Source organism: Mycobacterium sp. NGS68, assembly GCF_059812195.1.
On record NZ_JCALCE010000006.1, the window covers coordinates 1 to 57,006 of the forward strand.

At 69.1% G+C, this 57,006-nt stretch carries 52 protein-coding genes, 1 tRNA gene and 2 pseudogenes (1 of these 55 only partly in view); 38 read left to right on the forward strand and 17 right to left on the reverse strand.

The genetic code is table 11. The features are described from left to right. Positions 1–1,399 (forward strand): annotated as a pseudogene (locus AC5Y5V_RS08835) (PE family protein); the annotation flags it as partial. Between the two features lie 268 nt (positions 1,400–1,667). Here AC5Y5V_RS08835 and AC5Y5V_RS08840 read toward each other — a convergent pair. After that, positions 1,668–1,751 (reverse strand) — tRNA-Tyr (locus AC5Y5V_RS08840). A gap of 67 nt (positions 1,752–1,818) precedes the next feature. Here AC5Y5V_RS08840 and AC5Y5V_RS08845 point away from each other — a divergent pair. From AC5Y5V_RS08845 to AC5Y5V_RS08855, 3 genes are all read left to right on the forward strand, one after another. Then, positions 1,819–2,310: a YajQ family cyclic di-GMP-binding protein gene (locus AC5Y5V_RS08845; RefSeq protein ID WP_499932984.1), complete on the forward strand. Its 492-nt coding sequence runs from the start codon at positions 1,819–1,821 to the stop codon at positions 2,308–2,310. Positions 2,311–2,444: 134 nt separating this feature from the next. Next, the gene (locus AC5Y5V_RS08850; RefSeq protein ID WP_499932986.1) at positions 2,445–3,932 is read left to right on the forward strand and encodes a flavin-containing monooxygenase; all 1,488 of its coding nucleotides are present in this window, start codon (positions 2,445–2,447) and stop codon (positions 3,930–3,932) included. Next, complete coding sequence (locus tag AC5Y5V_RS08855) at positions 3,922–4,947, forward strand: NAD(P)H-dependent glycerol-3-phosphate dehydrogenase (RefSeq protein WP_499932988.1); 1,026 nt, start codon at positions 3,922–3,924, stop codon at positions 4,945–4,947. Before AC5Y5V_RS08850 ends, AC5Y5V_RS08855 begins: the two co-directional genes overlap by 11 nt. Before the next feature lie 116 nt (positions 4,948–5,063). On the opposite strand, the gene htpX is transcribed toward AC5Y5V_RS08855, so the two are convergent. Continuing rightward, positions 5,064–5,918: a zinc metalloprotease HtpX gene (gene htpX, locus AC5Y5V_RS08860; protein WP_499932990.1), complete on the reverse strand. Its 855-nt coding sequence runs from the start codon at positions 5,916–5,918 to the stop codon at positions 5,064–5,066. An 87-nt stretch (positions 5,919–6,005) separates the two neighbouring features. After that, the gene (gene grcC1 / locus AC5Y5V_RS08865) at positions 6,006–7,013 is read right to left on the reverse strand and encodes a nonaprenyl/(2E,6E)-farnesyl/geranylgeranyl diphosphat synthase (RefSeq protein ID WP_499932993.1); all 1,008 of its coding nucleotides are present in this window, start codon (positions 7,011–7,013) and stop codon (positions 6,006–6,008) included. 15 nt (positions 7,014–7,028) lie between these two features. On the opposite strand from grcC1, the gene menJ reads away from it, so the two are divergent. From menJ to AC5Y5V_RS08930, 13 genes are all read left to right on the forward strand, one after another. Then, on the forward strand, positions 7,029–8,255 hold the full coding sequence (gene menJ / locus AC5Y5V_RS08870) for a menaquinone reductase MenJ (RefSeq protein ID WP_499932997.1): 1,227 nt from the start codon (positions 7,029–7,031) through the stop codon (positions 8,253–8,255). A 126-nt stretch (positions 8,256–8,381) separates the two neighbouring features. Continuing rightward, positions 8,382–9,056 (forward strand): class I SAM-dependent methyltransferase, encoded by a 675-nt coding sequence (locus AC5Y5V_RS08875; RefSeq protein ID WP_499932999.1) that lies wholly within the window; start codon positions 8,382–8,384, stop codon positions 9,054–9,056. 24 nt (positions 9,057–9,080) lie between these two features. Further along, positions 9,081–9,416 (forward strand): DUF732 domain-containing protein, encoded by a 336-nt coding sequence (locus AC5Y5V_RS08880; RefSeq protein ID WP_499933001.1) that lies wholly within the window; start codon positions 9,081–9,083, stop codon positions 9,414–9,416. Between the two features lie 837 nt (positions 9,417–10,253). Beyond that, positions 10,254–11,123: an MlaE family ABC transporter permease gene (locus AC5Y5V_RS08885; RefSeq protein WP_499933004.1), complete on the forward strand. Its 870-nt coding sequence runs from the start codon at positions 10,254–10,256 to the stop codon at positions 11,121–11,123. A gap of 1 nt (position 11,124) precedes the next feature. Further along, a complete protein-coding gene (locus tag AC5Y5V_RS08890) occupies positions 11,125–11,979 on the forward strand; it encodes an ABC transporter permease (protein WP_499933006.1) in 855 nt (284 codons plus the stop codon). After that, a complete protein-coding gene (locus tag AC5Y5V_RS08895) occupies positions 11,980–13,536 on the forward strand; it encodes an MlaD family protein (protein ID WP_499933008.1) in 1,557 nt (518 codons plus the stop codon). Beyond that, positions 13,533–14,588 (forward strand): MlaD family protein, encoded by a 1,056-nt coding sequence (locus AC5Y5V_RS08900; RefSeq protein ID WP_499933011.1) that lies wholly within the window; start codon positions 13,533–13,535, stop codon positions 14,586–14,588. Before AC5Y5V_RS08895 ends, AC5Y5V_RS08900 begins: the two co-directional genes overlap by 4 nt. Continuing rightward, complete coding sequence (locus tag AC5Y5V_RS08905) at positions 14,581–15,627, forward strand: MCE family protein (RefSeq protein ID WP_499933013.1); 1,047 nt, start codon at positions 14,581–14,583, stop codon at positions 15,625–15,627. Before AC5Y5V_RS08900 ends, AC5Y5V_RS08905 begins: the two co-directional genes overlap by 8 nt. After that, on the forward strand, positions 15,624–16,742 hold the full coding sequence (locus tag AC5Y5V_RS08910) for an MCE family protein (RefSeq protein WP_499933015.1): 1,119 nt from the start codon (positions 15,624–15,626) through the stop codon (positions 16,740–16,742). The genes AC5Y5V_RS08905 and AC5Y5V_RS08910 overlap by 4 nt, the downstream gene beginning before the upstream one ends. Beyond that, on the forward strand, positions 16,739–17,980 hold the full coding sequence (locus tag AC5Y5V_RS08915) for an MlaD family protein (RefSeq protein WP_499933017.1): 1,242 nt from the start codon (positions 16,739–16,741) through the stop codon (positions 17,978–17,980). Before AC5Y5V_RS08910 ends, AC5Y5V_RS08915 begins: the two co-directional genes overlap by 4 nt. Further along, positions 17,977–19,227, forward strand: coding sequence for an MlaD family protein (locus AC5Y5V_RS08920; protein ID WP_499933019.1), 1,251 nt, complete (start codon positions 17,977–17,979; stop codon positions 19,225–19,227). Before AC5Y5V_RS08915 ends, AC5Y5V_RS08920 begins: the two co-directional genes overlap by 4 nt. Before the next feature lie 32 nt (positions 19,228–19,259). Next, positions 19,260–20,063, forward strand: coding sequence for an Rv1363c family protein (locus AC5Y5V_RS08925; RefSeq protein ID WP_499933022.1), 804 nt, complete (start codon positions 19,260–19,262; stop codon positions 20,061–20,063). Positions 20,064–20,068: 5 nt separating this feature from the next. Next, complete coding sequence (locus AC5Y5V_RS08930) at positions 20,069–20,860, forward strand: mannan-binding protein (RefSeq protein ID WP_499933025.1); 792 nt, start codon at positions 20,069–20,071, stop codon at positions 20,858–20,860. 16 nt (positions 20,861–20,876) lie between these two features. Here the strand turns inward: AC5Y5V_RS08930 and AC5Y5V_RS08935 are convergent, their stop codons facing one another. Both AC5Y5V_RS08935 and AC5Y5V_RS08940 read right to left on the reverse strand, forming a co-directional pair. Continuing rightward, on the reverse strand, positions 20,877–21,065 hold the full coding sequence (locus tag AC5Y5V_RS08935; RefSeq protein ID WP_499933500.1) for a hypothetical protein: 189 nt from the start codon (positions 21,063–21,065) through the stop codon (positions 20,877–20,879). A gap of 32 nt (positions 21,066–21,097) precedes the next feature. Next, a complete protein-coding gene (locus tag AC5Y5V_RS08940; RefSeq protein WP_499933504.1) occupies positions 21,098–22,303 on the reverse strand; it encodes a TetR/AcrR family transcriptional regulator in 1,206 nt (401 codons plus the stop codon). Between the two features lie 361 nt (positions 22,304–22,664). On the opposite strand from AC5Y5V_RS08940, the gene AC5Y5V_RS08945 reads away from it, so the two are divergent. Both AC5Y5V_RS08945 and AC5Y5V_RS08950 read left to right on the forward strand, forming a co-directional pair. After that, positions 22,665–23,567 (forward strand): oxygenase MpaB family protein, encoded by a 903-nt coding sequence (locus AC5Y5V_RS08945; RefSeq protein WP_499933027.1) that lies wholly within the window; start codon positions 22,665–22,667, stop codon positions 23,565–23,567. Positions 23,568–23,574: 7 nt separating this feature from the next. Then, positions 23,575–24,186 (forward strand): hypothetical protein, encoded by a 612-nt coding sequence (locus AC5Y5V_RS08950; RefSeq protein ID WP_499933029.1) that lies wholly within the window; start codon positions 23,575–23,577, stop codon positions 24,184–24,186. A gap of 34 nt (positions 24,187–24,220) precedes the next feature. On the opposite strand, the gene AC5Y5V_RS08955 is transcribed toward AC5Y5V_RS08950, so the two are convergent. After that, positions 24,221–24,913, reverse strand: coding sequence for a demethylmenaquinone methyltransferase (locus AC5Y5V_RS08955; RefSeq protein WP_499933032.1), 693 nt, complete (start codon positions 24,911–24,913; stop codon positions 24,221–24,223). 64 nt (positions 24,914–24,977) lie between these two features. On the opposite strand from AC5Y5V_RS08955, the gene AC5Y5V_RS08960 reads away from it, so the two are divergent. Next, a complete protein-coding gene (locus AC5Y5V_RS08960; protein ID WP_499933035.1) occupies positions 24,978–25,802 on the forward strand; it encodes an SDR family oxidoreductase in 825 nt (274 codons plus the stop codon). Between the two features lie 10 nt (positions 25,803–25,812). Here the strand turns inward: AC5Y5V_RS08960 and AC5Y5V_RS08965 are convergent, their stop codons facing one another. The 3 genes from AC5Y5V_RS08965 to menD form a co-directional block, all read right to left on the reverse strand. Further along, positions 25,813–26,958: a glycosyltransferase family 4 protein gene (locus AC5Y5V_RS08965; protein ID WP_499933038.1), complete on the reverse strand. Its 1,146-nt coding sequence runs from the start codon at positions 26,956–26,958 to the stop codon at positions 25,813–25,815. 69 nt (positions 26,959–27,027) lie between these two features. Beyond that, positions 27,028–27,552 carry a DUF3592 domain-containing protein gene (locus AC5Y5V_RS08970; protein ID WP_499933040.1) on the reverse strand — a complete coding sequence of 175 codons (525 nt, stop codon included), beginning with the start codon at positions 27,550–27,552 and terminating at the stop codon, positions 27,028–27,030. Positions 27,553–27,568: 16 nt separating this feature from the next. Then, the gene (gene menD / locus AC5Y5V_RS08975; protein ID WP_499933042.1) at positions 27,569–29,203 is read right to left on the reverse strand and encodes a 2-succinyl-5-enolpyruvyl-6-hydroxy-3-cyclohexene-1-carboxylic-acid synthase; all 1,635 of its coding nucleotides are present in this window, start codon (positions 29,201–29,203) and stop codon (positions 27,569–27,571) included. 81 nt (positions 29,204–29,284) lie between these two features. Here menD and AC5Y5V_RS08980 point away from each other — a divergent pair, with 81 nt between their 5' ends. Further along, complete coding sequence (locus AC5Y5V_RS08980; RefSeq protein WP_499933044.1) at positions 29,285–30,694, forward strand: serine/threonine-protein kinase; 1,410 nt, start codon at positions 29,285–29,287, stop codon at positions 30,692–30,694. Further along, the gene (locus AC5Y5V_RS08985; protein ID WP_499933047.1) at positions 30,691–31,197 is read left to right on the forward strand and encodes a hypothetical protein; all 507 of its coding nucleotides are present in this window, start codon (positions 30,691–30,693) and stop codon (positions 31,195–31,197) included. Before AC5Y5V_RS08980 ends, AC5Y5V_RS08985 begins: the two co-directional genes overlap by 4 nt. Before the next feature lie 12 nt (positions 31,198–31,209). On the opposite strand, the gene AC5Y5V_RS08990 is transcribed toward AC5Y5V_RS08985, so the two are convergent. From AC5Y5V_RS08990 to AC5Y5V_RS09000, 3 genes are all read right to left on the reverse strand, one after another. Beyond that, positions 31,210–31,998 carry an alpha/beta fold hydrolase gene (locus AC5Y5V_RS08990; protein WP_499933050.1) on the reverse strand — a complete coding sequence of 263 codons (789 nt, stop codon included), beginning with the start codon at positions 31,996–31,998 and terminating at the stop codon, positions 31,210–31,212. Positions 31,999–32,064: 66 nt separating this feature from the next. Further along, positions 32,065–33,063, reverse strand: a complete 999-nt coding sequence (locus AC5Y5V_RS08995) for an o-succinylbenzoate synthase (RefSeq protein ID WP_499933052.1) — start codon at positions 33,061–33,063, stop codon at positions 32,065–32,067. Beyond that, positions 33,060–34,670, reverse strand: coding sequence for an amidohydrolase (locus AC5Y5V_RS09000; protein WP_499933054.1), 1,611 nt, complete (start codon positions 34,668–34,670; stop codon positions 33,060–33,062). Before AC5Y5V_RS09000 ends, AC5Y5V_RS08995 begins: the two co-directional genes overlap by 4 nt. 65 nt (positions 34,671–34,735) lie before the next feature. Between AC5Y5V_RS09000 and fadD8 the strand changes: the two genes are divergently transcribed. The 12 genes and pseudogenes from fadD8 (at position 34,736) to AC5Y5V_RS09060 (ending at position 45,596) form a co-directional block, all read left to right on the forward strand. Then, positions 34,736–36,337, forward strand: coding sequence for a fatty-acid--CoA ligase FadD8 (fadD8, locus tag AC5Y5V_RS09005; protein WP_499933056.1), 1,602 nt, complete (start codon positions 34,736–34,738; stop codon positions 36,335–36,337). Between the two features lie 85 nt (positions 36,338–36,422). Continuing rightward, the gene (locus AC5Y5V_RS09010) at positions 36,423–36,878 is read left to right on the forward strand and encodes a nitroreductase family deazaflavin-dependent oxidoreductase (RefSeq protein ID WP_499933059.1); all 456 of its coding nucleotides are present in this window, start codon (positions 36,423–36,425) and stop codon (positions 36,876–36,878) included. Between the two features lie 4 nt (positions 36,879–36,882). Further along, positions 36,883–37,569 (forward strand): hypothetical protein, encoded by a 687-nt coding sequence (locus AC5Y5V_RS09015; RefSeq protein ID WP_499933061.1) that lies wholly within the window; start codon positions 36,883–36,885, stop codon positions 37,567–37,569. Beyond that, positions 37,566–38,468, forward strand: coding sequence for a 1,4-dihydroxy-2-naphthoyl-CoA synthase (locus AC5Y5V_RS09020; RefSeq protein WP_499933063.1), 903 nt, complete (start codon positions 37,566–37,568; stop codon positions 38,466–38,468). Before AC5Y5V_RS09015 ends, AC5Y5V_RS09020 begins: the two co-directional genes overlap by 4 nt. A gap of 35 nt (positions 38,469–38,503) precedes the next feature. Continuing rightward, positions 38,504–39,382 (forward strand): SDR family oxidoreductase, encoded by an 879-nt coding sequence (locus AC5Y5V_RS09025; RefSeq protein WP_499933065.1) that lies wholly within the window; start codon positions 38,504–38,506, stop codon positions 39,380–39,382. A 13-nt stretch (positions 39,383–39,395) separates the two neighbouring features. Next, a complete protein-coding gene (locus AC5Y5V_RS09030; protein ID WP_499933067.1) occupies positions 39,396–39,803 on the forward strand; it encodes a VOC family protein in 408 nt (135 codons plus the stop codon). A 97-nt stretch (positions 39,804–39,900) separates the two neighbouring features. After that, a pseudogene (locus tag AC5Y5V_RS09035) lies at positions 39,901–41,167 on the forward strand (inorganic phosphate transporter); the annotation flags it as partial. Then, positions 41,160–41,459 carry a hypothetical protein gene (locus AC5Y5V_RS09040; RefSeq protein ID WP_499933069.1) on the forward strand — a complete coding sequence of 100 codons (300 nt, stop codon included), beginning with the start codon at positions 41,160–41,162 and terminating at the stop codon, positions 41,457–41,459. The pseudogene AC5Y5V_RS09035 and the gene AC5Y5V_RS09040, both read left to right, overlap by 8 nt. A 59-nt stretch (positions 41,460–41,518) precedes the next feature. Then, the gene (locus tag AC5Y5V_RS09045) at positions 41,519–41,821 is read left to right on the forward strand and encodes a DUF3349 domain-containing protein (protein WP_499933071.1); all 303 of its coding nucleotides are present in this window, start codon (positions 41,519–41,521) and stop codon (positions 41,819–41,821) included. Between the two features lie 68 nt (positions 41,822–41,889). Then, positions 41,890–42,963, forward strand: coding sequence for an o-succinylbenzoate--CoA ligase (gene menE, locus AC5Y5V_RS09050; RefSeq protein WP_499933508.1), 1,074 nt, complete (start codon positions 41,890–41,892; stop codon positions 42,961–42,963). Positions 42,964–42,974: 11 nt separating this feature from the next. Continuing rightward, positions 42,975–44,321, forward strand: coding sequence for a hypothetical protein (locus tag AC5Y5V_RS09055; protein WP_499933073.1), 1,347 nt, complete (start codon positions 42,975–42,977; stop codon positions 44,319–44,321). 6 nt (positions 44,322–44,327) lie between these two features. Then, complete coding sequence (locus AC5Y5V_RS09060; protein WP_499933075.1) at positions 44,328–45,596, forward strand: APC family permease; 1,269 nt, start codon at positions 44,328–44,330, stop codon at positions 45,594–45,596. A 43-nt stretch (positions 45,597–45,639) separates the two neighbouring features. On the opposite strand, the gene AC5Y5V_RS09065 is transcribed toward AC5Y5V_RS09060, so the two are convergent. Together AC5Y5V_RS09065 and AC5Y5V_RS09070 are read right to left on the reverse strand one after the other, a co-directional pair. After that, positions 45,640–46,311, reverse strand: a complete 672-nt coding sequence (locus tag AC5Y5V_RS09065; RefSeq protein WP_499933077.1) for a TIGR04282 family arsenosugar biosynthesis glycosyltransferase — start codon at positions 46,309–46,311, stop codon at positions 45,640–45,642. Then, a complete protein-coding gene (locus tag AC5Y5V_RS09070; RefSeq protein ID WP_499933079.1) occupies positions 46,308–46,964 on the reverse strand; it encodes a glycosyltransferase family 2 protein in 657 nt (218 codons plus the stop codon). Before AC5Y5V_RS09070 ends, AC5Y5V_RS09065 begins: the two co-directional genes overlap by 4 nt. Positions 46,965–47,109: 145 nt before the next feature. Here AC5Y5V_RS09070 and AC5Y5V_RS09075 point away from each other — a divergent pair, with 145 nt between their 5' ends. After that, positions 47,110–47,778, forward strand: coding sequence for a DUF4190 domain-containing protein (locus AC5Y5V_RS09075; RefSeq protein WP_499933081.1), 669 nt, complete (start codon positions 47,110–47,112; stop codon positions 47,776–47,778). Positions 47,779–47,784: 6 nt separating this feature from the next. On the opposite strand, the gene AC5Y5V_RS09080 is transcribed toward AC5Y5V_RS09075, so the two are convergent. Continuing rightward, complete coding sequence (locus tag AC5Y5V_RS09080; RefSeq protein ID WP_499933083.1) at positions 47,785–49,701, reverse strand: DUF7159 family protein; 1,917 nt, start codon at positions 49,699–49,701, stop codon at positions 47,785–47,787. A gap of 430 nt (positions 49,702–50,131) precedes the next feature. Here AC5Y5V_RS09080 and AC5Y5V_RS09085 point away from each other — a divergent pair, with 430 nt between their 5' ends. Then, entirely contained in the window at positions 50,132–51,709 is a 1,578-nt protein-coding gene (locus AC5Y5V_RS09085; RefSeq protein WP_499933085.1) for a DUF7937 domain-containing protein, read from the forward strand. A gap of 425 nt (positions 51,710–52,134) precedes the next feature. Here AC5Y5V_RS09085 and AC5Y5V_RS09090 read toward each other — a convergent pair whose 3' ends face one another. Further along, entirely contained in the window at positions 52,135–53,163 is a 1,029-nt protein-coding gene (locus tag AC5Y5V_RS09090; RefSeq protein ID WP_499933087.1) for an NAD-dependent epimerase/dehydratase family protein, read from the reverse strand. Further along, positions 53,160–53,945: an S-methyl-5'-thioadenosine phosphorylase gene (locus AC5Y5V_RS09095; RefSeq protein ID WP_499933089.1), complete on the reverse strand. Its 786-nt coding sequence runs from the start codon at positions 53,943–53,945 to the stop codon at positions 53,160–53,162. The genes AC5Y5V_RS09090 and AC5Y5V_RS09095 overlap by 4 nt, the downstream gene beginning before the upstream one ends. A gap of 44 nt (positions 53,946–53,989) precedes the next feature. Here AC5Y5V_RS09095 and AC5Y5V_RS09100 point away from each other — a divergent pair, with 44 nt between their 5' ends. Further along, entirely contained in the window at positions 53,990–54,862 is an 873-nt protein-coding gene (locus AC5Y5V_RS09100) for a 1,4-dihydroxy-2-naphthoate polyprenyltransferase (protein WP_499933091.1), read from the forward strand. Positions 54,863–55,121: 259 nt separating this feature from the next. Then, positions 55,122–57,006, forward strand: the start of a protein-coding gene (locus tag AC5Y5V_RS09105) for a PE family protein (protein ID WP_499933093.1). 4,634 nt of this gene lie beyond the right edge of the window; 1,885 of the gene's 6,519 nt are visible here — the first part of the coding sequence; it begins with the start codon at positions 55,122–55,124; its stop codon lies off the right edge, out of view.

Genomic DNA, 57,006 nt, shown 5'->3' on the forward strand with positions numbered 1-57,006 from the left:
CGGCACCGGCTTCGGCGGCATCGCCGCCTCCGGCACCGCCGGCAACGGCGGCACCGGCGGCAACGGCGGCAACGGCGGCACCGGAAGCACCGGCAGCGTCAGTGCGAGCGCTGGCGTGAACGGCGCGAACGGCGGAGACGGGGGCAACGGCGGTACGGGTGGCTCGCCGGGCGCGGGCACCGGCGGTCACGGCGGCGTTGGCGGTGCCGGAGGCACCGGCGGGGTCGGCGGGGCTGGGGGCAACGGTGTGACGAATGTGAGCTTCCCCGGCGGTACCCCCGGCGCCGCCACCGATGGGGGCGACGGCGGTCACGGCGGGGTCGGCGGGGTAGGTGGCCAGGGTTCGGCGGTGCTCGGCCAAAACGGCAATGGTGGAGTCGGCGGCAACGGGGGTCAGGGCGGCCAAGGCGGCCAGGGCGCTGTCGGTGGAACAGCCCCATCCTTAGGCAACGGAGGGAACGGCGGCAACGGCGGGACTGGAGGGATCGCCGGCGTGGGCGGCAACCCTGGCGGCGGCGGCGCCAGCGCGGGTGGGGCGGGCACCGGCGGCACCGGCGGCAAGGGCGGCGGCGGAGGCGCCGGGGGCGCGGAGTCGAATTTAGTCAACATACACGAAGGAGGTGGCCAGGGAGGCAACGGAGGCGCCGGCGGCGCAGCTAACGGCGGTGGCCCGGCCGGCAACGGCGGCAACGGCGGCAACGGCGGCAACGGCGCTAACCAGCTCGGAGTGAATGCCGGCGGGGCTATCGTCGCTGTGGCGGGTGGTGGCGGCGGCGGCGGCTTCGGCGGGGCCAGCGGCGGCGTCGGCGGGACCGGCGGCACTGGCGGCAGCGGCGGCAGCGGGGGGAGCACGACCGTCACGGACCCGGCCACAGGAGCTACCTATAGCGCGGAAGGCGGCTCAGGCGGAGCCGGCGGAACCGGGGGCGGTGCCGGTGGCGGCGGCGGCGGCGGTAGCTCGATTATTGCCAACCCCACCATTACCGCCCTCATCGTTACCCCGCTGTCGGGATCCGGCGGCAGCGCGACCGGAATCTACGGAGGTGGTTCCGTCGGGATCGGCGGCACCGTTCTCGACCCGTTGTACCCGCAGAACCCTAACGTTGTCATTGCGAGCGGCGGTGGCGGCGGTGGAGGCGGCGGAGTTACCGGCGGTTCCGGGGGCGATGGCGGCACAGCCAGCGCTACCGGCGAAGCTGTGGCAACGGGCGGCAGTGGCGGCGGACCGGGGACGACCGGGAATCCGGGCCTCGCCATCACCAACGGCGTCGGAACCGCCACAGCAGGCGAGCCTGGCATCCCCAGCAGTGGCGGTGGCGGTGGCGGTGGTTCGGCAATCGTCATATCAAGCGACCCCTCAGCGACTGCCACCGGCGGAAACGGCGGGAACGGCGGTTGAGCCCGCCTCTTGGCGCAGCGGCGGAAAGCCTTGCCGCCACCAGTCGCATTGGCCCCGATGCGACGCAGGTATACACGGAAGACCTTCGCTAGCGACGGACGCGGTCATCCCGACCTTCTATCAGTTCGGGATGCCGTACCGGCTCGGCTGGACAATCCATGACAACCGTCCGACGTGGCTGCCCAGACCGCTGCGGACTGGCTGCGGACTGGCGAAAACTACAGCCCGGCGAGCCGCTCACGGTCATCAGAAAATCGCTCTGACCTGTTGGTGGCAGGTACAGGATTCGAACCTGTGAAGCTTTCGCGACGGATTTACAGTCCGCTCCCATTGGCCGCTCGGGCAACCTGCCGCCTAGCAGGTTACAACGAGCGAGTAGACAGAGCACAAACGGCTATCACCCAAGGAGGACGGACGCAATGGCGGACTCATCGTTCGACATCGTCAGCAAGATCGACCGCCAGGAGGTCGACAACGCGCTCAACCAGGCCGCCAAGGAGCTCTCGACGCGGTTTGACTTCCGCGGAACGGACACCAAGATCGCGTGGAAGGGCGACGAGGCGATCGAGCTGACGTCGTCCACCGAAGAGCGCGTCAAGGCCGCCGTTGACGTGTTCAAGGAGAAACTGATCCGCCGCGACATCTCGCTGAAGGCCTTCGACGCTGGCGAGCCGCAGGCTTCCGGCAAGACCTATAAAGTCACCGGAACCCTGCAGCAGGGCATCAGCAGCGAGCACGCCAAGAAGATCACCAAGCTGATCCGCGACGACGGACCCAAGGCCGTCAAGACGCAGATCCAGGGCGACGAGATCCGCGTCAGCGGCAAGAAGCGCGACGACCTGCAGGCCGTTCAAGCGCTGCTGAAGCAGGCCGACCTGGACGTGGCGCTGCAGTTCGTGAACTACCGCTGATCGGGCCGCCAGCGTAACCACACTGCGAAATCTGGGCCGCGATATCGCGGCCCCGTTACAGTCGCGGGCGTAAGCCGCACTAAGGCCTTAAGGCCCCTGGCCCAACCAACCGGTGGGTGCCTAGGCTGGGTGACGTGACTCACCAAGGAACCGACGGCTACGTCGACGTCGTCATCGTCGGCGCCGGCATCTCCGGCCTTGGCGCCGCCTACCGAATCAGCGAGCGCAACCCGGGCCTCAGCTACACCATCCTGGAGCGCCGCGAGCGGATCGGCGGCACCTGGGACCTGTTCCGGTACCCCGGCGTGCGCTCGGACAGCAGCATCTTCACGCTGAGCTTCCCGTACGAGCCGTGGACCCGGAGGGAGAGCGTCGCCGACGGCGCCCACATCCGCGAATACTTGAGCGCGATGGCGCACAAGCACGGCATCGACCGCCACATCCAGTTCGACAGCTACGTGCGCGGCGCGGACTGGGATTCGTCCACCGACACCTGGACGGTCACCCTGGAACAGCACGGCGTCACAAAGCAGATCCGCAGCCGGTTCCTGTTCTTCGGCAGCGGCTACTACAACTACGACGAGGGCTACACCCCGGACTTCCCCGGCATCGAGCAGTTCGGCGGCACCGTCGTCCATCCGCAGCACTGGCCGAAGGATCTGGACTACGACGGCAAGAAGGTCGTGGTGATCGGCAGCGGAGCCACGGCGGCCACGCTGATCCCGTCGCTGACGGACCGGGCCGAAAAGGTGACCATGCTGCAGCGCTCGCCGACCTACCTGATCTCCGCATCCAAATACAGCACGCTCATCGCCGTCATTCGTAAACTGCTGCCCCGCAGGGCTTCTCACCTGGTCGTCCGGATGTACTACGCGCTGAGCGAGGCACTGATCTGGTTCCTGTCCCGCAGGATACCGAGCTTCGTGAAGTGGCTGCTGCGGCGCACGGCAATCAACAACTTGCCCGACGGGTATGACGTCGATACGCACTTCAAGCCGCGGTACAACCCGTGGGACCAGCGGATGTGCCTGATCCCCGACGCCGACCTGTACGCCGCGATCGCCGAGGGCCGCGCCGAGGTGGTCACCGACCAGATCGATCACTTCGACGCCGCCGGCATCGCACTCAAGTCCGGCAAGCACCTCGACGCCGACATCGTCGTCACCGCGACCGGCCTGCAGTTGCAGGCGCTCGGCGGCGTCGCGATCAGTCTGGACGGCGTGGGGATCAACCCCACCGACCGCTTCGTCTACAAGGCGCACATGCTCGAAGACGTGCCCAACCTGTTCTGGTGCGTGGGCTACACCAACGCGTCATGGACGCTGCGCGCCGACATGACCGCGCGCGCCACGGCAAAGCTGCTGGCGCACATGGCCTCTCACGGCTATACCCACGCCTACCCGCACCTCGGCGACGAGCCCATGAGCGAAAAGCCGGCCTGGGACATTCAGGCCAACTACGTCAAACGCGCGCTGCACGCGCTGCCCAAGTCGGGCACCAGACGGCCGTGGAACGTGCGGCAGAACTACTTCGCCGACGCCATCGACTACCGGTTCGACCGCATCGAGGAGGCGATGGTATTCGGCCACGTTCGGCAATACGCTGAGCTCCATGGCAGCTGAGAAACGCGAACCCAAAGTCGTTGTCCTTGGTGGCGGTTCCTGGGGAACCACAGTGGCATCCATCTGCGCCCGTCGCGGACCGACGCTGCAGTGGGTGCGTTCCGAGTCGACGGCCAAGGACATCAACGAAAACCACCGCAACTCGCGTTACCTCGGCAACGACGTCGACCTGAGCGACACGCTGCGCGCCACCACCGACTTCGCCGAGGCCGCCAACTGCGCCGACGTGCTCGTCATGGGTGTGCCGTCGCACGGGTTCCGGGGAGTGCTCACCGAGCTGGCCAAGGAACTGCGGCCGTGGGTGCCGGTGGTGTCACTGGTCAAGGGGCTCGAGCAGGGCACCAACATGCGGATGTCGCAGATCATCGAGGAGGTGCTGCCGGGGCACCCCGCCGGCATCCTGGCCGGGCCGAACATCGCCCGCGAGGTCGCCGAAGGCTACGCCGCCGCGGCCGTGCTGGCCATGCCCGACCAGCACCTGGCGACCCGGCTCGCGGCGTTCTTCCGCACCCGGCGCTTCCGCGTCTACACCACCGACGACGTCGTCGGCGTGGAGATGGCGGGGGCACTCAAGAACGTCTATGCCATCTCCGTCGGGATGGGCTACTCGCTGGGGATCGGCGAAAACACCCGGGCACTGATCATCGCGCGGGCGCTGCGCGAGATGACAAAGCTGGGCGTGGCGCTGGGCGGCAACGCCGAGACGTTCCCCGGCCTGGCCGGGCTGGGCGACCTGATCGTCACCTGCACCAGCCAGCGCAGCCGCAACCGCCACGTCGGCGAGCAACTCGGCGCGGGCAAGCCGATCGACGAGATCATCTCATCGATGAACCAGGTCGCCGAGGGCGTCAAGGCCGCCAGCGTGATCATGGAGTTCGCCAGCGAATTCGGGCTGAACATGCCGATCGCACGCGAAGTCGATGCGGTGATCAACCACGGCTCGACCGTCGAGCAGGCCTACGCCGGCCTGATCGCCGAGACGCCGGGGCACGAGGTGCACGGGTCCGGGTTCTAGTCCTCGCGGCGTTGACCGCGGCGTTGACTCTGCGCGTAGCGCGGCAAAGTACGAGTAGACGCCGCACTCACCGCAGAATCAACGCACAGCATTTAGTACCACGGCCGGCCCAGCGCCTATCCGCGCGCCATCGCTTCCAGGCGGCGGATGCGGTCCTCGATCGGCGGATGCGTCGAGAACAGCGATCCCATCCGCTCCCCCGCACGGAACGGGTTGGCGATCATCAGGTGGGCCTGGCTGGCCAGCTGCGGCTCGGGCGGCAGCGGGGCCAATTGCACGCCGCCGGAGATCTTGCGCAGCGCCGAGGCCAAAGCCAGCGGATCGCCGGTCAGCACGGCACCGGACTCGTCGGCCTGGTACTCGCGCGATCGCGAGACGGCCAGCTTCACCACCGTCGCGGCGATCGGGCCTAGCAACGAAACCAGAAGCAGCGCAAAGGGATTCTCGCCGTCGCGGTCGTTGCCGCCGAAGAACATCGCCGCGTAGGACAGCGCGGTGATCACCGACGCCATGGCACCGGCGATGCAGGAGATCAGGATGTCGCGGTTGTAGACGTGCGACAGCTCGTGGCCCAGCACGGCGCGCAGCTCGCGCTCGTCGAGAATCCGCAGGATGCCGGTGGTGCAGCACACGGCGGCGTTGCGCGGGTTGCGTCCGGTGGCGAAGGCGTTCGGTGCGTTGGTATCGCTGATGTACAGCCGGGGCATCGGCTGGCGGGCGCTGGTGGCCAGCTCGCGCACGATGCGATGCATCTCCGGTGCCTGCAGCTCGGAAACCGGCTGCGCGTGCATCGCCCGCAGCGCCAGCTTGTCGCTGTTGAAGTAGACGTAGACGTTCATGCCGACGGCGAAGAGCACGGCAAGCCACATCATCGTCGGACCGAACAGCCGACCGGCGAGCACGATCATCGCCGACATTCCGAACAGCAGGGCGAACGTCTTCAGCTTGTTGGCATGGGGATGCCAGGTCATCGGTGTGTCCTCCTACGAACACCTGGGAATTGGACTAGAGCTTGTCTAGCTAGTCCAACGCCCGGGATGACCGGTGAGGTTCCGCGGTCAGCCGTGCCGGCTGATCGTGTACTCGACCAGGGCTTCCAGCGCGTCGCGCCCCGGACCGTCGGGCAGCAGAGCCAGCTCGTGGCGCGCCTTGGCCGCATACTCGGCCAACACCTCCTTGGCCTTGGCCATGCCGGACGATGCCCGCAGCAGCCCCAGCGCCTCGGCCACCTCGGCGTCGTCGGTGACGGGCCCGGCCAGCAGCGAGCGCAGCCGCTCGCCGTCGGACCCGGTTTCGGTCAGGGCAAAGAGCATCGGCAGCGTGTGCACACCCTCGCGCACGTCGGTGCCGGGTATCTTGCCCGACGCGTCGGAGTCGCTGTCGATGTCGATGATGTCGTCGGAGATTTGAAACGCCGTGCCCACGAAGCCGCCGAGCCGGCTGAGCCGCTCGACCTGCTCGTCATCGGCGCCGGAGAACATGCCGCCGAACCTGCCCGCCGCGGCGATCAGGCAGGCGGTCTTCTCGTAGATCACCGTCAGGTACTGCTCGACGGACTCCAGCCCCTCCGCCACGCCCCGGGTCTCGCGCATCTGGCCGGTCACCAGCTGGGCGAAGGTGTCCGCGACGATCCGCACCGCGGCCGGACCCAGCTGGGACACCAGCCGCGACGACGTCGCCAGCAGGTAGTCGCCGGCCAGGATGGCGACGTTGTTGCCCCACCGCACGTTGGCCGTCGGCGCCCCCCGGCGCACTTCGGCCTCGTCCATCACGTCGTCGTGGTACAGCGTCGCCAGGTGGATGATCTCGACGACGGCACCGGCGACCGTCACCTCCGGCGCCTCGGGATTGGGGCCCGTCTGCGCAGACAGGACGGTGAACAGCGGCCGGAACCGTTTGCCGCCGGCCTTGAACAGATGCAGCAGTGAATCGATCATCACCTCGTCGGCGCTGCGCAGCTCGGTATCCATGAGCTGCTCGATCCGCGCCACACCGTCGCGCACGGTAGCGGCGAAGGCGGCGTCGCCGAAGTCAACGCCCGCCACCACCGTCGCCGGAGTCTTCATCCGACCAACATACTGGTGAGCGTGAACAGCACAGCGGACGTGGTTGTCGTGGGCGCCGGCCCGGCCGGGTCGGCGGCGGCCGCCTGGGCCGCCCGTGCCGGCGCCGACGTGCTCGTCATCGATTCGGCCAGCTTCCCCCGCGACAAACCCTGTGGCGACGGCCTGACCCCGCGCGCGGTGGCCGAGCTGGAGCGCCTGGGACTGGGCGACTGGCTGAACGGCCGCATCCGGCATCGCGGGCTGCGGATGAGCGGGTTCGGCGGGGAGGTGGAAATCGAGTGGCCCGGCCCGGCGTTCCCGTCGTACAGCAGTGCGGTGGCCCGACTCGAGCTGGACGACCGGATCCGCAAGGTCGCCGAGGAGTCCGGGGCACGCATGATGCTCGGGTCTAAAGCTGTTGCCGTGCATCATGACTCGTCGCGCCGGGTGACATCGCTGACGCTGGCCGACGGCACCGAGGTGGGCTGCCGGCAGCTGATCGTCGCCGACGGGGCGCGGTCCTCGCTGGGCCGCAAGCTGGGCCGGCGCTGGCATCAGGAGACCGTCTACGGCGTCGCCGCCCGCGGCTACCTGACCACCCCGCTCGGCGACGACCCGTGGCTGACGTCACACCTGGAGCTGCGCTCCCCCGACGGCGCCGTGCTCCCCGGTTACGGCTGGATCTTCCCGCTGGGCAACGGCGAGGTGAACATCGGCGTCGGCGCCCTGTCGACCACCAAACGGCAGGCCGACCTGGCGCTTCGGCCGCTGATCTCGTACTACACTGACCTGCGCCGCCAGGAGTGGGGCTTCACGGGGCCGCCGCGGGCGATCTCGTCGGCGTTGCTGCCGATGGGCGGCGCGGTGTCCGGGGTGGCCGGGCCGAACTGGATGCTGATCGGCGACGCCGCGGCCTGCGTCAACCCGCTCAACGGCGAGGGCATCGACTACGGGCTGGAGACGGGTCGGCTGGCCGCCGAGCTGCTGCACACGCGCGACCTGTCGCAGGAATGGCCCGCGGTGTTGCAGCACCACTACGCCCGGGGGTTCTCGGTGGCGCGCCGGCTGGCGCTGTTGCTGACGTTCCAACGATTCTTGCCCGCGACGGGTCCGATCGCGATGCGCTCGAACAGGCTGATGACCATTGCCGTGCGCGTGATGGCCAACCTGGTTACCGACGACGACACCGACTGGCTGGCCCGGGTGTGGCGCGGCGGCGGCCGGGCTTCGCGGCTGATCGACCGCCGGCCGCCGTTCACCTGAGTGTGGCGAGCAGACACAAAAGCCCCTGGAGACCACCGTTTTTGGGGGCTTTTGCGTCTGCTCGCCCGAGAACCGCACATATCAGGCGCGTTGACATGTATCAACATGGTTGATATACATGATGGCATGTCTTCAGCAACGGAATTCGAGTTTGAATCGGTCTATCGCGGCGAATCCACCCGACTCGGCGAAGGCGCCAAAGCTCCGTGGAGCCTCGGCGAACCGCAGCCGGAGCTGGCCGCCCTGATCGAGCAGGGCAAGTTCAGCGGCGACGTCCTCGACGCGGGCTGCGGCGAGGGCGCCATCTCGCTGGCGCTGGCCGAACGCGGGCACACCACGGTGGGCCTGGACGCGGCGCCGACGGCCATCGAGCTGGCCCGGGCGGAGGCACAGCGACGCGGCCTGACCAACGCGAGCTTCGACGTCGCGGACATCAGCAACTTCACTGGCTATGACGGCCGCTTCAACACCATCGTGGACAGCACGCTGTTCCACTCGATGCCGGTCGAGTTGCGCGAGGGTTACCAGCGCTCGATCGTGCGCGCCGCGGCGCCCGGTGCCCGCTACTTCGTGCTGGTCTTCGACAAGGCCGACATTCCCGAGGGCCCGCCGTTCGCGGTGACCGAGGAGGAGCTGCGTGAGGCGGTCTCCAAGCACTGGGTGGTCGACGACATCCGTCCGGCCCGCATCTACGCCCAACTTCCGCTGAATGCGCCCGGGTCGCCGTTCGAGAACGTCCGCGACGAGCCGGGCGGCCGCAAGTCCGTGGGCGCCTGGCTGCTCTCGGCCCACCTGGGCTGATCCGCTAGGTGTATAGTCCAGCTAATGAAGTGCATGAAGCTGGCTACCCTCGGCGCCGCGGCGGCCGCTGCGATCGCACTGGCCGCTCCGGCGCAGGCTGACGACTACGACGCTCCGTTCAACGCGCAACTCCACACCTACGGCATCTACGGTCCCCAGGACTTCAACGCCTGGCTGGCCAAGATCAGCTGCCAGCGGATGGACAAGGGCGTGGACACCGACGCGTACAAGTCGGCGCGATTCATCCAGCGCAACCTGCCGCTGGGCACCACGCAGGGCCAGGCGTTCCAGTTCTTGGGCGCCGCGATCGACCACTACTGCCCCGAGCACGTGGGCGCCCTGCAGCGCGTGGGCACTTAAAGGCACTTAGAGGCACTTAGAGGCACGGCTCCCCGCCGTCTCGCCACCGCGGTTCTGGCCCGTTCGACCGGAGCCGATTCACCCTGGAGCGACGTCCTCCACGTCCCGACGCCGCGCTGACACGCCGTTAACGGATATGCGGCGCGCGGCGAATCCATGTCGAGAGAGGGTGCCGAAGCGGCGTACCCGTCGTCGGCCGATGGCACGGTGACGGGCCCCCTCCTCGCAGTGATGCGATTTAAGTGAATACCAGTTCTTGGTACTCAGCCGCAGCGTCGCGACGATGCTCGCGCCGCGACGCGGTGGTCGCCACCGAGGGGCCGGCCTAGGCGCCCCCCGTCCCAGGGCGCGCAGTCGATGACGCCTGGGCGTACGAAGTTACCGACTGTTACTAAACAAATGTGCAATGTGACTGTCCGCTCCAGTCGGGTGGACAACGCTGAATGCAAAGTGATATCGGATTCGACTTGGCGCACAATTCCTTGAAATACACTGTCCTGCAATCTATTGCAGCCTACCGGACGTGCAGTTCCGGCGCGCGTCGCCTAGCTGACGCCCTGCCCTGCCCGACGTTGGCGCGTCGACAGCGGCGCAAATGTGAACCGAAATTCTCCGGAACCGTTGACTGCTATAGGCCGTCCACCATAGTGTGTCGGCGATAACATCCTTGTTGTTGCCGGCGCGGCTGAGCTGGGAACTCAACCGGGGAGGAAACGATGGCGTCGCACCCGCAAGCGAACAGCCGTTCTTCCCTGTGGCCGATTCGATGCGCGACTAGCGGAACGACTTTCGCGCGGCGCGCACGGCAATGACCAATTCGACCGCGGGCCGCCCGCGATGAGCACGGTAACCACACCACCGCCCCGCGGCGGCGGTACACACGAGAATCTCGACGCAATCCAACAATGGTCCACCGGTTACGTCCGCCGCCATCCGATGGCGTCCGTGGCGACCGTGGGCGATCAATTCGTGCTGGGCGTGCGTGTCATCCAATATCTGTTCATCGATTTGTTCACCGGCCGATTTCAGTTGCGCGAGTTCATCCGCCAGGGCGCCTTCATGGCCGGTACCGCCGTGCTGCCCACCGTGCTGGTGGCACTCCCGATCGGCGTCACCCTGTCGATCCAATTCGCCCTTCTGGCCGGGCAAGTCGGCGCCACCTCGCTGGCCGGCGCCGCCAGCGGACTTGCCGTCATCAGGCAGGGCGCGTCCCTGGTCGCTGCGGTCCTGATGGCCGCGGCCGTCGGGTCAGCAATCACCGCCGACCTCGGTTCGCGAACGATGCGGGAAGAGACCGACGCCATGGAAGTCATGGGTGTCTCGGTGATCCGGCGGCTGGTGGTACCCCGCTTCGTTGCGGCGATCATGATCGGAGTCGGGCTGACCGGTGTGGTCTGCTTCGTGGGCTTCTTGGCCAGCTACCTGTTCAACGTGTACTTCCAGAACGGCGCGCCCGGCAGCTTCGTCGCCACCTTCGCGTCCTTCGCGACTACCGGCGACATGCTCTTGGCGCTGCTCAAGGCCGTCGTCTACGGCGCGATCGTCGCGGTGGTCTCCTGCCAGAAAGGCCTGTCCACCAAGGGCGGTCCCACGGGTGTGGCCAACTCCGTGAATGCCGCTGTCGTGGAATCGATCCTGGTGCTGATGATCGTGAATGTCGGCATCAGCCAGCTATACAACATGCTGGTGCCCAGGACGGGATTGTGAGATGACCGTCGCAGCCTATTCGGTGATACCGGAACCGATTTCGCGTCTCTACCGGAGGATGGCGGCCCCGGTCGTCCGGCTCGGGCACATGCTCGTGTTCTTCGTGCGCGCCCTGGTTGCGGTACCGGTTGCGCTGCGCCAGTACCGCAAGGAGTTCGCCTCGTTGCTTTCCGACATCGCTTGGGGCAACGGCTCGATCGTCGTCGGCGGCGGAACCGCGGGGGTGGCGCTCGTTCTCGGGCTTACCGTGGGTGCGCTGGTCGGGATCGAGGGTTACAACTTCCTCGATCTGCTGGGATTGGGGCCGGCGACGGGCATCATCTCCTCGTTGGTCAACACCCGCGAACTGGCGCCCATCATGGCGTCGTTGGCGTTCGCGACCCAAGGTGGCTGCCGATTCACCGCGCAGCTGGGTGCGATGCGTATCGCCGAAGAGATCGACGCCCTCGAATCCATTGCGATAAGGCCAATCCCGTTTCTGGTGACCACCCGATTGCTCGCCTCGACCGTGGCGGCCATCCCGCTGTATGTGTTGTGCCTGGCGGTCAGCTACGTGTCGACGCAGGTGGTGGTTCAGGTCGTCGGTGGCGCGTCGACCGGAGGCTACCTGCACTACTTTTCGCTGATGCTGGCCGGAAAGGACATCGCCTTCTCGCTATTGAAGGCCGTCATCTTCGTGTGGATCGCCTCGACCGTCCAGTGCTACTACGGTTTCTACGCGACCGGCGGCCCTGAAGGCGTCGGCGTCGCGGCGGGCCACGGCATGCGGGCCAGCATCACCGTCGTGATCATGGTCAACATGCTGCTCACGATGGCGTTGTGGAGCGTCGACGCCGGTGCGCGGTTTGGTGGATGAATGCCCAATTCCATTGAACTAGACGGGCGCGGACCCTCCGAACGCCAGCTGCTGGGATACGGCATCACAGTGCTGCTGCTGGCGGCGGTGATCACCAGCGCCCTGCTGGTCAAGTCCACGGGACGCCTGGACGACTACGTGCCCGTCGTTGCCGAACTGTCCAACGTCGGTGACGGGCTGCCACAGAAGTCGGACGTCAAGTACCACGGCGTGTTGGTGGGCGCGGTGGACAGCGTGGTGCCCGCCGCCGACGGCCACCCCAACTATGTCCACATCAACCTCAAGGCCGACTACGCATCCTCCGTCCCAGCCGGAATCACGGCGCGTGTGGTGCCCAGCAACGTGTTCGCGGTGTCATCGGTCCAACTGGTCGACCGCGGCGCGGGCGGCGCCATCCGCGCCGGCGCCCACATCCGCGAAGACGACCAGCTGCCGACCGTGCTGTTTCAGACCACGATCAGCAAGCTGCGCGACGTCCTGGCCGCCACCGGGCGGGGCCGTGAGGACACGACGCTGGGGATCTTGGCCGCGGTCAACGCCGCCACCGAGAATCGGCGCGCAAGACTTCTCACCAGCGGCGCACAGCTCAATCGCCTACTGGACCAACTCAACTCGTTGGTTGTCAACGACGCCGGTCCGTCCACGGTCGCGGCGTTGATCGATGCCACCCACGGATTGGCCGCTACCGCGCCGGACCTTCTTGACTCACTGCATCAGGCCGTGCAGCCCATGCGGGTGTTCGCCGAGCAACGCGCTCAGCTCACCACCCTGGTCACCGGTGGCGCCCACACCATGGGCACCGCCCATGACGCGATCGCCAACCACATCGACCAATTGATCGGCATCACCACCCATCTGACGCCGGCGCTCGGGGTGCTCGCGATCAACTCCGGCAAGTGGGTGCCGGCCTTCACCAAACTCAACAACCTTTCCGACAAGTTCCTCCAGGAAGTGTGGATGCCCGAACTCGACACTCCCAACATGCGGGTCAATCTGTCCCTGACACCCAGCTACATGTACACCCGCGCCGACTGCCCCCGTTACTCCCAGCTGAAGGGGCCGAGCTGCTACACGGCGCCTCTGGTGCAGGTCCGGCCGGATCTTCCGGAAGTCCTACTGCCGCAGAACTATCAACCCCCCAAGGATCTGGCGCCGCCGCCGGGTACTGTCGTCGGCCCCGACGGCAATCTCGTCGCGGTCGGCCCTCCCCTGATCAACCCCAACCCTGACCTGCGTGACCCCAACCCACCGCTGCCGCCCCTGCTGACCCCCGCTCCCCCGGTTCCGGGCACCGCCAACCCGGATGCGGCGCCACCGTCGCCCAACCCCCCTGTGCCGCAACCGCCTCCGCCTCCGGGGCCACGCCTGCCCGCCGAGGTGGCGCCATCGTCGTTCGGCGGCAACGTGGGGCCCGTCGGCTCACCGCAGGAACGCGCCGCTCTGAGCCTCATCACGGGTCAGCGCGCCACACCCGCTGTCCAACTGCTGCTCGGCCCGATAGCCCGCGGGACGAACGTCACGCTGGCGGCTCGCCCCGCCGGAGGGGGGCGGCCATGAGGTCTCGGGGCTCACTGATCGGGCTTTCGCTGTTCACGGTCGTCGCAGTGACGGTGACCTGGCTCGTCTATTCCACCCTGCGTCGCGACGTGGCCGGGCCGACCAGCCCGTACGGCGCGGTGTTCACCGACGTGTACGGCCTGCGTGTCGGCGACGACGTTCGCATGGCCGGCGTACGTGTGGGGCGGGTGGAATCCGTTGATCTCAACGGTGATCAGGCCAAGGTGTCGTTTGTGGTGCAGGGCAACCAGCACCTTTTCGGCAACACGGTCGCCGCGGTGACCTACCAGAACATCGTCGGGCAGCGCTATCTGCAGCTCTCGCTGGGCAAGCTCGGCGACAAGCGAAAGCTGCCTCCCGGCAGCGTTATCCCCGTGCAACGTACCGACCCCTCCTTCGATGTGGGAATGCTGCTCAACGGCTACGAGCCGCTCTTCAGCGTGCTCAACCCACGCGACGCCGACAACCTCACCCAAGGCGTCATCCAATCGCTACAGGGCGACGAATCGGCGATCACCACCTTGATCACCCAGACTTCCACTCTCACCGAATCATTCGCCGGCAGAGACGAGGCCCTCGGCGCGATGATCAACAGCCTGAACACGGTCATGGGAAATATCGCCACGCAGAACACCAATCTCGACAATCTGATCGGCCAGACCAAGCGCGTCGTGTCGGACTTTGACCGGCGCCGCCCCGCCCTGGTGGCGTCGACGGGCTCGGTCGCCAGAGTGGTCCGCAGTCTCTCCGCGATTTCTAACACGGTGTCCCCGTCGCTGCGCGAAATAGTCACCCGCCAACCGGGATTCAGCAGCCATCTGGTTCAGATCGAGCCGCAGCTGGCGTTCGTCGGAGACAACCTGCCGCTGATGCTGAAGGGCTTGGCGCGCATCACCAACGAGGGCGCGTTCGCCAATGCCTACGCGTGCGACCTCAATGCCACCGGATTCTTCCCAGGCCTCAACGACGTGGTGCCTATCGTCGTGAACGCGGCCACACCGGGAAACAGGGCCTGGCACACCCCCCGCTGCAGGAACATGGCCGATGGCTGATCTCGGGCAGCGACCACGGCGAAAGTTGCGACGTCTGGAAGACGTCAACAATGTCTGGCTGGGCTTCGCCGCCCTGGGCGTCGCGACCGTGGTGACCGCGACGATGCTCATCGTCAACCTGCTCCATATCGGGTACCGCCACTACACCGCCGAATTCCTGCAAGCCGGTGCGCTCAAGGCCGGCAACCCGATCACGGTGGCCGGCATCCCCGTCGGGAAGGTGACCAGCCTCAGGCTCGCCGGCGACCACGTCGAGGCCGGCCTGCAGGTGCGCGCCGACGTGGCCCTGGGCAAGGACTCCAAGGCGATCATCAAGATCACCACGATCCTCGGCTCCCGTTACCTGGCACTGCAACCGCACGGCACCGGGGCGCTGCCCAACGGCACGTTCAACCTGGCCCACACCGAGGTGCCCTACGACCTGCAAGATGCCCTGGCCGACGTCACCACCACTTATGAACAAGTCGACACCGACAAGTTCGCGCGGTCGCTTGCCATTCTGGGTAAGCAACTCGAGGGTCTGCCCCCGGTGGTGCCCCAAGCGGTGCAAAACGTCCATACCCTGTCGTCGATCCTCGCCACTCGCCGCGACCAGTTGGGGGAACTGCTCAAGAACACCCAGCAGATCAGCACCACCCTGCGCCGGCAACAGGGCAACATCGGCGCGATGATCAGGCAGGGAAATGAACTGATCGGCCAATTCGTCGCGCGCAGTGCCACTTTCCACGCGATGATGCGGGCACTGACCGACCTGGTTCAGACACTGAGCCCCATCCTCGTCGACAATCGCCCCGACCTCGAACAGACGCTGAAAAACCTGCGCCAATTGTCGGACATGCTCGGCCAGCACGATGACCTGGTGCGCAGCACCCTGCAAAGCGCTCCGCTGGCCCTGCGCGGCCTGGCCAACGCAACGGGCAGCGGCAACGCGGCAGACTTGAACGCGCCCACCGGCGTGGCCGTCGATTCCTGGATGTGCGCCATCAGCGGCCGCGCCAAGCAATTCGGCATGATCCAGTACTACAAGGACTGCAAATGACCCGGTTCCGCGTCAAACTGCTCATCTCCGGCCTCGCCGGGGCAGTTCTGCTCGCAGCCGTTGCCGTCGTGGCGTGGCCGTATGTCAAGGCCAAGGTCGACACGATCACATTGACCGCGCAATTCGATAGCGCCGCCGGCCTTTACACGGGGAACACGGTCGCGGTGCTGGGCATGCCCGTCGGGCAGGTCACCAAGATCACGCCGAGGAACGGTTACGTGGAAGTCCGTTTCACCGTCGACCGCGACGTGAAGATTCCCGCCACTGCCCAGGCGGTCACAGTGTCGACGTCCATCCTCACCGAGCGTCAGATCGAACTCACGCCGCCCTACCGCGGTGGACCCGCACTGTCGAACAACGACACCATCGGGTTGACCCACACCAAGACGCCCGTCGAATTCGCCCGCGTCCTGGACGTTCTCGACAAGATCTCCGCTTCCCTCAAGGGTGACGGCAGGGGCAACGGCCCGGTCGCCGGCGTCGTCGACGCCAGCGCCGCCATCGCCGACGGCAACGGCACCAGGATCAAGGACGCGCTGACCGAACTTTCGAAGGCGCTGCGCCTGAGCGCCGACGGAGGCGCACAGACCCGCGACCAGCTGACCACCATCATCAGAAACGTCAGCAGCCTGCTCGACGCCGCGGCCAGAAACGATGCCGAACTTCGGCAATTCGGTTCCGTCGTAAGGCAACTGAGCCAGATCCTGGCCGACGAGGACTTGGGTACAGGCACCACCGGTAAGCAACTCAACCAGGTGATCGACCAGGTCGGCAACATACTCGACGCCAACCGCGACAACATCAAGCGCGCCATCCTCAACGGCAATGTCACCCTGAAGACCGCGGTCGACCGGCAACGCGACGTCGCCGAGCTGCTCGACCTGGCGCCCATGACGCTGGACAACCTCTACAACACGATCGACCAGACCAACGGCGCAGTCCGCGTACGGGTTCTCACCGACCGGGTCCTGTTCGACAACCAGGTCATCAAAGAAGTGTGCAATCTGATGGGGCTGCGGCAACTCGGTTGCAGCACAGGAACATTGCAGGACTTCGGACCCGACTTCGGGCTCACCTACGTCTTGGACGGGCTAGCGGCGATGGGGCAGAAATGACGATCACGATCAGGCGGTCCGCGCTGTGCGTCGCGCTCACCGCGACACTGGCCGTCTCGGGTTGCTCCTCGGAAGGATTGGCCAGCCTGCCACTGCCCGCGCCGTCGGTGGAATCGGGCGGGTACCACCTGACCGCGGTGTTCTCCAACGCGCTGAATCTGCCCGCCAACGCCAAGGTGAAGCTCGCCGGCGCCGACGTCGGTGAGCTGGAATCCATGGTCGCGCGCGACTACACGGCGGTGACCACCCTGCGCATCATGAGAGGCGTGCGGCTACCCAAGGGCAGCACCGCCGAATTGCGCTCGGCCACACCACTTGGCGATGTTTTCGTCGCCCTCAAGCCACCGACGCCTGCCGATCCCGCCGCCCCGCTGTTGACCGACGGCGACACCATCGGCCTGGACGCCACCGCCGCTGCCGCCACGGTGGAGTCGGTGCTGAGCTCGGCGGCGGTGATGGTCAACGGTGGGGCCGTTCGCAACTTCACCAACATCGTCAACGGGCTCGGCAAGGCGACGGGCGATCAGGGCCAGGCCTTCGGCGAGCTGATCCGCAAGTCCAACGTCCTGCTGGCAAAGCTGGGTGCACGGTCCGGACAGATATCGGCCGCCCTGGACGAAACTTCGCGGCTCAGCAGCGAACTCGAAGCCAAGAACGGTCAACTCACCGACTTGATGGTCGCCGCCGCCCCGGCCACTGACACGCTCGCCGAAAACGCCTCCTTGGTGGCCGACGTGCTCGAGCAGCTCGGCGCCACCAGCAATCAGTTGGCGAGGTTCCCGTCGATCGCCGGCACGGATGCCAGCGGGCGCAGCGTCATCATGGACGCCAATGCCATCGCGCGGGCGTGGAACGACGTGGCGCTGACCCCCGATGCCACGCTGGCCGCGCTGAACAGACTCATTCCGGTCCTCATCAAAGCCACGCCGGGCAACGCGATCTCGACGCGGGTGAGCATCGATCGACTCATCCTCGGCTCGATACCCGACATTGGCTTTCAAGGCGACCCCGGGCTGCACGGCCCCCGGCGCTACAACTGGGGCCAGATGATCGGCACGCTCAAGTACACCCTGTTCCGGGTGCAGGAGCGCATCGTCGGGCAGGGGCCGCGGGTACCGCAACTCCCCGTGCGCCCCGATCCGAACGTGCCCGGCCAGGTCGAAGTCGTTCCCCCGGGCCCGGGTCCGGGCCCGCAGCCGCCGGTGCCCCCGCCGCCCGGGGAGCGGGGCCCACGATGATCGAGGCGCTCGCCGGCCGCATCGTCGGCGCGGTCCGCGCCGGGCACCGCCACCGGCTATGGCTGTCCGCGATTGGGCTGCTGCTCACCCTGTTCGTGGGCGGCGCGTACCTGGTCTTCGGGGCGCTGCGGCTCGACCCCCTCGCCTCCACCTACCGCGTCACCATCGCGCTGCCCGAATCGGGCGGACTGCTGCCCAACCAGGACGTCACACTGCACGGGGTTCCGATCGGTCGGGTGAAGCGGCTCAACATCACGCGTGAGGGCGTGGCCGCGGTCGTGGATATTGACTCCGCCGCCCGTATTCCCTCCGCCAGCGCGGTTCGCGTATCCGGACTCTCGCCGGCCGGCGAACAGTACATCGACTTCACCCCCGCCGCCGACGCGGGCCCCTACCTGCACAACGGCAGCGTCGTCGCCGCCGGAAAGGCGACCGTACCAATAACTTTGGCCCAGCTACTCGCCGATGCGGACGGAATGCTCGCTCAGGTCGACCCCAAGAAGCTCGAGCTGATCAAACGCGAACTGAGCCTCAGCAATCAGGGCCCCCGCAAGTTGACCGACATCATCGACGGCGGCAGTTTCCTGCTGTCGACACTGGATTCGGTGCTGCCCGAGACGACGAGCATGTTGCGCTCCAGCCGAATCGTGCTGACGTTGACCGCCGACAAGAACGCGGGCATCGCCACGGCGTCGGGCAACCTCGCGCATGCCTTCACCGGCGTCAACAAAATGCTCAACGGTTACCGGCGGTTCACCAACCAGACCCCGCACACCCTGACCGCCGCCGACAACGAGTTCAGCGATAACTCGGACGCCATGGTCGCGTTGCTGGCCAGCATGTCCACCACCTCGCAACTGCTGTATCTCCGCGTTCCGGCCCTGAACTCGCTGTTCCCGGACTACCGAACCTCGGTTCTCGACGCTCTCGCCAGCGTCATGCACGACCACGGACTCTGGGCCACCGGAGACATCTATCCCCGCTATTCGTGCGACTACGGAACCCCGCGTCGCCCACCGTCATCCGCGGATTATCCCGAACCGTTCCTGTACACCTACTGCCGCGACGACGATCCCGCGGTATTGATTCGCGGGGCCAAGAACGCGCCGCGCCCGGCCGGCGACGACACCGCCGGCCCACCGCCCGGCGCGAACCTCGGCGCCACGACCGATCCCACGCCCAGAGGCCGGTTCACCATTCCGACGCCCTACGGCGGCCCCACCTTGCCGATCGAGCCACCCCACTGAGTCGCATCCTTTCACGCCTAAGGAGAGAAGAAATGCCAGCGATCACGCACAACGACATCCGGACCGTCATTCGGCGCCGCGCCGCTCACGAACCCACAGACGAACACGAACCCCCAGAAGACCACGAAGCCACGGCGGAACTGGAACCGACACCGGAACCGGAGCCGATAGAGGAGCCCATAGCCATCGAGGCCGACGAGACGGACGAGACCGACGAGACGGACGACATCGACGACAAGACCGACGACGACGCCGACGAGGCCCCGACGGCGTTGCGGCGTAACCGGTTACGCGTGCGCAGAAAAGGCGAAGCAGACAAAACTGCGGGCGCGACGATGCGTTCACGCCTCGGCCGGCGATGCCGACGGCATGCGCGCGCCATCGTCGTCGGCGTGATCATCGCCGGGGTCGCCGGCGGGCTGGGCGACCTCGGCTGGCAGATGTGGCAACAGCGCGAGGTCACCCGCGCCGGTCAGGCCGCACAGCAAGCGGCGGTGGCCTACGCGCAGGTACTGACCAGTATCGACTCCGGGAAGGTCGACGAGAATTTCAACCAGGTACTCAACGGGGCGACCGGCGAGTTCAAGGACATGTACTCACAGGCCAGCAGGCAACTCAAGCAATTGCTCATCGACAACAAGGCCTCCGCCCGCGGAGTCGTGGTCGACTCGGCGATCCAGACGGCCACCAAGAACAAGGTCGTGGTCCTGCTCTTCGTCGACCAGAGCATCAGCAACACCAATGTTCCCGATCCGCGCATCGACCGCAGCCGAGTCAAGATGACGATGGAGAACATCGACGGACACTGGCGCGCAAGCAAAGTCGAATTGCCCTAGCCCCGATGACCGGCAAAGCCCTGGCGCTCACGGCTGCCGCAATGACGGCCGTCGCGCTGACCGCCCCGGCGAGGGCATCGGCCTCGGCGGCTACGTTCTGCGGTGAATTGTCCGGCGAGTGGGACGGGCAATATTGCCATACGAGAGTGCTTTCCGAACGCAAGGCGGTCCGCGACATCACGGTCGCCCTGCCCGGCGAGTGGCTGGACGACCCGACGACGGGTCCGACGATCCGGCCTTACCTGCGCGACCTGGTCCTCAACTGGAAGGCCGTCGGCGCGCACATGGTCCAGGACAGCTTCGGTGAAGAGAATTTCACGACGTTCCGGCGCGGCAGCGCGCTCAGCATCGTTTTCCACGAGGACTACCACGCCGACGGACCCAAGCCCAATAACGCCTACCGCACCTTCACTTTCGACACCGCACGCGGCGCGCGGCTCGCGCTGGCCGATGTGGTGCAACCGGGAGTGGACCCGCTACCCGCGATCTCGTCGCTCGCACAGCCGTTCATCGAGCAGGCGCTCGACGGGGCCGCTCCGCCGCACAGTCCGGGCAGCTACCCGTTCACCGCCGACCGATGGACCCCCGACAAGGTGTACTCCGGCGCCTACAAGGCATGGGCCCTGACCCCCGACGAATTAATCCTCTACATGCCGGACTATCCCGTCGGCCACGACTCCCCGCTCAACTACACCCCGGAAGTCATGCAATGGTCGATGGACGGCGGCGCCGTCGAAGCGCACATACCCCTCGCGGCACTCGCTTCGATCCTGCGACCCGCCTACGGGGGCGGATAGGCCGGTGCGACCGACCTCAGGTCATACAGACGTTGGCGAACAGCAGCACCGGCCACGACACGATCGCCCCGAGGAACGAGACGACGACATCCGCGCCGTGCATCCGGTGCAGATGCTCGGTGTGCGTCGACGACCAGATCAGTCCGACGATGAAGTACGGGATGCCCAATAGCACTGCCAGCCCGATCCATTCCGCGATGGTCATCCGGTAATTCAACAGCCAACGAACTTTGGTGATCACCGAACGCCCGTCCTTCGCGATGTCGGGAGACCAAGCATGACGGTCTCCAGCAGCCGGCGTGCCGTCGCCCGCGCGTGGGTGGTGTCGCTGCGCTTCACGAGCCGGCCCAAGTCCACGATGACCGCATAAGCGGCGTGCACCGCGTAACGCGCTCGCCCCAGGCTCAATTCGGGGCGGACCGCGGTCGCCAGGCCCGCCCACGCGTCGACGGTGGACTGCTGAATGGTGTCCAGCATCTGCAGCTCACCCGCGAGCAGGTTGTGCCGCTCGCTGTGGTAAACGTAGGCAATCTCGGGACGCGTGAAGGACCGCGCGACGTAGGCCTCGATCACAGCGGCCAACGCCTGCTCGGGTTCTGTTGTGCGAGAGATGATTTCACCCGCATCCTCCGAAAGCCGATCTGCAGCACGGCGGTACGCCGCGGCGAGTATGTCGGCTTTGCCCGGAAAATACCGGTATATACCCGACGGCTGCATCCCCACCGCCGCCGCGATGTCGTCCATGCTGGTGTCTCGGAACCCCCGCTGGTAGAACAGCTGCATCGATTCGTACATGACGAATTCGTAGGCGCCCGCCGATGCGGTGACGACGGGCTGTACGGCCGCCGCGACGGCATTGCTTCGGCTCGCCGGCAACCGGGTGGCAAGCACGTCGGCGGCGATCGCCGATATGCCGCTGCGGATCTCGCCGGCCGCCAGCGGTGCGGAATGATCGGTGATGCTTCCGATCACACTCAGGGTCGCGGCTGACAATGTGGACAGCTCGGCCGGTTTCAGCTTCGGACGCAACAACGACAGCGGGCGCTGCAATCGTTTGTTGGTGAGCGCCAGTTGGTCCCGCAGCGCCCTCCGGTCGGCGCCCCGCAAATGGCGGCCTTCCCAGCGGTACAGACCCCCGGTGGTGCGGTTGGCGATGGTCGTGTCGACGAGGGCGGCGACCAGGGCGTCCAGGAGCGCGGCCGGATCGGCGTCGTCCGCGTCGTCGGCAAATGCGGTGGCGTCGACGAGTTGACGCCCCAAGGCGAGAACCGCCTCACGGAACAGGTCATATTTGCTTGCCGAATGGCGGTACAACGCCGACGGGGATATCCCGACCCGCGCGGCGATGTTCTCCATGCTGACCGCGTGATAACCCTGCGCGCTGAACGCATCGACCGAAGCGCGTGCGATCTGTGCCTTACGATCCTTGGGCCGCCGCCGCACCGCGGGTGCGGGTACCGGACGATCGACATTCACAGCGTCCACGCTAGCGACCGGTGGGCCGGGACGGAGAATTTCCTCGACCATGGGTGTTGTCGCACAGCGGAGAAACCCCCAACCCGTGTCACACACCTAGAATTAGCAATCACTTCGAGAGCCCGACTTTGCTTCACCCTACTACATATTCCGTTGCTCGACCGCGGCACATATACTGCCTAATTGCAGATTTCAGCCCGCCGAACTGCAGTGCCGCCTCGGGTTTGCGGGTCCGCATCCTCGGCGGTCTCGACATCGAATGTTGATTCACTTATTCTGGTGTTGCATTTCCCTGCGACAGGCTGACCAATGACCCGGGGGGTAGCGAATGTCCATACCGAACCCGGAACCCGCGACCGACGGGATGTTGACGACGGACCGGACGCGGATCAGCGTCGGCCGACGCACCGCCCGCTGGTCCGACCGGTCGGTCACCGTCGCCAATGCGATGGACTTTTGGGCCTTTGCCGCCGGAGCGGCCAATGTGATCATGCAACTGTCGCGGCCGGAAGTCGGCTACGGCGTCGTGGAATCGAAGGTCGATTCCGGCAACCTGCTCAAGCATCCGTGGAAGCGCGCCCGAACCACCTTCCAATACCTGGCAGTCGCGGTGTTCGGCAACGACACGGATCGCGCGGCCTACCGGAAGGCGGTCGACTCCGCGCACCGCCAGGTCCGGTCGACCCCGGCCAGCCCGTTGTCCTACAACGCATTTGATCGTGAGCTGCAAATGTGGGTGGCCGCTTGCCTGTTCGTCGGACTAGAGGACACCTACCAGCTGCTGCGCGGCGAGATGACCGACGAGCAGGCCGAGCAGTTCTACCGATCGGCCTGGCCGTTGGGAACCACTTTGCAGGTCAGGCCTGAGCAGTGGCCGCCGACCCGCGCCGCCTTCGATGACTACTGGAACGCCGCCTGCCGGCACGTGGTGATCGACGACGTGGTCCGCGGCTACCTGCTCGACCTGATAGGCCTGAAAATGGTGAATCCGCTACTGCGGCTTATGTTTCGGCCGCTGTTGTCGTTTCTCACGATCGGCTTTCTTGCCCCGGTGTTCCGTACGGCGCTCGGCGTGTCGTGGAGCGAGACCGAGCAGGCGTGGTTTGAGCGCCTGTTTGTGCTCACGGCCTTCGTGAACCGCTTCGTGCCCCGTTTCCTGCGGCAGGGGGGCAGCCACCTGTTGCTGGCGGATGTGCGTCGGCGAGTCAAGCGCGAGCGTCCCCTGCTCTGAGGTGAGAATGGTTCACACGTCCAGACGAGCGTTCAACCGGAGCAGGGTCGCATTCGCCGGCGCAGTCTTCGCGGCGTTTCTGCCCTGGGCTTCGGTGGCCGCCGAACCGGGCGCGGCCCCGGTGAGACTGCCTCTGTTCGTGCCCCACTCCTCCGACTGGAACCCGGACTACACGGTGTTTCCGTACAACTTGTGGCAAACCCGTGTGACTCCTGAGCAGATCGACGCCGAACGCGAATCCTGCCAGTGGTTCAACGCCCAATACGACCCCCTGATGGGGCAGGTCCTGGGCTTCCAGCGGCAGCTGGGCGACCAGCACGACGTATGGGCGGCCCCGGGAATTCAGCCCGTGGCGGACGTCGTCATCGCCAACCTCGACCAGTCCGCAGACTTCTTGAATCCCCGTGCCCACACCTTGTTCATCACGAATTATCCGGATCAAAGCCAGTATTCGCCGCTCTATAACGGCGATTCGTTTTTCCACCTGTGGTATCAGCTGACCCAAATCAGCGACAAGATGAAACAGAAGTTCCCGTCGGGAGTCATCAACGCCAACATCGCCACCGGCACCGTCTACGGGCGGACCATCCGTGATTCGGCGGTGTGCAACGGGGCGTAATCGCCCGACGGGTCGCCTGCGCCGCTCTGAACGCTCAGCGCTGCGGCTTGTAACCGGCGTGCAGCGCCACGATCCCGCCGGTCAGGTTTCGCCACCGCACCGCCGACCACCCCGCCCGCGAAATCTGATGCGCCAGCGCCGGTTGGTCGGGCCAGGCCCGAATCGATTCCGCCAGGTAGACATACGCCTCGGGGTTGCTCGACACCGCACGGGCCACCCGGGGCAGCGCCTGCATCAGATACTCCTTGTAGACGGTGGCGAACGCCGCGTTGGTGGGGGTGGAGAACTCGCACACCACCAGCCGCCCGCCCGGCCGGGTGACCCGCGCCATCTCACGCAGCGCCTTTTCGTGGTCCACGACGTTGCGCAGGCCGAAGCTGATGGTCACGGCGTCGAACACGTCGTCGCCGAACGGAAGCGCGGTGGCGTCGCCCGCGACCTTCGGCACCTTGCGCGCCGCGCCGGCGGCGAGCATGCCGACTGAGAAATCGGCGGCCACACACCATGCTCCGGACTTGCCCAGCTCGACGGTCGACACCGCCGTGCCCGCGGCCAGATCCAGCACCTTCTCCCGCGGCCCGATCCGCAACGCCGACCGGGTGGCGCGCCGCCAATACCGGTCCTGGCCGAGCGACAGCACGGTGTTGGTCAGGTCATATCGGCGGGCGACGCCGTCGAACATCGAGGCGACGTCCCGAGGGTCCTTATCCAGGTCGGCGCGGCTCACGATGCAGACGCTACCCGACCCGGGCGGCGGGAATGTGCCGCGCCCGAACGCGTTGCAACCAGTCGTGAGCGAAAAAGTCTGGTTTATCACCGGTACCTCCCGCGGATTCGGGCGCCAGTGGACGACCGCTGCGCTGGAACGTGGCGACAAGGTGGCCGCCACGGCGCGCAACACCGCGACCCTGGACGACCTGGCCGAGAAATACGGTGACGCGCTGCTGCCGATCAAGTTGGACGTCACCGACCGGGCAGCGGACTTCGCGGCGGTCAAGCAGGCACACGACCACTTCGGACGACTCGACGTCGTGGTGAACAACGCCGGCTATGCCGAGTTCGGGTTCGTCGAGGAGCTTTCCGAGCAGGCGGCTCGTGACCAGCTGGAGACCAACGTGTTCGGCGCGCTGTGGATCACCCAGGCCGCGCTGCCCTACCTGCGCGAACAGCGCAGCGGGCACATCATCCAGGTGTCCTCGATCGGTGGCATCGTCGCGTTCCCCAACCTCGGCATCTACCACGCTTCGAAGTGGGCGCTGGAGGGCTTGTCCCAGTCGCTGGCCCAGGAGGTGGCCCCCTTCGGGATACACGTCACGCTGGTGGAGCCGGGCGGCTTCGACACCGACTGGTCCGGTCCGTCGGCGAAGCGCGCCGAGCGGCTGCCCGCCTACGAGCAGGTGCACGCCACGGCCGACGCCGAGCGCGGCAAGCGCGCCGCGGTCCAGGGTGATCCGACGGCATCGGCTGCCGCGCTGCTGAAGGTGGTGGACGCCGAGGAGCCGCCGCTGCGGGTCTTCTTCGGGGCGTTGCCGTTGCAGCTGGCCAAAGCCGACTACGAGTCGCGCCTGCGCAATTGGGAGCGGTGGCAGCCGGTAGCGGAGCTGGCGCAGGGGTAACGCGCAGCCCTTAGGCGCTGTTGCGCCAGGACACCCGGATCCGCCGCTCCGGCGACATGACGGCCTCGTAGTGGCCCAGCAGTTCGTCGCAGATGACCGTCCAGCTGCGGCCCAGCACGCTGCGGCGCGCCGCCTGCCCGTACCGGTGCCGCTCGGCGACCAGGTGGTCCACCGCGGCGGGCAGTTGTGCCTCGAATTCATTGACGGGCAACAACAGTCCGGTGCGGCGCGGGGCGACGAGGTCGCGCGGTCCGCCGGCGTCGGGGGCGATTACCGGCAGCCCCGACGCCAGCGCTTCCTGCACGACTTGGCAGAACGTCTCGTGCTCGCCGGTGTGCACGAAGACGTCCATGCTGGCATAGGCCCTGGCGAGCTCCGCACCGTATAGCGCTCCGGTGAAAACCGCTGTGGGCATTGCCATTTGCAGCTTGTTCTGGTCGATGCCGTCACCGACGACGACGACCTGGACCGCGTCGCGCGCGGCGAGGACGGCCAGCCGCTCGACGTGTTTCTCCGGCGCGAGCCGGCCCACGAAGCCGACGATCGGCTTGCCTTCCGGCGACCACCGCCCGCGCAGCGCCTCGTCGCGCGCCGACGGCGCGTATCGGAGGACATCCACCCCGCGGGCCCAGCGGTGCACCCGCGGAATCTTCTGGGCGACCAACGATTCCATCGTCGCGCTGGACGGCGCGAGGGTACGGTCGGCGAGGCCGTGCAGGTGGCGGAACCATGCCCACGCCGCCCGCGCCGTCATCGGAATGCCGTAACTCGCCGCGAAACCCGGCACGTCGGTCTGGTACACCGCCACCGTCGGCACACCGAGCCGGCGCGCCGCGCGCAGCCCGCCGTAGCCGAGCAGCGCAGGCGACGCCAGATGCACCACGTCGGGATCGAAACCGCGCAGCACACCGACCATTCGCGGCGTGGGCACGCCCAGCGGCAGCGTGGTCACCTTGGGGAACATCCGGGCGGGTGCCCGGTAGACGCGGACGCCGTCGTGAATCCTGTCGGCGCGCGCTTCACCCGGCGGATTGTCGGGCGCAACGACCAGGGCCTCGTGCCCCGTTTTACGCAGATGCTCGAGTATCCGGAGCACGGAGTTGCTGACGCCATTGACATTCGGGAGGAACGACTCGGCGACGATTGCAACGCGCACGACACCACAGTGGCAGCGCCAGCTGTCGGCAAGGTTGCGGACGGGCGTCCGGGGCGCGAAATCTGTTTACTAAGTCGATGCGGCGGCCGGGGTGTCGTCCTCGCGGCGCGGGTCCAGCCGCTTGTCCAGCAGGGCCAGCAGGATCAGCGCGACCGTCGCGGCCAGCCAGCACGCCACCGCGATGGACCCCGCCGGGATGATCGCCAATCCGGCGTTGCGGTGCTGCACCCGGACCAGGTTCGGATCGTTCTTGTTGTACTCGACGTAAATCCGCATCCCCGTGGACAATTCGGACGGGTACAGCACACCGAGTTCGGGTCGGTAGGTGACGCGCTCGGGCGTGACGAACTCGATGGTGGAGCGTCGCGGCCCGGCGCTGAGCACCTCCGCCTGCGCCACCCCCATGTTGCGCTTGATCGCCAGGTCGTTGCGCCACGCGCCGGCCACCAACAACACCGACTGCATGGTGACCAGGACGGTGACGATCAGGACAGCGATCCGCGTCCAGCGCAGCGCGACCCGCGCCCGGGTTTTCGGCGCGTCGTCACTGCGGCCGTGAATCAGGATGCGCAGCAGCGATTTCGGTGATTTCACGGATATCCCGGACCGCTCACAGCGCCGCCCGGATGGCGGCGTGCAGCCCGCGCAGCGAGGACCGGTCGGCCTTGACCTCGAGCACCCGCAGGCCGGCGGGGGGTTCGTCGAGCGCCGCCTGCAGCTCGCCGACCTCGATCTGCCGGCTCTCCACGTGGTACGCGCGGCACAGCGCTCCCACGTCGACGTCGTGCGGGGTGCCGAAGACCCGCGACGACACGTCGGAGAACCTCGGGTCGCCCTGCTCGAGCAGCTCGAAGATGCCGCCGCCGTTGTCGTTGGAAACCACGATCGTCAGGTTCGTCGGCGTCGGCTCGGTGGGACCGATCAGCAGCCCGGAACTGTCGTGGACGAACGTCAGGTCCCCGATCAGCGCGACGGTGCGACCCTCATGGGCCAACGCGGCGCCGATCGCGGTGGAGACGGTGCCGTCGATACCGGCGACGCCGCGGTTGGACCGCACCCGGATGCCGTGCGTCGACAGGCCGACCAGCGCCGCATCGCGCACCGGGTTGGACGCGCCGAGCACCAGCTGATCACCGGGCCGCAGCGCGTCGGCCACCGCGGCCGCTACGTGCAGACCGGTGGTCAGCGGGTGCGCCGCGAGCTGGTCGCGGACCGCCGCGACGGCGTGCCGGTTCGCCTCGGCGCACCGTTGCAGCCACGCCGGATCCGGCGACCCGGTGGTGACCGCGCGCGTCCCGGTGGCCTGCGAATTGCCCGATACGTCCGGCCAGCGCGGACCGGTGGTCAGCGCGTACACGGGGACCTTTGGGTCGGCCAGCAGCGCCGACACCGGCCGGTGCAGTGTCGGACGGCCCAGCATGATGACCTGCTTGGGTTCCAGCAGCGTCAACGCGAGCGGGTGCAGCGGGTTTGTCCCGCCCGGCGTCCAGGGCGCCGTCGGTTCGGCGACCGTCGGCAGCTCGGCGAGGTTGGGCTGCGCCCCCGCGCCGTGCCCGGCGATGACCACGGTGTCGGCCGAAAGGTCGACGTCCAGCGGCTGGTCGAAGGTGACCGGCGGCGTGTGGGTCCAGGACTTGCCGCCGGGCCGCCCGGGCGGGATCACCGCGTCCTTCAGATCGCGGTCCGGCACCAGCGGCTCGCGCAACGGAACGTCGAAGTGCACGGGACCGGCGTTGGCGGAGCGGGCGCCGGTGGCGGCCACCAGCACTCGGCACGTGGCCGATCGCCAGGTCGCGTTCAGGGCATCCAGGCGCTCGGGGGCGTCCTCGGCCAGGCCCAGGCTGATCGTTTCGCGGACCTGGGTGCCGAAGTAGCCCAGCTGCTCCATGGTCTGGTTGGCACCGGTGCCGAGCAGTTCGTAAGGGCGGTTGGCCGAGAGCACGATCAGCGGCACCCGGGCGTAGTTGGCCTCCACCACGGCCGGCCCGAGGTTGGCCACGGCGGTGCCCGACGTCATCGCGACACAGACCGGCGCGCCCGCGGCGATCGACAGCCCGATGGCCAGAAAACCCGCGGTGCGCTCGTCGATGCGGACGTGCAGGCGCAGCCGTCCGGACCGGTCGGCGTCCTGCAGGGCGAATGCCAGCGGCGCGTTCCGCGACCCGGGGCAGAGCACCACGTCACGGACGCCGCCGCGAATCAGCTCGTCGACGACGACGCGGGCCTGTGTCGTCGACGGGTTCACTACTACAGGGTGTCACAACCGCCGCAAGCAGCTCGGAAACGATGCGGCAAGCAGGGCTGCGCAGTCAGTAGGATTCGCTGCATGCCGCTGGAAAACGGGGCCGTCTTCGCTGGCTACACGGTGCAGCGACTGCTCGGTTCCGGCGGCATGGGCGAGGTCTACCTGGCCCAGCATCCGCGGCTACCGCGCCTGGACGCCCTGAAGATCCTGCCCGCCTCGCTGACCGGAGACGCCAACTACCGAGAGCGCTTCAACCGGGAAGCCGACCTGGCCGCCACCCTGTGGCATCCCAACATCGTCGGCCTGCACGACCGCGGCGAGTTCGACGGCCAGCTGTGGATCACGATGGACTACGTGGACGGCACCGACGCCGCCCACGCCCTGCGCGCGGCCGGCCGTCTCGCGGAACCCGACGTGCTCGAGATCGTCACCGCCGTCGCCGACGCGCTCGACTACGCGCATCAGCGCAATTTGGTGCATCGCGACGTCAAACCGGCCAACATCCTGCTGAGCAGATCCGATCCGGAACGACGCCGAATCCTGTTGGCCGACTTCGGCATTGCCCGCCAGGCCGACGACCTCGGCGGCCTGACCGCGACCAATGTCACGGTCGGCTCGCTGGCTTACGCGGCGGCCGAGCAGCTGATGGGCGAGGCGATAGACGGCCGAGCGGATCAATATGCGCTGGCCGCCACGGCTTTTCACCTGCTGGCCGGCGCGCCGCCGTTCGAGCATTCCAACGCGGCCGTGGTGATCGGCAAGCACCTGACCGCGCCGCCGCCGCCGCTGGCACAGCACCGCCCGGAACTGGCCCGGCTGGACCCGGTGCTGTCGAAGGCCATGGCAAAGGATCCCGCGTACCGCTATCCGCGCTGCCTGGACTTCGCGCACGCGCTCGGCGCAGCGCTCAGCGGGCCCGGTGGCCATCAGTATCCGACGCAAGCCGCAATTGCCTGGCCGCCAGGACCGCCGGTCCCCTATTACCCCGCTCCGGTGGCCGGACGTGGTCGCCGCTGGCCGGCGATCGTGGTGCCGCTGGTCCTGGTGGTGCTGCTGCTCGGCGCGTCCGCCTTCGCGGTCACGCAGGTCATGCGGCCGGCGCCGTCCACGGCGGCGCCGTACTGGCAGCCGTACGTGGACTACGCCAAGCAGTTCGCGACGTGGCTGACCAGTCTGAGCGCGCAATCCGCCGACAGCGATATCCAGCGCATCATCGACGGCTCGACCGGCGAATGCCATGAGCAGTTCTCCAGAAGTAGCTCGAACTTCAGGCAGACGGTCGTGAATTCGAATGTGAGGACCGAGGGCACGATCACCGGCGCGGGCCTGGACTCGATCAACGGCCCGACTGCCCACGTCCTGGTCTCCGTGACATCGAAAGTCACCAACAACGCCGGCGCATCGGAAGAGCCACGAAAGTGGCGGCTTGCCCTGCAGGTCGAGAAGCTGGGCGACGCCTACAAGGTGTCCGAGGTGGTGTTCGTCCCATGACCGGCAGACGCACCGCCTGGTGGCTGCTCGTCGTCGCACTGGCTGTCGCGACGGTTGCCGCCACAGCCGTGGGCGGCTGGCAACTGGTGACCAAGAGCGTCCACCCTCCGCCGGTCGCCGACCAGCCCGCCGCCCGTCGAGCGGCGACCGAGGCCGCGAGCAACGGCACCGTCAAACTGCTGAGCTATTCTCCCGAGACGCTCGACCAGGACCTCAGCGCCGCGACTGCGATGCTCACCGGCGACTTCTTGGCCTACTACAAGCAATTCACCGATCAGGTAGTCAGGCCGGCGGCTCAACAGAAGGGGCTGAACGTGAAGGCGACCGTTCAGCGGGCCGGAGTGGAATCGCTGACCAGCGACAAGGCGACGACCCTCGTCTTCGTCAACCAGGTCACGACCAGCAAGGAAAGGCCGGAACCACTAAACTCGGCCAGTGCGGTGCGGGTGAGCCTGGCCAAGGTGCACGGGAAGTGGCTCATCAACAAGTTCGACCCCGTCTGACCGGCCCCGTGCTCAGGCCTTGGCACCCGCGAAGAATTGCAGCGCCGCTGAGTTGACGGTCTGCGGGCGCTCGAAGAACCCGAGGTGGCCGGTGTCGGGCACCTGCAGATACCGCCCGTTGGGCATCGCGTCGGCGACCTCGCGCCCCAGGTACGGCGGGGTCACCACGTCGTCGGCGAAGCCGATCACCAGCACCGGCGCGGCGATGTTGCGGTAGGCGGGCAGCCGATTGGTCGCCGGGGAGCAATCCAGCTGGCAGCGCAACCCCGGCGTGGGCTTGATCGGCCACATGTTGAACATCGCGATCCAGTCCGCGATGGCGGCGTCGTCGTTCAGGGTTTTGCGGGAAAAGCTTTCCAGCAAGCGCGATCTCGCGTCGTACTTGGTGGGCAGCAGGACGCCGGAGTCGTGGAGCTCGGCCTCCGAGTCGCGAAAGAACTGGCGGGTGCGGTCCAGGCGGCCGCGGGTGGCCATCAGCACGGCGGCACGCACCAGCTCCGGCCGGACCACCATCAATTCCTGCGCGATGTACGAACCCATCGACGCCCCGACCAGGCGCACGGGCGCGATGTCCAGCGATTCGATCAGCGCGGCGGTGTCGGCGACCATGGTCTGCGTGGTGAAGCCCTCGGCGTTCTCGGTGGCGCCGACCCCGCGGTTGTCGAAGGTGATACAGCGGTATCCCGCCGCCAGGAACGCGGGCACCTGATGCGGCTGCCAGGTGCGACCGAGACCGCCACGGCCGGCGATGAACAGGACGGGTTCGCCGCTGCCCTTATCTTCGTAAGCCAGATTTGTCACGTCACGACCGTACAAGCCTGCGCCTGCGCCGCGAGCGGACACCGTCCAGCGCCCGGCCCCAGACCATCAGCGTCGCCGCCTTGAGCTGCGCCGGCTTGCGTTCAGCAGCGGGTAGCAGGCCCTGACCCGGTCGATCCACCATTGCCGCCGCGGCGCCGGCGCGGCCAGACCAGTAAGCCGCGCCGGGTCGGGCGACACGGGCCCCACCCGCAAGAAGCCGTCGGCCGGCGGCGCCTGCTCGGCGACGTCCTCGACGAACAGCCCGCCGGTGCCCAGACCGCAGGCGTGGCGCAATTCCGGAAGTGCCGCGGCCGCCGCGAGCCCGTGGCCGATGCCGACCGCCGAATCCAGCGCGCTCGACACCACGACGGGGATGTCGATCTGCGCGGCGATGTCGAGCATGGCCGAAATCCCGCCCAGGGGAGCTACTTTGAGCACCGCGACGTCGGCGGCGCCGGCGCGGACCACGGCCAGCGGGTCGTCGGCCTTCCGGATGCTTTCGTCGGCGGCGATCGGGACATCGACGAGGCGGCGCAGCTCGGCCAGCTCGGGCACCGTCGCGCAGGGTTGTTCGAGGTATTCCAGCGGGCCGTCGGCGGTCAGGGCGCGCGCGGCCTCGGCGGCCTCGTCGACGCTCCAGCCGCCGTTGGCGTCCACCCGCACCGTCGGGACCAGTGCGCGCACCGCGTTGACGCGGTCGACGTCGTCGGCCAGCCGTTGGCCCGGCTCGGCGACCTTCACCTTGGCGGTGGACGCCCCGGGGAACCGGGCCAACACGTCGGGCACCTGCTCGGCGGCGACGGCGGGCACGGTGGCGTTGATCGGGATCCGGTCGCGTCGCGGCGGTGGCGGCTCGCGGTAGGCGGCCTCGATGCCCGAGGCGAGCCAGTGCGCGGCCTCCGGCGGGCCGTATTCGACGAACGCCCCGAACTCGCCCCACCCGGCCGGGCCGTCGATCAGCGCGACCTCGCGGGTGGTGATGCCGCGGAAGCGGACCCGCATCGGCAGCGCCACCACGTGCAGGCGGTCCAGCAGGTCCGGCAGTGTCGGCAGCGTTGGCATCAATGGACGCGCCGGCCGGCCAGGTAGGTGGCGCGGACTTCGAGGTCGGCGATCCGCTCGGCCGGCACCGCACGCGGATCCGCCGACAGCACCACCAGGTCCGCGTACTTGCCGACCTCCAGCGAGCCGATGATGTCGTCGGCGAACAGCTGCCAGGCGGCGTCGATGGTCTGCGCGCGGATCGCCTGCTCGACCGTCAGGCGCTCCTGCGGCGCCAGCACCCGGCCGCTGGGCGCGACGCGTGTCGCGGCGACGCTGATGTTGCGCAGCGGCTCCTCGGGCGTGACCGGCGGATCGTTGTGCAGCGAGATGCGCATGCCGGTGGCGACCGCGGAACCCGCTGGCATCCAACGTGATCCGCGCTCGGGGCCGAACAATCCGTCGACGATGACGTCGCCCCAGTAGTGGATCTGATCGACGAAGATGCTGCACGTGACGCCCAGGTCGGCGGCCCGTTGCAGCTGTTCGGGGCGGATGGCGCCGACGTGTTCGAGCCGTAGCCGATGGTCGTCGCGCGGGTGTTGGGCCAGCGCCTCCTCGTAGACGTCGAGGATGGTGTCCACGCCGGCGTCACCCTGCACGTGACAGGCCATCTGCCAGCCGTTCGGGAAGTAGGCGGCGACGATCTCGGTCAGCTGCTCCTTGGTGTAGTTGGCGCAGCCGCAGGACCCGGGCGTGATGCCCGCCGACCGGGTCGCCGGGGTGTCCAGATAGGGAAACGACAGCGCGATGTTGCCGATCCACGGCGAGCCGTCGACCCAGATCTTGATGCCCACCTGGCGCAGCATGTCGTCGCCCTGGCCGGGCGTGGCGCCGGTGGCCATCCGCGCGTTGGAGACCTCGTAGGTGCGCAACCGCACCGTCAGGTCGTCGCGCATCTGCTCGACCAGCGGCGTGAAGTTCGGGTCGAACGCCATCTCCGAGCAGGTGGTCAGTCCCGCCCGGTTGAGGCGGGCGCACTCGGCGCGCAGCATGTCCGGATAGCCGCCGGCCGTGATGGCCCCGCCCAGCAGCGGGAACACCGCGCCGATCTCCTCGGCGGTGCCGTCGAGGTCGCCGCTGCCGTCGCGGCCGTACTTGGCGCCCTTGGGGTCCTCGGTGTCGCGCGTCAGGCCGTTGAGCTGCGCGGCGCGCGAGTTGAAGTAGGCCTTGTGCCCGGAGTTGTGAATGACCACCAGCGGCCCGTCGGGAGCGATGCCGTCCAGCCAGCTCAGCGTCGGCTCCGGCAGCCCCGGTTGCAGCAGCGCGTCCCAGCCGTTGAGGTAGGCGCCGTGCTGGCCGCGTTTGGCCGCCTCGGCGCGGATGGCGGCGACGACGTCTTCTGTGTTCGGCATGGTCACCGGGCGGATGTCGACGATCCGGTCCGAGAGCGCGACGGCCTCCATCAGCGGGTGGCCGTGCGCCTCGATGAAGCCGGGCAGGACGCAGCCGTCCCGGAGGTCGATGTGTTCGGTGTGCGGACCGGCGTGCTGTGCGACGTCGGCGCGGTCGCCTACGGCGATGATGCGGCCGCCGGCAATGGCGAGCGCCTCGGCCGTGGGCCTCGCGTCGTCGACGGTCAGCACGGTTCCGGTGATGACGGTGTCAGCTACCAGCCCAGCGGCGCTCATGTGCACAAACACTACTGACGGAGGGTGGGGCCGGGCAGAATTGCAACACGTTCTAGTCTGGCTAGATGAGTGACGACCTGCTGCGCAACCCGACCCACAACGGCCACCTGTTGGTGGGCGCGCTCAAGCGGCACAAGAACCGCCCGGTGCTGTTCCTCGGCGACACCACGCTGACCGGTGGCCAGCTGGCCGAGCGGATCAGCCAGTACGTCCAGGCCTTCGAGTCGCTGGGCGCCGGCAGCGGCGCGATGGTCGGGTTGTTGTCCCTCAACCGTCCCGAGGTCCTGATGATCCTCGGGGCCAGCCAGACCCAGGGTTACCGCCGCACGGCGCTGCACCCGCTCGGCTCCCTGGACGACCACGCGTACGTGCTCTCCGATTCCGGCGCGAGCGCGCTGATCATCGACCCCAACCCGATGTTCGTCGAGCGCGCGCTGGGCCTGCTGGAGAAGGTGGACTCGCTCAAGCAGATCCTGACGATCGGCCCGGTCCCGGAGGCGTTGCGGGGGGTGGCGGTGGATCTGAGTGCGGAGGCCGCCAAGTTCGACCCGCAACCGCTGGTCGTGGCCGACCTGCCGCCGGACAACATCGGCGGCATGGCCTACACCGGCGGCACCACCGGCAAGCCCAAGGGCGTGATCGGAACGACCGGGAACATCGCCGCAATGACGTCGATCCAGCTCGCCGAGTGGGAGTGGCCCGAGCACCCGCGGTTCTTGATGTGCACGCCGCTGTCGCATGCCGGGGCGGCGTTCTTCACGCCGACGGTGGTCAAGGGCGGCGAGATGGTGGTGCTGGCCAAGTTCGACCCGGCCGAGGTGCTGAAAGTCATTGAAGAGCAGCGCATTACCGCGACGATGCTGGTGCCCTCGATGCTGTATGCGCTGATGGACCACCCCGATTCGCACACCCGCGACCTGTCGTCGCTCGAGACGGTGTACTACGGCGCCTCGGCGATCAACCCGGTGCGGCTGGCCGAGGCCATCCGGCGGTTCGGCCCGATCTTCGCCCAGTACTACGGCCAGTCCGAGGCGCCGATGGTCATCACCTACCTGGCCAAGGCCGACCACGACGAGAAGCGGCTGACCTCCTGCGGACGGCCGACGCTGTTCGCGCGGGTGGCGCTGCTGGGCGACGACGGTCAGCCCGTTCCGCAGGGCGAGCCAGGCGAAATCTGCGTCAGCGGACCACTTTTGGCCGCCGGGTATTGGAACAAGCCGGAGGCCACCGCGGAGGCCTTCCGCGACGGCTGGCTGCACACCGGCGACATGGCCCGCGAGGACGAGGACGGCTTCTACTTCATCGTCGACCGCGTCAAGGACATGATCGTCACGGGCGGATTCAACGTCTTCCCCCGCGAGGTCGAGGACGTCATCGCCGAGCATCCGGCCGTCGCGCAGGTGTGCGTGGTGGGCACCCCCGACGAGAAGTGGGGCGAGGCCGTCACCGCGGTGGTGGTGCTGCGCGCCGACGCCGGACGCGACGACGCCGCCGTGGAGGCGATGACGGCCGAGGTCCAGGCCGCGGTCAAGGACCGCAAGGGCTCGGTGCAGTCACCCAAGCGGGTCGTGGTCGTCGACGCGCTGCCGTTGACCGGGCTGGGCAAGCCGGACAAGAAGGCGGTGCGGGCACAGTTCTGGGAGGGCGCGGGGCGCGCGGTCGGCTAGTTCACGGGCAGGACCCCGCCCAACGTGCGGCTGGGCGCACACTCGGCGGCCCTACGGCCGGGGATCAGCAGGTAACGTCGCCGACATGGGCAGTACTGACCGGATCAAGCCGCCGTGGTGGCTGAAGCCGGCGAACAAGATCTTCATCCAGATGTCGCGGCTCGGCATGAGCTTCGGCGGCGAGAGCCCCGTCGTCCTCACGGTGCCGGGCCGCAAATCCGGCACCCCGCGCTCGACGCCGATCACGCCGATGACGGTCGACGGCCAACGGTATGTGGTCGGCGGCTTCCCGGGCGCGGATTGGGTGCAAAACGCCCGCGCCGCAGGCGAAGTCACGCTGCAACGCGGCCGGCGGCAGGAGCGCGTGCGGATGGTGGAGCTGGCCCCCGAGGCGGCCCGGCCGTTGCTGCGCGTGTACCCGACGCACGTGCCCACCGGTGTCGGGTTCATGAAGTGCGCCGGGCTGGTCGAAGAGGGGCGGCCCGAGGAGTTCGAGAAGCTCGCCGGCCGCTGCGCCGTATTTCGATTCGACCCGGTGTAGCACGATGCGACGCCTGCTGTTGGTGCTGTCACTGGTGGCCGCCGCGTGCATCACGGCGCCGCGGTCGCACGCGGACGTCGGCTGCCCGGCGGGCGGGGCGCCTCCGCCGCCCGGCGCGGCCCAACGTCAGATCGGCGACGTCGACGGCGACGGCCGCCCGGACACGTTGTGGATCGGGCTGTTCCGCGACGCCGAGAGCCGCACCAACCGTGTCGTCGGCGTCACCACGGCCAGCGGCGCGCACTCCGACGTGCCGATCACGTCGGCCAGTCCAATACCGCTGTCCGCCTTGGCCGTCGACGCGCAGGAAAACGGCGGCAACCAGATCATCGTCAGCGACGGCCGCGGCGCATACCTGTACACCTTTGCCGAGTGCCGGCTGCAGACCGTGGTCGACGCCCACTACGGGAAGCCCTTCCTATTCGACCTGCAGAACCGGCGCGACCAGGGCACCGGGGTGGGCTGCAGCGACCTCGGTGACGGCCGTCATCTGGTAGTGCTGCAGGCGGTGCCGGAGAACGGCCAGTGGTCGGTGCACCGCACCGAGGTCGACGTCAATGGCACCGTGGCCACCACCGGGCGATCCGATACCGTCGTGGCCGTCTCCGCCCAGGACGCGGCGGTGACCTCGGCGCAAACGATCAGCTGCGGCGACCTCACCATCGGCAAGGACGGAGTTCAACAGCCTTGAGCGAGAACCCTTTCGACGCAGACCAGTGGCGGCCGGTCGACGGATTCGACGACCTGACCGACATCACCTACCACCACCACGTCACCGACGCCACGGTGCGGGTGGCCTTCAACCGGCCCGAGGTGCGCAACGCGTTCCGCCCGCACAGCGTCGACGAGCTCTACCGCGTGCTCGACCACGCCCGGATGTCGCCGGATGTGGGCGTGGTGCTGCTGACCGGCAACGGGCCGTCGCCGAAGGACGGCGGCTGGGCGTTCTGCTCGGGCGGCGATCAGCGCATCCGTGGGCGCTCCGGCTACCAATACGCGTCTGGGGAGACGGCGGACACGGTCGACGCCGCGCGGGCCGGCCGGCTGCACATCCTCGAGGTGCAGCGGCTGATCCGCTTCATGCCTAAGGTGGTCATCTGCCTGGTCAACGGCTGGGCGGCCGGCGGCGGCCACAGCCTGCACGTGGTGTGCGACCTCACCCTGGCCAGCCGGGAGCACGCCCGCTTCAAACAGACCGACGCCGACGTCGGCAGCTTCGACGGCGGCTACGGCAGCGCCTACCTGGCTCGGCAGGTGGGCCAGAAGTTCGCCCGGGAGGTTTTCTTCCTGGGCCGGCCCTACACCGCCGAGCAAATGCACCGGATGGGCGCGGTCAACGAGGTCGTCGACCACGCGGAACTCGAAGCGACCGGGATCCAGTGGGCCGCCGAGATCAACGCCAAATCACCGCAGGCGCAACGGATGCTGAAGTTCGCGTTCAACCTGCTCGACGACGGGCTGGTCGGCCAGCAGCTGTTCGCCGGCGAAGCCACCCGGCTGGCGTACATGACCGACGAGGCCGTCGAGGGCCGCGACGCATTCCTACAGAAGCGCCCGCCGGACTGGAGCCCGTTCCCGCGCTACTTCTGACGGCTGCCGCCGACCGCGTGCCTAGACTGCACACGGTGAGCAAGAGTCCGCTTCGCCGATTCACCGACCAGATGGTGCTGGCCAGCATGCGGCCGCCGGCGGCGCCGCAAATCATGATCAACCGCCCCGCGATCAAGCCGGTCGACCTCGACGGCAAGCGCGTCCTGCTGACCGGGGCGTCGTCGGGCATCGGCGAGGCCGCGGCCGAACAGTTCGCCCGGCTCGGCGCGACCGTGGTCGTCGTGGCCCGCCGCCGCGAGCTGCTGGACGCGGTCGCCGACCGGATCACGACCAGCGGCGGCACGGCAATGTCGATCCCGTGCGACCTTTCGGACATGGACGCCGTCGACGCCCTCGCCGCCGACGTCGAGGACCGCATCGGCGGGGTCGACATCCTGATCAACAATGCCGGCCGGTCCATCCGCCGGCCGCTGGCCGAGTCGCTGGAACGCTGGCACGACGTCGAGCGGACGATGGTGCTCAACTACTACTCGCCGCTGCGGCTGGTGCGCGGGCTGGCGCCGGGGATGCTCGAGCGCGGCGACGGCCACATCATCAACGTCTCGACTTGGGGCGTGCTGTCGGAAGCGTCGCCGCTGTTCTCGGTGTACAACGCGTCGAAGGCCGCGCTGTCTGCGGTCAGCCGGATCATCGAGACCGAATGGGGCCGACGAGGCGTACACTCCAGCACCCTGTACTACCCGCTGGTGGCGACGCCGATGATCGCCCCGACGAAGGCGTACGACGGGATGCCGGCCCTGACGTCGGAGGAGGCCGCCGAGTGGATGATCACCGCGGCCCGCACCCGGCCGGTGCAGATCGCCCCGCGCATGGCGATCGCGGCCAAGGCGCTCAACACCGTCGGCCCCCGCTGGGTGAACGCGCTGATGGAGCGCCGCAACCACTCGGCGTGATAGACACGAAGGCATGGAGATCCTGGCCAGTCGGATGCTGTTTCGGCCGGCGGACTATCAACGGTCGCTGACCTTCTACCGCGACGAGATCGGGCTGGCCATCGCCCGTGAATACGGTGGTGGGACAGTGTTTTTCGCGGGGCAATCGTTGCTGGAGCTGGCCGGTTACGGTAGTCCCGATCACTCGCGGGGCCCCTTTCCCGGCGCCCTGTGGCTACAGGTGCGCGACGTCCGCGCGACCCAGGCCGAACTGGAGGGCCGCGGGGTGCCGATCACCCGCGAGGCCCGCCGCGAACCGTGGGGCCTGCACGAGATGCACGTGACCGATCCGGACGGCATCACGCTGATCTTCGTCGAGGTACCCGGCGACCATCCGCTACGCCGCGACACCCGAGGTGAACCACGGGGAACGGGCGGTTAACTACGAAGTAACATCTGGCGACGAGTGCCGGTACACCCGCGATTAGCGACTCTCTCCATTCGACAATGGAAACCTCCGACCACCAGAATCAGGCGCTGTGAACATCGAATTGTTCCTTTTGATCATCGTCGTCATAACGGCACTGGCGTTCGACTTCACCAACGGCTTCCACGACACCGGCAACGCAATGGCGACCTCGATCGCCAGTGGCGCGCTTGCGCCCAAGGCCGCCGTCGCACTGTCCGCGGTGCTCAACCTGGTCGGCGCCTTCATGTCCACCGCCGTCGCCGCCACGATCGCCAAGGGCCTGATCGACGCCAACATCGTGACGCTGGAATTGGTGTTCGCCGGCCTGGTCGGCGGCATCGTCTGGAACCTGCTGACGTGGCTGCTCGGTATCCCGTCGAGTTCCTCGCACGCGCTGATCGGCGGCATCGTCGGCGCCACGATGGCGGCCGTCGGCGCCAGGGGGGTCATCTGGCACGGCGTGGTGTCTAAGGCGATCATCCCGGCGGTCGTCTCGGCGTTCCTGGCCATTCTGGTGGGCGCGGTGGCGACCTGGCTGGTGTACCGGGTCACCCGGGGTGTGCGGCAGGAGCGCACCCTGGCCGGGTTCCGGCGCGGCCAGATCGGCTCGGCGTCGCTGGTCTCGCTCGCGCACGGCACCAACGACGCCCAGAAGACGATGGGCATCATCTTCCTGGCGCTGATGTCCTACGGATCGATCAGCAAGAGCGCGGCCATGCCGCCGCTGTGGGTGATCGTGAGCTGCGCCCTGGCGATGGCTTCCGGCACCTACCTGGGCGGCTGGCGAATCATCCGCACCCTCGGCAAAGGGCTGGTCGAAATCCAGTCGCCGCAGGGCATGGCGGCCGAGTCCTCCTCCGCGGCAGTCATTCTGCTGTCCGCACACTTCGGGTACGCGCTGTCCACGACGCAGGTCTGCACCGGCTCGGTGCTGGGCAGCGGGCTGGGCAAGCCGGGAGGGGAGGTGCGCTGGGGCGTGGCCGGCCGGATGGCGACGGCGTGGCTGGTCACTTTGCCGCTGGCCGGGCTGGTCGGCGCGGTCACCTACTGGATCGTGCACCTGATCGGCGGCTACCCGGGCGCGATCGTCGGCTTTTCGCTGCTGGTCGCGGTCTCGGCGACCATCTACGTCCGGTCCCGCAAGGTCAAGGTCGACCACAAGAACGTCAACGACGACTGGGAAGGCAGCCTGACGGCCGGCCTGGACGGTTCGGACGAGCATTCGGACGCAAATCCGCCGCCGGATGGCGGTCCCAGGATCGACCTCCGATCCGCCCGGTACGGATCCGACCCCGACTCGCAGGACACCGTCGGGGCGAGGAACGCGTCATGAGCCACTTCAGCGAATGGTTCAACTACGGGGCCACTCTCAAGATTCTGGTCTTCAGCATGCTGGCGGGCGCCGCGCTGCCGGGTCTGTTCGCGCTCGGGATCCGGCTGCAGGCCGTCGGCGCCGGTGAGGTCGGCACCGACAACTCCCCCACGCAGCGCAACCCCGTGTTCATCGCGATCGCCTGGGCCATCTACGCCCTGGTGCTCGCGGTAATCGTCGTCGCGTTGCTTTACATCGCCCGGGATTTCATCGCCCACCACAGCGGGTATCCCTTTCTGGGCGCCAAACCCAAGTAGCATCGACTGCGTCGTCGTCCTGCGAAGTTGCCTAACCCCCCTGTGGGAGGGATAGCAAAGTGAACCGATTCCTCAGTTCGGTCGTCTCGTGGTTGCGCGCGGGGTACCCGGAAGGCGTTCCGGCGACAGATACCTTCGCGGTGCTCGCGCTGCTGTCCCGCCGCCTGACCAACGACGAGGTCCTGCTGGTGGCCCAGGACCTGATCCGGCGCGGTGAGTTCGACAAAATCGACATCGGCGTCGCCATCACCCAGATCACCGACGAGTTGCCGGCGCCGGACGACATCGACCGGGTCCGGACACGGCTGGCCGCCAAGGGCTGGCCGCTCGATGACGCCCGCGAGAACGGGGAGCGCGCATAGGCGCCCTGCGTGCGCTGAGCGTCCCCCCGGGCGGCGCCGCCCACGTGCTGCTACCCGCTCTGCGCCGGGTGCTGGCCGGCCGTGACGCCGCGCTGGTGCCGGTAGCGGCGGGACACCAGCCCCATCCCGCGTTGCGGGTCGGCGACGACATCGACGACGACGTGGCCCTCGTGGTGAGCACGTCGGGGACCACCGGCACACCCAAGGGTGCCCTGCTGACCGCCGCCGCGCTGACCGCCAGCGCGCGCGCCACCCACGAGCGCCTCGGCGGCCCCGGCAGCTGGTTGCTGGCCGTGCCGCCCTATCACATCGCCGGGGTGCAGGTTGTGGTGCGCAGCGCGCTCGCTGACTCGGCGATCGTCGAACTGGACGTGTCGGGAGGCTTCGACGTCGCCGAATTGCCTCGTGCGATACGGCGATTGGGCGCCGGGCGACGCTACACCTCGCTGGTGGCCAACCAGCTGGCCAAGGCGCTCGCCGACCCGGCGGCCACCGCCGCGCTCGCGGAGCTGGACGCCGTGCTGATCGGCGGCGGCCCGCTGCCGGCGCCGCTTCGGGATTCCGCCGCGGCCGCCGACATCGCGGTGGTGCGCACCTACGGGATGAGCGAGACCGCGGGCGGCTGCGTGTACGACGGGGTCGCGCTGGACGGGGTGCGGATGCGCGTGTCGACGGATAGCCGCATCGAGCTCGGCGGCGCCACGCTGGCGAGGGGCTACCGCAACCCGGTGGACCCCGACCCGTTCGCGGACCCGGGTTGGTTTCGCACCGACGACTATGGCGCCTTGGATGATTCGGGTGAACTGACCGTGCTGGGCCGCGCCGACGACGCGATCAGTACCGGCGGGCTGACCGTGCTGCCCGGGCCCGTCGAGGCCGCGCTGGGCAGCCATTCCGCGGTCGCCGACTGCGCCGTATTCGGGCTGCCCGACGCCCGGCTGGGTCAGCGGGTGGTGGCGGCGGTCGTGGTGCGTGACGGCTGTGTGGCGCCGACGCTGGACGGGCTGCGCGATCATGTGGCACGCACGCTGGACGCCACCGCCGCGCCGCGCGAGTTGCACATCGTCGACGCGCTGCCGCGCCGCGGGATCGGCAAGGTCGACCGGGCGGCGCTGGTGCGCCGCTTCGCCGCCGAACAATAGGCTGGTCGGTCGTGAGGGTTGCTCGGCGTGAACTGGCCGCGGTGGCCGCCGGGGTGGTTCTGGTCGGGGCGGCGGCGGTGTTGCCGCGGATGCACTGGGGGATCGACCCGCGCCGCGACATCGGCCTGGAGCGATTCGGTACCCGGGCCGGCGCCGCGCCGATCTTCGGCTACTGGGACGCCCACGTCGGCTGGGGCACGGTTCCGGCGATCCTGATCGCGGTCGCCGTGGTGGTGTGGGGAACGGCCGTCGCACAACGGCTTTCGTGGCGGATGCTGACGCTGTGCAGCTGGGTCACCGCCTGCGCGTGGGCGTTTTCGCTGGCGATGATCGACGGCTGGCAGCGCGGCTTCGCCGGCCGGTTGACCACCCGCGACGAATACCTGTCGCAGGTTGGGTGCATCACCGACATTCCGGCGACGCTGCGGGGCTTCGCGAGCCGCATCGTCGACTTCCAGCCGAACTCGTGGGTGACGCACGTGTCGGGGCATCCGCCGGGCGCCCTGCTGACGTTCGTCTGGCTGGACCGGATCGGCCTGCGCGGCGGCGCCTGGGCCGGGCTGCTGTGCCTGCTCGTCGGCTCCAGCGCGGCCGCGGCGGTCGTGGTCGCGATCCGGGTGCTGGCCGACGAGCGGACCGCGCGCCGCGCCGCGCCGTTCGTCGCGGTGGCGCCGACGGCGATCTGGGTCGCGGTGTCGGCCGACGGGTACTTCGCCGGCGTCGCGGCCTGGGGCATCGCGCTGCTGGCGCTGGCGATCCACGGCCGGTTTCCCGCGCTGACGGGCGCCGCGGCGGGCCTGCTGCTGGGTTGGGCCGTGTTTCTCAGCTACGGCCTGCTGTTGATGGGGCTGCCGGCCGCCGCGGTGCTCGCGTCGGCCGCCGACTGGCGCAGGGCGCTGCGGGTGCTCGGTCCGGCCGTGCTGGCGGCGATGGCCGTGGCGGCGACGTTCGCCTTGGCCGGATTCGACTGGTTCGATGGCTATACGCTTGTGCAGCAACGCTATTGGCAGGGCGTGGCGAAGGACCGGCCGTTCCAGTACTGGTCCTGGGCCAATCTGGCGTGCGCGGTGTGCGCGGCGGGGCTGGGGAGCGTCGCCGGCCTCAGCCGGGCATTCGACCTGTCGGCCTTGCGCCGTCGTTCCGGCTTGCAGCTACTGCTGTTGGCGACCCTGGCCGCGATCGTCTGCGCCGACGTGAGCATGCTGAGCAAGGCCGAGACCGAACGGATCTGGCTGCCGTTCACCATTTGGCTCACGGCGGCGCCGGCTCTGCTGCCGGTCCCGTCGCACCGGCTGTGGCTGGCGCTCAACGCCGCCGGGGCACTCCTGTTGAACAGCGTCATCTTCACGAACTGGTAGGCACACGTGGCAGAGCAGCAACCGGGATTGGCACGTCGGCTCGGCACGACGGACGCGGTGGTGATCGGGCTCGGATCGATGATCGGCGCCGGGGTGTTCGCGGCGTTTGGTCCGGCCGCCCGCGCGGCCGGGGGCTATCTGCTGATCGGGCTGCTGATCGCCGCGGCCGTCGCGTACTGCAACGCCACCGCGTCGGCGCACCTGGCCGCGGTCTATCCGACCTCGGGCGGGACCTACATCTACGGGCGGGAACGCCTCGGCGAGTGGTGGGGCTTCATCGCGGGGTGGGGATTTGTCGTCGGCAAGACCGCCTCCTGCGCGGCGATGGCGCTGACCGCGGCCAGCTACGCGGTCCCCGGACCGTGGTGGCTGCAGCGAATCGTCGCCGTGACCGCGGTGCTGGCGCTGGCCGCGCTGAACTACCGCGGGATCACCAAGACCGCGCTGCTGGCGCGAATTCTGGTGGCGTGCACGCTGGTCAGCCTGGTCGCGGTGGTGGCGGGGATCCTTATCGCCAGGCCGGCGCGGCCGGATTTCGGCGCCTGGCCGGGCGCGACGAGCTACGGCGTGCTGCAGTCGGCGGGGCTGCTGTTTTTCGCGTTCGCCGGCTACGCGCGGATCGCGACGATGGGTGAGGAGGTGCGGAATCCGGCCCGCACCATCCCGAAGGCGATCAATCGCGCGCTGGCGATCGCGGTGGCGATCTACCTGGTCGTCGGGGTCGCCGCGCTGTGGGCCGCGGGGCCGCAGCGGCTCGCCCGTGCGGCGGCACCACTGGCCGAAGCGGTCCGGGCCGCCGGCGCCGGCTGGTTGGTGCCCGTCGTGGCAGTGGGCGCGGCGCTGGCCAGTCTCGGCGCCCTGCTCGCGCTGATCGCCGGGCTCGGACGTACCACCATGGCGATGGCTCGCCATCGGGACCTGCCCGGGTGGCTGGCCGGCGTTCACCCGCGCTATCGAGTGCCCCACCACGCAGAGCTGGCGCTGAGCGCGGTCGTCTGCATCCTGGTGGCCGTCGTCGACCTGCGCGGGGTGATCGGGTTCTCGTCGTTCGGGGTGCTGATCTACTACGCGATCGCCAACGCCGCCGCCTACACGCTGCCCGCATCCGCTGCCCGGCCGCGGCGGTGGCGCGTCCTGAACGTCTGCGGGCTCGCCGGCTGCCTGCTGCTGGTCAGCACCCTGCCCTGGCAGTCGGTGGTGACCGGCCTGGCGATGTTCGCCGTCGGGATCGCAGGGCGGCCGTTCCTCCGGCGAGCAGACGCAAAGGCCCCCTAAAACCCGCCATTTCGGGTGCTTTTGCGTCTGCTCGGCAGGGTTGTCAGAGGCCGGCCGCGCGGGTGGCGCGGGCGAAGCGGCCGTCGGGTGGGCAGGCGTCGCGCACGGCCGCGACGTCGTCGAGGACGTCGAAGTCCGCCAGCCGGTCCACAAGTTCGACGTCGATGCCGTTGTCGCGCAATGCCTTCAGCGTGAGTTCGCCGGTGTCGGGCAGCGACATCGGGACGCTTCGCAGGCATTCGGCCATAGCAGGCGTGCTCACCCCGAGCACCCACCAGCCGCCGTCGCACGCCGGCCCGAGCACGGCCTGGGCAGCCAGCAGCCGGCGCGCGCAGGCGGCCAGCAGGTCGGCGCCGACCTGTGGGGTGTCCATGCCGATCTGCAGCACCGGATGCCCTCCGGGGAGCGTGCCCGCGTCGGCGTGGGCGTTGGCGAGCCGATCGGCGAAGCCGTCGCCGCGCTGAGCGGTCACCGTGAACGCGGCGAGCCTTCGGCGGATCTCGTCGCCGCGCGCGGCGGCGTCCAGGTCGCCGGTCAGCGCCACCACCCGCCCCGCCACCGGCGCGGCCGCCACCGCGTCCAGGGTGTCCAGCAGCGCGGCGGCGGCGATATCCGCGGCGACCCGGTCCCCCACCGTCGCCGCCAGCCTGGTCTTGGCCAGACCCGGCTCCGGCGCCTTGGCGACCACCAGCACGGTCACCGGCAGGCCGCTCACGAAATCACCTTCCAGAAGTCCAGGATCGCAATGACGCTGCCCCGCAGCGAGCCGCTCACCTTCGATTTGCCGCCCGTGCGTGGGCCGTAGGTGATGTCCAGTTCGACCACCCGCCAGCCGGCCGCCGCGGCGCGAACCAGCAATTCCAGCGGATACCCCGAGCGCCGGTCGGCGACACCGAGATCCAGCAGGTCCTGCCGTCGGGCCACCCGCATCGGCGCGATGTCGTGCACCGGCAGGCCGTGCCGGGTGCGCAGCCGCCAGCTCATCACCACGGTGCCCACCCGGGCGACCCAGGGCCAGTGCAACCCGGGCACCGGCCGTCGGCGACCGGTCACCAGGTCCGCGCCCCGGTCGAGTTCGGCGACCAGCCGGGGCAGGTCAGCGGCGTCCATCGAGCCGTCGGCATCGATCACCGCCACCACCGGCGTCGTCGCCGCGACCACGCCCGCATGCACCGCCGCGCCGTACCCGGGCCGCGCCTCGGCGACCACGTCGGCGCCGTGCCGCCGGGCGACCGCGGCGGTGTCGTCGGTGCTGTTGTTGTCGACCACCAGCGCTCGGTAGCCGTCGGGAATCGCGGCCAGTACCGCCGGCAGCGACTCCTCCTCGTTGAGGCATGGGAGCACCACCGTGACCGCGTCGCCGGGCATGGCATCCGACACTATCGTTCGGGATTTCGATCGCGCGGTCCCCCACAGGGCTGTGGTTAACTGTGGCCCGAAGTGCAGAGGGGGTGCTGCACCGGTATCGGTAGCTGGCCCCGCCGAAAGCCGTACGCGACCAGAGGAAGCACCGATGCAACCCTTCGACGACCACACCCAGGCGGCCCCGTTCCAGTCGCCCGGCTATCCGCCCCCGCCGGGGGGCTATTCCCCGCCGCCGGGCGCCTATCCACCGCCGCCGGGCCCCTATTCCCCATATCCGGCACCACGGCCGACCAACACCATGGCCATCGCGGCGCTGGTGTCCTCGCTGCTGATCGCGCCGCTGGGCATCGTGTTCGGCCACATCTCGCTCTCCCAGATCAAGCGGACCGGCGAAGACGGCCGGGGCCTGGCGCTGGCGGGCACGATAATCGGTTACATAGGAACCGCTTTCGGCATTCTCACGCTGGTCTTCGTGGTGGGGATCTGGGGCGTGCTGGCCACTTCCGTGCACCGCGCCGGCCGCAACCACACGTACTACCCGACGCCGACGACATCGTATTCGCCGGTCGGCGTGCCGGATTCGTCCGCGGAGGCGATCAAGAACGCGGCCGTCGGCGATTGCATCCGGCGGGTGTCGGGCGCGAAGCGAAGCGACGGCACCCAGGACGTGACGGTCTACCCCGCCACCTGCGGCTCGAGCAGCGCCACCGACAAGGTCATCAAGCGCACCAACAGCACACTCAATTGCAGCGGCCCCTGGGTGCAGACGAAGGCCTATTCGCCGCCGATCGTCCTCTGCCTGTCCAAGCTGCGCTAGAACCCGCTAGCGCCGGGTGGGCGCGGGAAACAGCGGCTTGGGCTGCTGCGGCACGGGCGCCTGCGGTACCTGCGGTTTAGGCGGCGCAAACGTCGGTATCTGCGGCGCCTGCGTCTGCGGCACTTGCGGTTTGGGCTGCGGCGCCACCGTGGGCTGCGGCGCGACCGTCGGCGCCTTGGTCGGCGGCACCGTCGGCGCGACCGTGGGCTGCGGCGCCTGCGTCGGCGCCTTCGTCGGCGCCGCCGTGGTCGGCACCTGCGTCACCGTCGGAGGAGCCGTCGTCACCTTCGCGGTCGGGGGCGCCGTGCTCGGCTGCGGCACCTGCGACGTGCTGGGCGCCTTGCTGGTCGGGATCGGCGTCGACGGCCCGGACGGTGTGTTCGACGGTGTCGACGGCACCAACGGCTTGGTCGACGGCGTCACCGGCGTGCTCGTCGGCACCAGCGGCTGCTTGGTCGTCGGGGTCAGCCCCGACGGCGTCGGCTGCGGCGTCGAGCCCGACGGGATAGCCGGCGTCGTCGTCACGATCGGCGGCCGGAACGGCGGCGGCACGAAGATCGGCGGCGGCCGCCAGCCCGGGAAGGGAATGAAGATCGGGACCGGGATCGGCAACCTCGGGTCCGGCAGGAAGCCGGGCACCGGCGCGGGCACCACGGGCGCGACCGGGACGGGCGCCACCGGCGCCGCCGGCACACCGCCGCCGCTGGGCGCCAGCATCTGCGGGGGAATGTAGCCGTTGCTGTCCGGGATGACGCCGCCCTGGTAGCCGGCGTTGGGCGAGTCGGCCGCGGGCAGGGGCACCGGCGCCTGCTGCTGCGTCGGCAACAGCGGCATGAATTTGCCCGGGGCGGCGTTCTGATGGCCCACCACCGGCTGGGACGCCGCGGTCGGCCGAACCGTGACCGCCACCGCGACGGCCAGCGACGCGAGCCCGATCACCGCGAACGCCACCACGGCGTTGCCGATCAGCAGCGACCCGCGGCTGAGCTTCACCGGGCCGGTCTCGGCGTCCTCGTCTACGTCGTCGTATTCGTCGTATTCGCCTTCGTCGGCGTAGTCGTCCATCTCGACCGGCAGCAGCTCGTGCTCCCCCGCCATCGAGTAGGCCAGCTGCGGTTCCGAGGGCGCCGGGTCCGCGACCGGCGCGGAGGGCGTGTAGGCCGTCGCGTCGTCGGCATAAGGCGAGTCGGCCGATGCCGGGACGTAGGCCGTCGCGTCCCCGGTGAGCTGAGGCGACGCCGGGACGTAGGCCGTCGCGTCCCCGGCGAGCATGGGCGAGGCCACCATCGTCGCGGGCAGGGCCGACATTGCGGCGCCGCGGGCCAGCGCGAACGTGGGGTCCTCGGGCACCGAGACCCGCATCGTCGAGTCCTGGAGTTGGTCGGCAACCTGCGAGGTGAGTTCGGACGACGAGCCCACCAGGTAGACATCGCGCGGCTGATCACCGAGCCGGGCCATCATGGTGTCCAGCGCGCCGGTGGCCTCTTCGCCGGCAAACGACCCCAGCACCGTCGGCGGGGAAGACGGGTCCTCGGCCGTCAGCGCTGGCGCCAGCAACGTCGCCGCCTCGTCGCCGACCACGAGAACGGCGGATCCGGGCGCGGCGGTGGTGCGCATCAGGGCCGTGGCGGCCTGCGGCTCGTCGAGCACCGCGACGTTGTGGACACCGGAATCCTCCAGCATCCGCCGCAGCGTGTCCGTGCTGGGGACGTCCGACCAGCACAAACGGGTGGCGACCAGCCGGTGGTTCTCCTCGGCCAACAACCGGTTGGTGCCGACGACGGTCTCGGCCAGCGTCTCGATTGGACGGTCAGCCAGGTCGACGACCGATTGGTCGATGACACCGCCGCCGCCGACACCCGAACCGACAAGCGCCAAGCGGGCGACGCGGTCCGCGACCGCTACCCCCAAAACGACGTCCACCGCGGCTCTCCTTCACCTGGCCACCCCGCAACCAGCAATGTCTGAAAATCATTACACTGCGACAGTCGGCAGTATCCAGCATTAGGATTAGATTCGCCTATGAACGCAGCTTAGCCAGGCTTCGGCCAGTTTTTCACAGCGCTGAGCGGTGGCCGCGGAGCAGCCTTATTAGGCATCTGCTGTGGATTTGCCCGCGCAGCCACTGCCATGCCGTTCGAACGGAGAATATGGTCTCAGTAGAGCATCCGCACCTGTGCTCAGCGCCGGCAGTTTCCATCCTTGATATCCGGGGGGCCTTGTGAGCCAGAGCAGCGACGAACCGCCTACGGGTCCGATCCGCGGGCAGGGTCAGGTCGCGCCGGGGCCCGCGCCCGTGCCAGCGCCGGCGTCCGCGCCGTCGGCGCCAGGGCCCGCGCCAGCGCCAGCGTCTGTGCCGTCAGCGCCCGTGCCGTCGGCGCGGCGCAACGTCCGCCGCGACCTGATCGCCGTCGGCCTGCTCCTCATCGCCGGCGCGTTGCCGTGGAACCTGTACTTCGGCGCCGGCGTGCCGAACAGCAGCACCATCCTGTTCGCGGCGTTGGGCGCCGTGACGGTGCTGTCTTTGGTGGCCATCGCGGCCCCGGTGGGCCGGCTGCGTGTCCTGCTCAACGTGCCGTATTGGCTGCTGGTGCTGGGCTTCATCGGATACGACGCGTTCGAGACGGTTCGCTCCGGCGGTGGCGTGCACCTGTCGGGTGGCGTCGGGCCCGGGGCGTGGCTGGGGATGGTCGGCTCGGTGCTGAGCGTGCAACCGTTGATCACCCGCGCGCCCGCGGAGGGCCAGCCCGTCAAGGCCGCCCGGCTGATCGGCTTCGCGTCGCTGATCGGTGCGACGCTCAGCACGGGGTACAACCTGTTCTGGCGAGTGCGGTTCGCCCTGCACGACGCGTCCGGCGCCGACTTCGGCAAGCAGAACATCTCGGTGATCGTCACCGCGACGGTATACGGGCTGGTGGCGTTGATCGCGGTCATCGTCGCGTCGCGCTGGCTGCTCAAGAACGCCAAGGCGAGCCAGCTCGCGCTCGTCGGGCTCGGGGCGTCGACGCTGGTGGCCGGCCTGCTGGTGTGGTTCCTCCCCGTCGGGCGCGACATAGACGCCTTCCACGGCATCGCCCAGAACACGTCGACCGCGGGGGTCGGCTACGAGGGCTATCTGGCCTGGGCCGTCGCCGCCGCGATCTTCGCGCCGCGCGTGCTGCCCGGCTACCGCAAGGGCGGCCCGCCCGACGCCGGCCCGTGGCTGGCGGCGGCTCGGCACGGCCTCGCGCTGATCGTCGTGTGGTGCCTGGGGTCGGTCCTGATGCGGATCACCGACTATGTGGTCGCCGTGATTTTGAACTACCCCTACTCGCGCTACGACACCATGACCCTGGCCGCCTTCGACCTGGCGACCGCGGCCGTGGCGATGTGGTTCCGGTCCAAGCTCGGCAAGGGCGCCGGTTCGGCGCGGCTGGTCAGGGCGCTGGGAGGTCTGCTCGTCACGTTCGGCGTGGCCCGCGTCGTGATGGGCGTGCTGCTGGCGCCGCGGTTCGCATCGATCCCCGGCGGCGGCCCGTCGAACCACCCCGTCTACGGCAACAACCTGGCCCAGCAGATCACCAGCACCTTCGACGTAACGCTGTGCGGGCTGGCGCTGGGCATACTGCTGGCCGCGATCGTCGCGGGCAGGCTCAGCGGTCGACGGCCGCGGCGCCGCAGGCGCCGTCCGGTGCACGCCGCCCGGCCCGTGGGCCCCGCGGGGTCTGCCCCGCCGTCGGCGTCAGCGACGACGCGCATCCCCGCCGGGCCCGGCCTGGGCTCGCCGCCGCGCACCGGCCCCGTGCCGCAGCTTGCCGGCTCCGGTGCTGGTGCTGGCGCTGGGTCGCCGCGGATCTTCCGCGGCGACGACTCTGCCACCCGGCAGATATCGCTGCGGCCGCCGCCCGCTCAGGGCCCGCCGCCGAAGATCTTCCGGCCGCCGTCGAGCTAGCGGCGCTTGGGGTTTGGGCGTCGGCGTTTGCCGCCGCGAGGGCGCTCAAAATTGCGGCCATGCCCGCGAAGGCGCTCAAAATTGCGGCCATCCCCGCAATTTCCCGACAGTTTGAGGCCCCTCGCGGCGGCCCGACCGGCCAGCCCGTCGCTCGCCCCGACACGCCGCCCGGACCGGCATTATGTGCACTCTCACCGCGGCCAGCTGGCAGATGTGATCGCGAGGGCGCTCAAAATCGCGGCCATGCCCGCGAGGGCGCTCAAAATCGCGGCCATACTCGCAATTTCCCGGCAATTTGAGGCCCGTCGCGGCGGCGCGACCGCCCAGCCCGTCGCGGCGGCGCGACCGCCCAGCCCGTCGCGGCGGCCCGACCGGCCAGCCCGTCGCTCGCCCCGACACGCAGCCCGAACCGGCATTATGTGCAACTAGCGCAGCGGCGCGAACGCGAATTCCCGCAGACCGTCGCGGGGGTCGACAGCTGCGCGAAAGCCCAGCCGCTCGGCGGCCCGGCGCGGATCGGCGACGATATGTCGCACGTCGCCGCTGCGATACTGCCCGGTGACGACGGGTGTCAGCTCGGGCCCACGGGCGTCGCACAGGGCGGCGGCCACCTCGGCAATCGAGATGGGCCGACCGGAGCAGACGTTGAACGCCGAGAAACCGTCCGCGACGGCGGTCGCCGAGACGTTGGCCGCAGCCACGTCGTCGACGTGGACGAAGTCGCGCATCTGCCCGCCGTCCTCGAAAACCTGTGGCGGCTCTCCCTTTTCGAGGGACGACCGGAAAATCGCCGCCACCCCGGAGTAGGGGGTGTCGCGCGGCATGCCCGGGCCGTAGACGTTGTGGTAGCGCAGCGCCACCACCGAGCCGCCGGTCGCCTCCGACCACGCCAGCGCGTAGTGCTCCTGTGCGGTCTTGCTCGCGGCATAGAGGCTGCGCGGGCGGAGCGGAAAGTCCTCGTCGACCAGCCGCCAGTCCACCGGCTCCGCGCACACCGGGCAGCGATGCTCGAAGCTTCCGGCGTCGAGGTCGGCGCGCCGCCGCGGCAACGGATCGACCAGGCCATGCGAGGGGCAGGCGTACCTGCCCTGCCCGTAGACCACCATCGACGACGCCAGCACCAGCCGCCGAACCCCCGCCGCGAACATCGCCGCCAGCAACACCGTGGTGGCGAAGTCGTTGTGACTGCCGTAGGCGGGCGCGTCGGCGGCGTTGACCCCGGCACCCACCATCGCGGCCTGATGACACACCAGATCCACCCCGGCAAGCAGCGGGGCCAGCGCGTCGGCGTCGCGGACGTCGGCCCGACGGCAGTCCGGCGGCAATACCGGGTGCGCCCCGTGCGCGGCGGGCAGCAGGGCGTCGACGGCGACGACCTCGTGACCCGCGGCCCGCAGCGCGGCGTCCACCCGCGACCCGATGAAACCGGCCGCGCCGGTGAGCAGCACCCTCACGGCAGCTCGAAGGGCAGCGTGACGCCGGTGTGCGCGAGGCAGTGGGTACAGGCCCGTTCGGCCTCGACCCGGCCGACGGCCGCCCGCACCAGCTCCTTGAACGGCTCGATGTTGCGCTGGAATTGCGCGAACACGTCGACGGCCTTCACCCCCTCGCCCGCCGCCACGCCGGCGTCCAGGTCGGTGACCAAAGCAATTGCCGCATAGCATATTTCGAGTTCCCGAGCCAGCACGGCCTCCGGGTAGCCGGTCATGTTGACCAGGCTGAACCCGGCGGAGGCAAACCAGCGGCTCTCGGCGCGGGTGGAGAACCGCGGACCCTGGATCACCACCATGGTGCCGCCGTCGAACACCCGGGGCACACCGGCCGTCCCAATGACCGAGGCCCGCAGCGTCGGGCAGTACGGGTCGGCGAAGTCGACGTGGACGGCGCCGGAGTCGAAGTAGGTGTCGGCGCGGCCGGTGGTCCGGTCGACCAGCTGGTCGGGCACCACGACCACGCCGGGTCCATGCTCGGGCCGCAGGCTGCCGACCGCGCACGGCGCGAACACCCGTCGTACCCCGAGCGCGCGCAGCGCCCACATGTTGGCCCGGTACGGCACGGTGTGCGCCGAGTATTCGTGGTTCGCGCCGTGACGCGGCAGGAAGGCGACCTCGCGGCCGGCGACGGCGCCGACGGTGATCGGCGCGCTGGGCTTGCCGTACGGGGTCTCGGGGTGCACTTGACGGGTGTCGTGCCCGAAGAACGTGTAGAAACCGCTGCCGCCGATCACTCCGAGCATGCGCCCATTGTGGTGCATGGGGCGCGATGCCTTACTTTGCCTCTGTGGCCACATTCGCCCAGTGGATCGCCGGCGCGCGCCCCCGCACCCTGCCCAATGCCGTGGCGCCCGTGGTGGCGGGCACCGGCGCGGCGGCCTGGCTGCACTCCGCGGTGTGGTGGAAAGCGCTGCTGGCGCTGGTCGTCGCGGTGGGGATGATCATCGGGGTCAACTACGCCAACGATTACTCCGACGGCATCCGCGGCACCGACGACGACCGCGCCGGCCCGATGCGGCTCGTCGGCTCGCGGCTGGCCACCCCACGCGCGGTACTGACCGCCGCGCTGGTGAGCCTGTTCCTCGGTTCGCTGGCCGGGCTGATCCTGGCGCTGGTCAGCGCGCCGTGGCTGGTGGCGGTCGGCATCGGCTGCGTCATCGGCGCGTGGCTGTACACCGGCGGATCGCGGCCCTACGGCTACGCGGGGTTCGGCGAGCTCGCGGTGTTCGTGTTCTTCGGCCTGATCGCCGTCCTGGGCACGCAGTTCACCCAGGCGCTGCGGGTGGACTGGGTGGGCGCGGTGCTGGCGGTGGCGACGGGGGCGTTGTCGTCGTCGGTGCTGGTGGCCAACAACCTGCGGGACATCCCCACCGACGCGCAGTCGCAGAAGATCACCCTGGCCGTGCGCCTCGGCGATGCCCGCACCCGCGTGCTCTACCAGACGCTGCTCGCGGCGGCCGGGGCGCTGACGCTGGCGCTGATGCTTGCGACGCCGTGGTGCGCCGTGGGGCTGGTCGCCACGCCGCTGGCGCTGCGTGCCGCCGGCCCGGTGCGGTCCGGGCGTACCGGCCCGGCGCTGATCCCGGTGCTGCGCGACACCGGTCTGACGATGGTGGTGTGGGCGGTGGCCGTCGCGACCGCGCTGGCGCTGGCCGCTTAACAGGAGGCAGTCGCTCCTACGTCAAGCCGCGTCTGATCTGAATTTGTGAGCGGTTTAGAGGCGAAGAGATTCCGTCGCAGCGACCCCGTGGGCCCCATCGCTCACACCGATAACTTCGATTTCCCCGGGGCAACGAATGAATTTGGCATGAATTTCGGCAATCATGTGGAATCTTGGAGAATTTCGCGTATTTTGCCACGCTCTGTCACATACTTGTGCCCAAGTCGCGTCCGGGAGACCCCGGCCGATAGGAGCCCGCATGTCATCGTTAGTGGTCGTCGCCCCTGACGTCTTGGCAGCGGCATCATCGGATCTGACGGTCATCGGGTCGGCGATCAGGTCCGCGAACGCCGCGGCTGCAGGCCCCACGACGCATCTGCTGGCCGCGGGCGGCGATGAGGTGTCCCAGGCGATCGCGGGATTGTTTGGGACCTATGCCCGGGAGTATCAGTCGCTGACCGCCCAGGTCGCGCTGTTTCACGAACGATTTGTCGGGGCGCTGAGCGCGAGTGCGGGCGATTACGCGTCCGCTGAGGCGGCCAACACTCCACTGCTGACAACGCTGGGACAGGATTTCCTGGCTGTGATCAACGCGCCCACCGAGCTGGCGTTGGGGCGCCCGCTGGTCGGCGACGGCGCCAACGGGGCGCCGGGCACCGGGCAAGCCGGCGGAGCGGGTGGGATCCTGTACGGCAACGGCGGCAACGGTGGGTCGGGTGCGCCGGGTAAGGCTGGCGGGGCGGGCGGGACCGCGGGCTTGATCGGCAACGGCGGCAACGGCGGGGCTGGCGGGACGGGTGTGGTTGGCACCGCGGGGAGCAACGGCAGCGACGGCGGCGGCGGCGGCGCCGGTGGTGCGGGCGGGGTGGGGGGCCGCGGCGGGTTGCTGTCCGGCAACGGCGGCAGCGGCGGCCAGGGCGGTACCGGCGGGGTTGGCGGCACCGGGGGCGACGGCCTGGACGGCGCGACCGGGGTGCAAGGAAGCAACAGCGGCGCCGGCGGCACAGCCGGAGACGGCGGCAATGGCGGTATGGGTGGTCGCGGCGGGGCCGGCGGGGCCGGCGGCGCCGCAGGCTTGAGCGGCGGGATAGCGGGGGCCAGCGGCAACGGGGGCAGCGGCGGGGCCGGCGGCAGCGCCGGCACCGGCGGGACCGGTGGCGCGGGAGCGGAAGGCACCGCTCAATTCCTCGATGGCGGAGCGGGTGGCAGCGGCGGTAACCCCGGAGCCGCAGGGGTCGGGGGTGCCGGAGGGGCCGCCGGAGGCACCGGGGCCCACGCCGGCGCGACAGGCGTGAACGGTGCCGCGGTGACGACCGGCGGCAACGGCGGCGCCGGTGGCGACGGCTTCAACCCCACCAAAACCGACAACACCGCCGCCGGCGATGGCGGGGCGGGCGGCACCGCCGGCGAATACGGCAACGGCGGCGCCGGAGGCGCTGGCGGACACGCCATCAAAGTCGGCGACACGGGCGGCAACGGAGGGACCGGCGGCACTGGGGGGTCGTTATCCGGGAACGGCGGCGCCGGCGGCGCGGGAGGCGCCGGCGGCGCAGGCGACGCGAATACCGCTCCCGGTACAGGCGGCAAGGGCGGCGCCGGCGGCGACGCCCAGGTGGTCGGCAACGGCGGCGCCGGCGGTGCCGGTGGTGCCGGCGGCGCCGGGGCAAAGGGCGGCGGCGGTGCCAGCGGCGGCGGCGACTCGAGCGGCGGCGACTCCGGCGACAGCGGCGGCACGGGTGGCGCCACCACAACCCCCGGCAACGGCGGCCCCGGTGGCATCGGTGCCACCGGCGGCACCGGCGGCACCGGCGGGACGGGTGGCGCCGGCGGCGCGGGCGGTTCGCAATCGGGTGACGGCGGCGTCGGCGGCGTCGGCGGGACCGGCGGAGCGGGCGGCATTGGCGGCACCGGCGGAACCGGCGGAAACGGCGATCCCACCTCGACCGGCAATGGCGGTATGGGCGGTACCGGCGGCGTCGGCGGCACTGGCGGCGCCGGGGGCCAAGGCGGGGTCGGCGGACACGTGGCCGCCGGCGGCTCGGGGCACGACGGCGTCGGCGGTGCGGGCGGCACCGGTGGTGCCAGCGGAGCAGGCGGTGAAGGTGGGACGGGTGGCGACGCCGTCGCCGGGCTCGGCGGCGATC

What these genes read in the sequence shown, in the direction of transcription:
- AC5Y5V_RS08845 (WP_499932984.1), top strand. Translation starts at nt 1,819, where the DNA reads ATGGCGGACTCATCGTTCGACATCGTCAGCAAGATCGACCGCCAGGAG.
- AC5Y5V_RS08855 (WP_499932988.1), top strand. Translation starts at nt 3,922, where the DNA reads ATGGCAGCTGAGAAACGCGAACCCAAAGTCGTTGTCCTTGGTGGCGGT.
- htpX (WP_499932990.1), bottom strand. Translation starts at nt 5,918, where the DNA reads ATGACCTGGCATCCCCATGCCAACAAGCTGAAGACGTTCGCCCTGCTG.
- grcC1 (WP_499932993.1), bottom strand. Translation starts at nt 7,013, where the DNA reads ATGAAGACTCCGGCGACGGTGGTGGCGGGCGTTGACTTCGGCGACGCC.
- AC5Y5V_RS08875 (WP_499932999.1), top strand. Translation starts at nt 8,382, where the DNA reads ATGTCTTCAGCAACGGAATTCGAGTTTGAATCGGTCTATCGCGGCGAA.
- AC5Y5V_RS08880 (WP_499933001.1), top strand. Translation starts at nt 9,081, where the DNA reads ATGAAGTGCATGAAGCTGGCTACCCTCGGCGCCGCGGCGGCCGCTGCG.
- AC5Y5V_RS08885 (WP_499933004.1), top strand. Translation starts at nt 10,254, where the DNA reads ATGAGCACGGTAACCACACCACCGCCCCGCGGCGGCGGTACACACGAG.
- AC5Y5V_RS08890 (WP_499933006.1), top strand. Translation starts at nt 11,125, where the DNA reads ATGACCGTCGCAGCCTATTCGGTGATACCGGAACCGATTTCGCGTCTC.
- AC5Y5V_RS08895 (WP_499933008.1), top strand. Translation starts at nt 11,980, where the DNA reads ATGCCCAATTCCATTGAACTAGACGGGCGCGGACCCTCCGAACGCCAG.
- AC5Y5V_RS08900 (WP_499933011.1), top strand. Translation starts at nt 13,533, where the DNA reads ATGAGGTCTCGGGGCTCACTGATCGGGCTTTCGCTGTTCACGGTCGTC.
- AC5Y5V_RS08905 (WP_499933013.1), top strand. Translation starts at nt 14,581, where the DNA reads ATGGCTGATCTCGGGCAGCGACCACGGCGAAAGTTGCGACGTCTGGAA.
- AC5Y5V_RS08910 (WP_499933015.1), top strand. Translation starts at nt 15,624, where the DNA reads ATGACCCGGTTCCGCGTCAAACTGCTCATCTCCGGCCTCGCCGGGGCA.
- AC5Y5V_RS08915 (WP_499933017.1), top strand. Translation starts at nt 16,739, where the DNA reads ATGACGATCACGATCAGGCGGTCCGCGCTGTGCGTCGCGCTCACCGCG.
- AC5Y5V_RS08920 (WP_499933019.1), top strand. Translation starts at nt 17,977, where the DNA reads ATGATCGAGGCGCTCGCCGGCCGCATCGTCGGCGCGGTCCGCGCCGGG.
- AC5Y5V_RS08925 (WP_499933022.1), top strand. Translation starts at nt 19,260, where the DNA reads ATGCCAGCGATCACGCACAACGACATCCGGACCGTCATTCGGCGCCGC.
- AC5Y5V_RS08930 (WP_499933025.1), top strand. Translation starts at nt 20,069, where the DNA reads ATGACCGGCAAAGCCCTGGCGCTCACGGCTGCCGCAATGACGGCCGTC.
- AC5Y5V_RS08935 (WP_499933500.1), bottom strand. Translation starts at nt 21,065, where the DNA reads ATGACCATCGCGGAATGGATCGGGCTGGCAGTGCTATTGGGCATCCCG.
- AC5Y5V_RS08945 (WP_499933027.1), top strand. Translation starts at nt 22,665, where the DNA reads ATGTCCATACCGAACCCGGAACCCGCGACCGACGGGATGTTGACGACG.
- AC5Y5V_RS08950 (WP_499933029.1), top strand. Translation starts at nt 23,575, where the DNA reads ATGGTTCACACGTCCAGACGAGCGTTCAACCGGAGCAGGGTCGCATTC.
- AC5Y5V_RS08980 (WP_499933044.1), top strand. Translation starts at nt 29,285, where the DNA reads ATGCCGCTGGAAAACGGGGCCGTCTTCGCTGGCTACACGGTGCAGCGA.
- AC5Y5V_RS08985 (WP_499933047.1), top strand. Translation starts at nt 30,691, where the DNA reads ATGACCGGCAGACGCACCGCCTGGTGGCTGCTCGTCGTCGCACTGGCT.
- AC5Y5V_RS09000 (WP_499933054.1), bottom strand. Translation starts at nt 34,670, where the DNA reads ATGAGCGCCGCTGGGCTGGTAGCTGACACCGTCATCACCGGAACCGTG.
- fadD8 (WP_499933056.1), top strand. Translation starts at nt 34,736, where the DNA reads ATGAGTGACGACCTGCTGCGCAACCCGACCCACAACGGCCACCTGTTG.
- AC5Y5V_RS09010 (WP_499933059.1), top strand. Translation starts at nt 36,423, where the DNA reads ATGGGCAGTACTGACCGGATCAAGCCGCCGTGGTGGCTGAAGCCGGCG.
- AC5Y5V_RS09015 (WP_499933061.1), top strand. Translation starts at nt 36,883, where the DNA reads ATGCGACGCCTGCTGTTGGTGCTGTCACTGGTGGCCGCCGCGTGCATC.
- AC5Y5V_RS09030 (WP_499933067.1), top strand. Translation starts at nt 39,396, where the DNA reads ATGGAGATCCTGGCCAGTCGGATGCTGTTTCGGCCGGCGGACTATCAA.
- AC5Y5V_RS09040 (WP_499933069.1), top strand. Translation starts at nt 41,160, where the DNA reads ATGAGCCACTTCAGCGAATGGTTCAACTACGGGGCCACTCTCAAGATT.
- AC5Y5V_RS09070 (WP_499933079.1), bottom strand. Translation starts at nt 46,964, where the DNA reads ATGCCCGGCGACGCGGTCACGGTGGTGCTCCCATGCCTCAACGAGGAG.
- AC5Y5V_RS09075 (WP_499933081.1), top strand. Translation starts at nt 47,110, where the DNA reads ATGCAACCCTTCGACGACCACACCCAGGCGGCCCCGTTCCAGTCGCCC.
- AC5Y5V_RS09095 (WP_499933089.1), bottom strand. Translation starts at nt 53,945, where the DNA reads ATGCTCGGAGTGATCGGCGGCAGCGGTTTCTACACGTTCTTCGGGCAC.